The 57,671-nt window shown below is 45.0% G+C and carries 54 protein-coding genes and 2 pseudogenes (2 of these 56 cut by a window edge); 39 read left to right on the top strand and 17 right to left on the bottom strand.

Annotation, left to right across the window (positions count from 1 at the left end):
- Positions 1-1,004, bottom strand: the 5' portion of a protein-coding gene (locus tag WFI24_RS18600; protein WP_336763162.1) for a leucine-rich repeat domain-containing protein. Its footprint begins 514 nt before the window's first position; only the first 1,004 of its 1,518 coding nucleotides appear in the window; it begins with the start codon at positions 1,002-1,004; its stop codon lies beyond the left edge, outside the window.
- A gap of 358 nt (positions 1,005-1,362) precedes the next feature.
- Between WFI24_RS18600 and WFI24_RS18595 the strand changes: the two genes are divergently transcribed.
- The 7 genes from WFI24_RS18595 (at position 1,363) to WFI24_RS18565 (ending at position 7,432) form a co-directional block, all read left to right on the top strand.
- Complete coding sequence (locus tag WFI24_RS18595) at positions 1,363-2,253, top strand: diacylglycerol/lipid kinase family protein (RefSeq protein WP_336763447.1); 891 nt, start codon at positions 1,363-1,365, stop codon at positions 2,251-2,253.
- A gap of 147 nt (positions 2,254-2,400) precedes the next feature.
- Positions 2,401-3,318 carry an aldo/keto reductase gene (locus WFI24_RS18590; protein ID WP_336763160.1) on the top strand — a complete coding sequence of 306 codons (918 nt, stop codon included), beginning with the start codon at positions 2,401-2,403 and terminating at the stop codon, positions 3,316-3,318.
- A gap of 273 nt (positions 3,319-3,591) precedes the next feature.
- The gene (locus WFI24_RS18585; RefSeq protein WP_336763158.1) at positions 3,592-4,974 is read left to right on the top strand and encodes a transcriptional regulator; all 1,383 of its coding nucleotides are present in this window, start codon (positions 3,592-3,594) and stop codon (positions 4,972-4,974) included.
- Between the two features lie 240 nt (positions 4,975-5,214).
- On the top strand, positions 5,215-5,385 hold the full coding sequence (locus tag WFI24_RS18580) for an aspartyl-phosphate phosphatase Spo0E family protein (RefSeq protein WP_336763156.1): 171 nt from the start codon (positions 5,215-5,217) through the stop codon (positions 5,383-5,385).
- Between the two features lie 99 nt (positions 5,386-5,484).
- On the top strand, positions 5,485-5,865 hold the full coding sequence (locus WFI24_RS18575) for a GntR family transcriptional regulator (RefSeq protein ID WP_036611682.1): 381 nt from the start codon (positions 5,485-5,487) through the stop codon (positions 5,863-5,865).
- A complete protein-coding gene (locus WFI24_RS18570; RefSeq protein ID WP_336763151.1) occupies positions 5,862-6,737 on the top strand; it encodes an ABC transporter ATP-binding protein in 876 nt (291 codons plus the stop codon). The genes WFI24_RS18575 and WFI24_RS18570 overlap by 4 nt, the downstream gene beginning before the upstream one ends.
- Positions 6,734-7,432, top strand: a complete 699-nt coding sequence (locus WFI24_RS18565) for a hypothetical protein (protein WP_336763149.1) — start codon at positions 6,734-6,736, stop codon at positions 7,430-7,432. The genes WFI24_RS18570 and WFI24_RS18565 overlap by 4 nt, the downstream gene beginning before the upstream one ends.
- 125 nt (positions 7,433-7,557) lie before the next feature.
- On the opposite strand, the gene WFI24_RS18560 is transcribed toward WFI24_RS18565, so the two are convergent.
- The 3 genes from WFI24_RS18560 to WFI24_RS18550 form a co-directional block, all read right to left on the bottom strand.
- Positions 7,558-8,073 (bottom strand): hypothetical protein, encoded by a 516-nt coding sequence (locus tag WFI24_RS18560; protein WP_336763147.1) that lies wholly within the window; start codon positions 8,071-8,073, stop codon positions 7,558-7,560.
- Between the two features lie 50 nt (positions 8,074-8,123).
- Entirely contained in the window at positions 8,124-8,897 is a 774-nt protein-coding gene (locus WFI24_RS18555) for an isocitrate lyase/PEP mutase family protein (RefSeq protein WP_336763145.1), read from the bottom strand.
- Positions 8,898-8,962: 65 nt separating this feature from the next.
- Complete coding sequence (locus tag WFI24_RS18550) at positions 8,963-10,015, bottom strand: bifunctional transcriptional activator/DNA repair enzyme AdaA (protein ID WP_336763143.1); 1,053 nt, start codon at positions 10,013-10,015, stop codon at positions 8,963-8,965.
- A 309-nt stretch (positions 10,016-10,324) separates the two neighbouring features.
- On the opposite strand from WFI24_RS18550, the gene WFI24_RS18545 reads away from it, so the two are divergent.
- Together WFI24_RS18545 and WFI24_RS18540 are read left to right on the top strand one after the other, a co-directional pair.
- Entirely contained in the window at positions 10,325-10,702 is a 378-nt protein-coding gene (locus tag WFI24_RS18545; protein ID WP_336763141.1) for a LysM peptidoglycan-binding domain-containing protein, read from the top strand.
- A 404-nt stretch (positions 10,703-11,106) separates the two neighbouring features.
- Positions 11,107-11,679: a hypothetical protein gene (locus WFI24_RS18540; RefSeq protein WP_336763139.1), complete on the top strand. Its 573-nt coding sequence runs from the start codon at positions 11,107-11,109 to the stop codon at positions 11,677-11,679.
- A 148-nt stretch (positions 11,680-11,827) separates the two neighbouring features.
- Here WFI24_RS18540 and WFI24_RS18535 read toward each other — a convergent pair whose 3' ends face one another.
- The gene (locus tag WFI24_RS18535) at positions 11,828-12,745 is read right to left on the bottom strand and encodes a phosphatidate cytidylyltransferase (RefSeq protein WP_237178000.1); all 918 of its coding nucleotides are present in this window, start codon (positions 12,743-12,745) and stop codon (positions 11,828-11,830) included.
- A 96-nt stretch (positions 12,746-12,841) separates the two neighbouring features.
- Here WFI24_RS18535 and WFI24_RS18530 point away from each other — a divergent pair, with 96 nt between their 5' ends.
- From WFI24_RS18530 to WFI24_RS18520, 3 genes and pseudogenes are all read left to right on the top strand, one after another.
- Positions 12,842-13,396 (top strand): hypothetical protein, encoded by a 555-nt coding sequence (locus tag WFI24_RS18530; protein WP_145324866.1) that lies wholly within the window; start codon positions 12,842-12,844, stop codon positions 13,394-13,396.
- A gap of 240 nt (positions 13,397-13,636) precedes the next feature.
- Positions 13,637-13,921 (top strand): annotated as a pseudogene (locus WFI24_RS18525) (GntP family permease); the annotation flags it as partial.
- 22 nt (positions 13,922-13,943) lie between these two features.
- Positions 13,944-15,110, top strand: coding sequence for a glycerate kinase (locus tag WFI24_RS18520; RefSeq protein ID WP_336763136.1), 1,167 nt, complete (start codon positions 13,944-13,946; stop codon positions 15,108-15,110).
- 136 nt (positions 15,111-15,246) lie between these two features.
- Here the strand turns inward: WFI24_RS18520 and WFI24_RS18515 are convergent, their stop codons facing one another.
- The gene (locus WFI24_RS18515) at positions 15,247-16,293 is read right to left on the bottom strand and encodes a CdaR family transcriptional regulator (protein WP_336763133.1); all 1,047 of its coding nucleotides are present in this window, start codon (positions 16,291-16,293) and stop codon (positions 15,247-15,249) included.
- Positions 16,294-16,733: 440 nt separating this feature from the next.
- Here WFI24_RS18515 and WFI24_RS18510 point away from each other — a divergent pair, with 440 nt between their 5' ends.
- Positions 16,734-20,324, top strand: coding sequence for a DUF4073 domain-containing protein (locus WFI24_RS18510; protein ID WP_336763131.1), 3,591 nt, complete (start codon positions 16,734-16,736; stop codon positions 20,322-20,324).
- Between the two features lie 292 nt (positions 20,325-20,616).
- Here WFI24_RS18510 and WFI24_RS18505 read toward each other — a convergent pair whose 3' ends face one another.
- Positions 20,617-21,189: a GbsR/MarR family transcriptional regulator gene (locus tag WFI24_RS18505; RefSeq protein ID WP_336763129.1), complete on the bottom strand. Its 573-nt coding sequence runs from the start codon at positions 21,187-21,189 to the stop codon at positions 20,617-20,619.
- A 199-nt stretch (positions 21,190-21,388) separates the two neighbouring features.
- Here WFI24_RS18505 and WFI24_RS18500 point away from each other — a divergent pair, with 199 nt between their 5' ends.
- From WFI24_RS18500 to WFI24_RS18475, 6 genes are all read left to right on the top strand, one after another.
- Entirely contained in the window at positions 21,389-22,264 is an 876-nt protein-coding gene (locus WFI24_RS18500; RefSeq protein WP_145324861.1) for a carbohydrate ABC transporter permease, read from the top strand.
- 59 nt (positions 22,265-22,323) lie between these two features.
- Positions 22,324-23,169, top strand: a complete 846-nt coding sequence (locus tag WFI24_RS18495; protein ID WP_336763126.1) for a carbohydrate ABC transporter permease — start codon at positions 22,324-22,326, stop codon at positions 23,167-23,169.
- Between the two features lie 241 nt (positions 23,170-23,410).
- Positions 23,411-24,784, top strand: a complete 1,374-nt coding sequence (locus tag WFI24_RS18490) for an ABC transporter substrate-binding protein (RefSeq protein WP_336763125.1) — start codon at positions 23,411-23,413, stop codon at positions 24,782-24,784.
- Between the two features lie 95 nt (positions 24,785-24,879).
- Positions 24,880-25,650, top strand: a complete 771-nt coding sequence (locus WFI24_RS18485) for an HAD family hydrolase (RefSeq protein ID WP_336763124.1) — start codon at positions 24,880-24,882, stop codon at positions 25,648-25,650.
- A complete protein-coding gene (locus WFI24_RS18480; protein WP_336763122.1) occupies positions 25,647-25,985 on the top strand; it encodes a DMT family transporter in 339 nt (112 codons plus the stop codon). The genes WFI24_RS18485 and WFI24_RS18480 overlap by 4 nt, the downstream gene beginning before the upstream one ends.
- The gene (locus tag WFI24_RS18475) at positions 25,985-27,070 is read left to right on the top strand and encodes a metallophosphoesterase family protein (protein WP_336763121.1); all 1,086 of its coding nucleotides are present in this window, start codon (positions 25,985-25,987) and stop codon (positions 27,068-27,070) included. The genes WFI24_RS18480 and WFI24_RS18475 overlap by 1 nt, the downstream gene beginning before the upstream one ends.
- A gap of 97 nt (positions 27,071-27,167) precedes the next feature.
- On the opposite strand, the gene WFI24_RS18470 is transcribed toward WFI24_RS18475, so the two are convergent.
- Positions 27,168-28,547: an HlyD family efflux transporter periplasmic adaptor subunit gene (locus tag WFI24_RS18470; RefSeq protein WP_336763119.1), complete on the bottom strand. Its 1,380-nt coding sequence runs from the start codon at positions 28,545-28,547 to the stop codon at positions 27,168-27,170.
- Positions 28,544-30,778 (bottom strand): peptidase domain-containing ABC transporter, encoded by a 2,235-nt coding sequence (locus WFI24_RS18465; RefSeq protein WP_336763117.1) that lies wholly within the window; start codon positions 30,776-30,778, stop codon positions 28,544-28,546. Before WFI24_RS18465 ends, WFI24_RS18470 begins: the two co-directional genes overlap by 4 nt.
- A 401-nt stretch (positions 30,779-31,179) precedes the next feature.
- Between WFI24_RS18465 and WFI24_RS18460 the strand changes: the two genes are divergently transcribed.
- The 3 genes from WFI24_RS18460 to WFI24_RS18450 all read left to right on the top strand — a co-directional run bounded on the left by WFI24_RS18460 (position 31,180) and on the right by WFI24_RS18450 (position 32,343).
- Complete coding sequence (locus tag WFI24_RS18460) at positions 31,180-31,302, top strand: hypothetical protein (RefSeq protein WP_336763115.1); 123 nt, start codon at positions 31,180-31,182, stop codon at positions 31,300-31,302.
- A 114-nt stretch (positions 31,303-31,416) separates the two neighbouring features.
- On the top strand, positions 31,417-31,614 hold the full coding sequence (locus WFI24_RS18455; protein ID WP_310338951.1) for a hypothetical protein: 198 nt from the start codon (positions 31,417-31,419) through the stop codon (positions 31,612-31,614).
- Between the two features lie 72 nt (positions 31,615-31,686).
- Positions 31,687-32,343: a CPBP family intramembrane glutamic endopeptidase gene (locus WFI24_RS18450; protein ID WP_336763112.1), complete on the top strand. Its 657-nt coding sequence runs from the start codon at positions 31,687-31,689 to the stop codon at positions 32,341-32,343.
- Positions 32,344-32,793: 450 nt separating this feature from the next.
- Here WFI24_RS18450 and WFI24_RS18445 read toward each other — a convergent pair whose 3' ends face one another.
- Positions 32,794-33,606, bottom strand: coding sequence for a helix-turn-helix transcriptional regulator (locus WFI24_RS18445; RefSeq protein ID WP_336763110.1), 813 nt, complete (start codon positions 33,604-33,606; stop codon positions 32,794-32,796).
- A gap of 285 nt (positions 33,607-33,891) precedes the next feature.
- Here WFI24_RS18445 and WFI24_RS18440 point away from each other — a divergent pair, with 285 nt between their 5' ends.
- The gene (locus WFI24_RS18440; RefSeq protein ID WP_336763108.1) at positions 33,892-35,349 is read left to right on the top strand and encodes a carboxylesterase/lipase family protein; all 1,458 of its coding nucleotides are present in this window, start codon (positions 33,892-33,894) and stop codon (positions 35,347-35,349) included.
- Between the two features lie 92 nt (positions 35,350-35,441).
- Here the strand turns inward: WFI24_RS18440 and WFI24_RS18435 are convergent, their stop codons facing one another.
- Entirely contained in the window at positions 35,442-36,593 is a 1,152-nt protein-coding gene (locus tag WFI24_RS18435; protein ID WP_336763106.1) for a VanZ family protein, read from the bottom strand.
- 231 nt (positions 36,594-36,824) lie between these two features.
- Between WFI24_RS18435 and WFI24_RS18430 the strand changes: the two genes are divergently transcribed.
- The 4 genes from WFI24_RS18430 (at position 36,825) to WFI24_RS18415 (ending at position 39,752) form a co-directional block, all read left to right on the top strand.
- On the top strand, positions 36,825-37,166 hold the full coding sequence (locus tag WFI24_RS18430; RefSeq protein WP_145324854.1) for a zinc ribbon domain-containing protein YjdM: 342 nt from the start codon (positions 36,825-36,827) through the stop codon (positions 37,164-37,166).
- Between the two features lie 151 nt (positions 37,167-37,317).
- Positions 37,318-38,130: a class I SAM-dependent methyltransferase gene (locus WFI24_RS18425; RefSeq protein ID WP_336763102.1), complete on the top strand. Its 813-nt coding sequence runs from the start codon at positions 37,318-37,320 to the stop codon at positions 38,128-38,130.
- Between the two features lie 110 nt (positions 38,131-38,240).
- Positions 38,241-38,498, top strand: coding sequence for a hypothetical protein (locus tag WFI24_RS18420; protein WP_076213784.1), 258 nt, complete (start codon positions 38,241-38,243; stop codon positions 38,496-38,498).
- Positions 38,499-38,690: 192 nt separating this feature from the next.
- Positions 38,691-39,752 (top strand): LLM class flavin-dependent oxidoreductase, encoded by a 1,062-nt coding sequence (locus WFI24_RS18415; RefSeq protein WP_091035571.1) that lies wholly within the window; start codon positions 38,691-38,693, stop codon positions 39,750-39,752.
- 132 nt (positions 39,753-39,884) lie between these two features.
- Here WFI24_RS18415 and WFI24_RS18410 read toward each other — a convergent pair whose 3' ends face one another.
- Entirely contained in the window at positions 39,885-40,544 is a 660-nt protein-coding gene (locus WFI24_RS18410) for a TetR/AcrR family transcriptional regulator (protein ID WP_336763096.1), read from the bottom strand.
- Positions 40,545-40,787: 243 nt separating this feature from the next.
- Between WFI24_RS18410 and WFI24_RS18405 the strand changes: the two genes are divergently transcribed.
- Complete coding sequence (locus tag WFI24_RS18405; RefSeq protein WP_336763094.1) at positions 40,788-41,603, top strand: SDR family NAD(P)-dependent oxidoreductase; 816 nt, start codon at positions 40,788-40,790, stop codon at positions 41,601-41,603.
- 23 nt (positions 41,604-41,626) lie between these two features.
- Here WFI24_RS18405 and WFI24_RS18400 read toward each other — a convergent pair whose 3' ends face one another.
- Together WFI24_RS18400 and WFI24_RS18395 are read right to left on the bottom strand one after the other, a co-directional pair.
- A complete protein-coding gene (locus tag WFI24_RS18400) occupies positions 41,627-42,934 on the bottom strand; it encodes a VWA domain-containing protein (protein ID WP_336763092.1) in 1,308 nt (435 codons plus the stop codon).
- Between the two features lie 102 nt (positions 42,935-43,036).
- Positions 43,037-43,501, bottom strand: coding sequence for a DUF4385 domain-containing protein (locus tag WFI24_RS18395; RefSeq protein WP_336763090.1), 465 nt, complete (start codon positions 43,499-43,501; stop codon positions 43,037-43,039).
- A 184-nt stretch (positions 43,502-43,685) separates the two neighbouring features.
- Between WFI24_RS18395 and WFI24_RS18390 the strand changes: the two genes are divergently transcribed.
- The 5 genes from WFI24_RS18390 to WFI24_RS18370 all read left to right on the top strand — a co-directional run bounded on the left by WFI24_RS18390 (position 43,686) and on the right by WFI24_RS18370 (position 48,687).
- Positions 43,686-44,180, top strand: coding sequence for a helix-turn-helix domain-containing protein (locus WFI24_RS18390; protein ID WP_336763089.1), 495 nt, complete (start codon positions 43,686-43,688; stop codon positions 44,178-44,180).
- On the top strand, positions 44,177-45,691 hold the full coding sequence (locus WFI24_RS18385) for a DUF1877 family protein (protein WP_336763087.1): 1,515 nt from the start codon (positions 44,177-44,179) through the stop codon (positions 45,689-45,691). The genes WFI24_RS18390 and WFI24_RS18385 overlap by 4 nt, the downstream gene beginning before the upstream one ends.
- 136 nt (positions 45,692-45,827) lie before the next feature.
- Positions 45,828-45,956 carry a hypothetical protein gene (locus WFI24_RS18380; protein ID WP_274599293.1) on the top strand — a complete coding sequence of 43 codons (129 nt, stop codon included), beginning with the start codon at positions 45,828-45,830 and terminating at the stop codon, positions 45,954-45,956.
- A 207-nt stretch (positions 45,957-46,163) separates the two neighbouring features.
- Positions 46,164-47,672: a copper amine oxidase N-terminal domain-containing protein gene (locus WFI24_RS18375; RefSeq protein WP_336763084.1), complete on the top strand. Its 1,509-nt coding sequence runs from the start codon at positions 46,164-46,166 to the stop codon at positions 47,670-47,672.
- 229 nt (positions 47,673-47,901) lie between these two features.
- A complete protein-coding gene (locus WFI24_RS18370; protein ID WP_336763083.1) occupies positions 47,902-48,687 on the top strand; it encodes a glucose 1-dehydrogenase in 786 nt (261 codons plus the stop codon).
- Between the two features lie 123 nt (positions 48,688-48,810).
- Here the strand turns inward: WFI24_RS18370 and WFI24_RS18365 are convergent, their stop codons facing one another.
- From WFI24_RS18365 to pdxR, 3 genes and pseudogenes are all read right to left on the bottom strand, one after another.
- Positions 48,811-49,269: a GNAT family N-acetyltransferase gene (locus tag WFI24_RS18365; RefSeq protein WP_336763081.1), complete on the bottom strand. Its 459-nt coding sequence runs from the start codon at positions 49,267-49,269 to the stop codon at positions 48,811-48,813.
- Positions 49,266-50,188: pseudogene (locus WFI24_RS18360) on the bottom strand (D-alanine--D-alanine ligase). Before WFI24_RS18360 ends, WFI24_RS18365 begins: the two are co-directional and overlap by 4 nt.
- 12 nt (positions 50,189-50,200) lie before the next feature.
- The gene (gene pdxR, locus WFI24_RS18355; RefSeq protein ID WP_336763079.1) at positions 50,201-51,652 is read right to left on the bottom strand and encodes a MocR-like pyridoxine biosynthesis transcription factor PdxR; all 1,452 of its coding nucleotides are present in this window, start codon (positions 51,650-51,652) and stop codon (positions 50,201-50,203) included.
- A 674-nt stretch (positions 51,653-52,326) separates the two neighbouring features.
- Between pdxR and WFI24_RS18350 the strand changes: the two genes are divergently transcribed.
- From WFI24_RS18350 to WFI24_RS18325, 6 genes are all read left to right on the top strand, one after another.
- Positions 52,327-52,683 carry a nucleotide excision repair endonuclease gene (locus tag WFI24_RS18350; protein ID WP_036612270.1) on the top strand — a complete coding sequence of 119 codons (357 nt, stop codon included), beginning with the start codon at positions 52,327-52,329 and terminating at the stop codon, positions 52,681-52,683.
- Between the two features lie 213 nt (positions 52,684-52,896).
- The gene (locus tag WFI24_RS18345) at positions 52,897-53,643 is read left to right on the top strand and encodes a Bax inhibitor-1/YccA family protein (protein WP_336763445.1); all 747 of its coding nucleotides are present in this window, start codon (positions 52,897-52,899) and stop codon (positions 53,641-53,643) included.
- Positions 53,644-53,944: 301 nt separating this feature from the next.
- Positions 53,945-55,159 (top strand): AraC family transcriptional regulator, encoded by a 1,215-nt coding sequence (locus WFI24_RS18340; RefSeq protein WP_336763075.1) that lies wholly within the window; start codon positions 53,945-53,947, stop codon positions 55,157-55,159.
- 49 nt (positions 55,160-55,208) lie between these two features.
- Positions 55,209-56,258 (top strand): ABC transporter substrate-binding protein, encoded by a 1,050-nt coding sequence (locus WFI24_RS18335; protein WP_336763074.1) that lies wholly within the window; start codon positions 55,209-55,211, stop codon positions 56,256-56,258.
- Between the two features lie 273 nt (positions 56,259-56,531).
- Positions 56,532-57,392, top strand: coding sequence for an alpha/beta hydrolase (locus WFI24_RS18330; protein ID WP_336763072.1), 861 nt, complete (start codon positions 56,532-56,534; stop codon positions 57,390-57,392).
- A 111-nt stretch (positions 57,393-57,503) separates the two neighbouring features.
- Positions 57,504-57,671, top strand: the 5' portion of a protein-coding gene (locus tag WFI24_RS18325; protein ID WP_336763070.1) for a 2,3-dihydro-2,3-dihydroxybenzoate dehydrogenase. The gene runs 618 nt beyond the window's last position; only the first 168 of its 786 coding nucleotides appear in the window; its start codon is at positions 57,504-57,506; the stop codon falls past the right edge of the window.

Below are 57,671 nucleotides of genomic sequence, written 5' to 3'. Positions count from 1 at the left end.
ACCTCTGAGGTAGACGTCTGAATACCGGAGGATAATGAGGTGGACGCCGAGATATCCTGAATGGCATTTGTCGCGGACTGATCACGGGTAAATGTAAAACCTGCAATCGGTGTCAGATCCCACACCCGATTGTTGGACAATTTTAATACATCCAGGTTGGAAAGCTGCTGTAGAGGTTTCAGATCATAGATCTGGTTAGATTCTGCATTCAGCTCTGTAAGCCCAGTCAGTCCCTCAAGCCCCTTGAGGTGCTGTACCTGGTTACCGGAGATATCGAGTGTCCGTAGCCGTGTCATGTGTTCCAATGGTGTCAGATCCGCGATGAGATTGCCTGCCACATTCAGATCCCGCAGTGTATTTGGCAGTTCAGCTATTACGTCCAGCGTCTGAATCTGGTTGTTCGCCACATTGAGTTGTTGGAGCTGGGTTTTATCGACGAGTGGCGTTAGATCACTGATGGTATTGTTCGAGATCTCAAGCCAATTCAGTTCATCCGCATCCGAAAGTGCTTCAAGACTGTCAATCTGGTTCCCACTGGCGTGGAATGTATGTAATCGGGTGAATCCGCGTACAACCTCTATGGAAGAAATGGAGTTATTGCTGATATACAGCCGTCCCAAGTCTTTCAATTCAGCTAGTGCGTGTATGGATGTAATGTAATTGTTGCGAACATCGATCTCCCGAAGCTTGGTCAGATGCTCAAGCGGTGTCAGATCCTCAATCTCATTCCCGTATAATCGGAGGTGAGTCAGATTGGTGGCATACTCCAGACCGGACAGGCTGTGAATACCTGCATTGCTCAGATCCACCACCTCAAGCTGCTCCAGATCAGTTGAAGTCAGTGGAACATCCAGAGGTTTGTTCAGGATTAGCTTCAGTCCGTCCTCCAGTACGGGATCTTCAATGATTCCCTCGCCCAAGTCTGTAGTTGTGTAAGCCATAGCTTGCCCCGATGCACCGAGACTCAGGATGAATACTAGAAATAATAGCGTCATTCTTTTCATTGCATGCATTCCCTCCGATTCCGATTCTTAAAATATAAAATTATAAAATACTCCGAACAGTAGTAATCGTAGGGTTGTTCTGCCCTCGGGGTGCTATGTGTAACTGGATCAGTTTAACTTTTGCAGCTTCGGCTAAAAGCACATCTATAGTTATTAACCCGTCAACGGGAAAAAGGAACAAAAAATTAGTAATGGGTATTCCTATACTTCTATTCTATATGAAACAAACCCTGCTCTGCACTCTTCAGAGACATGTTTATCAAAAAAAATGGAACATCTCCCGCAGACCCTATTCAACGCACCCATGAAACGGGTATAGATGAAGTAAAGATGCCAATGTGGAGGGGAAGATGTGAGTATGCGCCAAGCCATGATCATTAGTAATCCATCGTCAGGTAAGGAAGAGGCCGAGCAGTATGTGTCCCGAGTCAGAGAGATTCTGGAGTCACAGCAGTATGAGGTGGTGGTTAACGAGACAGCCGGGGAAGGTGATGCCACGAACTACTGCCTGAGTGCCTGCAAAGACGGCTGTGATCTGGTCATCTCTATTGGTGGGGATGGTACGCTGCATGAGACGATTAACGGCATGATGGATCAGGATCATCGTCCCCGCCTGGGCGTCGTACCGCTGGGAACGGTGAATGATTTTGCACGTGCGCTGAATATCTCGCTTGACCCCGAAGAAGCCATTAGGCAGTTACGTTCGGATCAGACCCATATCGTGGATCTGGGAAAAATCAATGATCGCCTGTTTGCCAACGTTGTGGCTGCAGGTTCATTGGCAGAAGCTCTGTTATCCGTATCCTCGGATGAGAAGTCGAAGCTGGGTTCATTCGCATATCTGAAAGAAGGCTTGAAAGACCTGGTGAATACACCAGCGAATCATCTAACCATTCAATATGATGGACAGATCTGGGAGGGGGAATCGCCACTTTTCCTGGCCGCACTGACCAATTCAGTCGGAGGATTCGAGAAGTTGTCCCCGGATGCAGAAGTGGACGATGGCCTGATACATTGCTTTGTTGTTCGTAATATCAGCGTGTTCAACAGCCTGACCCTGGGTACTTCCCTGTTATTTGGTAGTCTGAAAGACCATAAGGATGTGGACTATTTTACAGCCAGAGATGTCCATGTCCGCTCAGTGGAAGCCATTCGCACGAATGTAGATGGGGAGGAAGGTCCTGCCCTGCCGATTCATATCCGTGTTCTGCCAAGACATATTGAGGTCATTGTACCGGAAGAAGTATAACTCAATCCTGTGTAATTATAGGCGGAGACTCAGAACCTATCATTTCTCCATATGAATGTAGGATAAATCTATTGAAACCGATTGCAGATTTGTGTCACAATCAAAAGTAAGATACACGATAATATTCGAATATGGAGGGAAAACATCTTGAGAACCATGAAATTGGGCAACAGCACACTTGAAGTACCCGTAGTCGCCGTAGGCTGCATGCGGATTAATTCATTAGATGGCAAGGAAGCCGAACATTTTGTTCGTTCTGCGATGGAGGTTGGCGCGAATTTCTTTGACCATGCTGACATTTACGGTACAGGAACATGTGAGGAGATCTTTGCCGAAGCGGTACAGATGAATCCCCAAGTTCGTGAAAATATGATTCTTCAATCCAAATGTGGTATCCGCAAGGGCATGTTTGATTTCTCCAAAGAGCACATCCTGAATTCGGTGGATGGTATCCTGCAACGTCTGAAGACAGACTATCTTGACGTTCTGCTGCTGCACCGTCCGGATGCATTGGTTGAGCCGGAGGAAGTGGCTGAAGCCTTTGATCAACTGGAGCGCGAAGGCAAAGTGCGTCACTTCGGGGTATCCAACCAGAATCCGAACCAGATCGAATTGTTGAAAAAATACGTAAAACAGTCACTGGTAGCCAACCAGTTGCAGATGAGTATTACCAATACTACGATGATTGACAGTGGAATCAACGTGAACATGGAGAACGACGCTGCGGTTAACCGTGACGGCAGTATCCTTGATTATTGTCGTCTGCATGATATCACCATTCAACCTTGGTCTCCGTTCCAGTACGGATTCTTCGAAGGTGTCTTCCTGGGAAGCGATAAGTTCCCGGAATTGAATGCGAAGATCGACGAGATCGCTGCGAAGTATGACGTGAGCAATACGACAATTGCGATTGCATGGTTGCTTCGTCACCCTGCGCATATGCAGCCTGTGACAGGCACGATGAATATTGAACGTCTGCAAGATTGTGTAAAAGCAGGAGATGTTCATCTCACGCGTCCAGAGTGGTATGAAATTTACCGTGCAGCAGGCAATATACTGCCTTAAATTCAAGTTATGGTGAGCATACTGACTGCTGAGTCAGTTGAGAACACGAGCCCGTCGCTGGCTCGTGTTTTTTGTCTGTTTTCAGGTTTGATGCCGGACGCATTTCCGATATAAAATAAGGGTAGAGACCTTTGTTTTAATTAAAGGATTAAAATGGTTTTATTACAAATTAGTTGAATTTATTATATTGACCGCTACTTTCTAATTACATATAATTACTTTTGCATACCGATAATCCTGTTTATGGTTTTTATTTTGGAGGGTGGTGTTCGTTTGGAGCCGACAACCACGATACGCGATCACTTGGAAAGTTATTTGAAGAGTGAACAGATGTCCATTAGTCATTTTTCGGAAACGTCAGGGATTAATTCGGGTACGCTGAGCAATATTTTGAACAAAAATCGGCCTATTGCCATGCAGCAGTTGGATCGCATCACTTCCGCCATGAGGCTGGAAGAAGGTTACTTCTATGAATTATACATAGATGAGTGTTTCGTACACGCAACCCCTGACTGGCGAAGACTGGGACCCTTCCTTCATCGCTGTGCCGAGTTGGACAAGTTAGACTGCATTGAAGAGGTTATTCGTCTGATGATGGATAATCTGTCCTATATTCCTTTGTTATTTGATGTGGCTGAAGAATTCTACCATGCAGGTAAATTCAAACCAGCCATTCTACTATATGAGAACATCGCTGAAAGCGAGAAAATGCAACACTCCGAGCGACTTGCACTCTGTCAGTATCGACTGTTCAGGTTGGGACTGACTAATGATCAGCAACGGAATCTGATTATCGCAGCCCGGTTCGAATACTATGTGGATCGGCTGGACGAGCGCTATCAATTGGATGCGCTTAACGAACTGATTAATGCCTTTGGTGCGTTGCATAGATGGAACAAGGTTCAGGAGTTATCTGAGAAATTGAAAATAAAAGCAGCCATCCATTATGAGATGAATGGTCGAAGGAAACAAGAGGAGACGAAAAGACCCATTGTTTTCTATATTCTTTACTCCTACCTCGCTTATGGTAGTGCATGTTATCACTTAAAGGACTATACCGGTGCGCTGAAATATGTTTCTTTGTATACGGATAACAGTTGGGTAAAGAGTCCGGATCAAGATGAGTTGGTAGTCATGAATCAATTCCAGGAATGGGCTGAAGCTAACCGTTATATATATCAATTAATGGGTGGTCAGTTTGAGGTGTTGCCTGATTACCTCGCTTATATCTCATCAAAGGAGAATGAGATTTTCCCGGCACTTTGCGACATCGTCACGGCGGCTAATCGATATGGTGAGAATATTGATAGTGTACTCAGTGAGTATGAGTCTTACTTCACATATCAGGAACAGAGTAACCGAATTGGCAAAGTGAGCAGACAGGTTACGGATGATCGATATTTACGACTTTTAGCCGATCTGGGTGCATACTATCTAAAAAAAGACGAGTACTATTTAGGAATAAATTATGTCCTGGATAGCTTAAGATTTGCTATTGAAATTAGCAGTGGACGAGGTATGCTTAGAGGTGTCGGACTGTTTGAGCAATACAGGGAATTTGCATCTGAGACGGCGAAACAGCAGTACAAAATGATCATTAGTGAGGTGCAGAAACTCAATGAAGAGAAAGTTGGCTTTGCTGATAGCTACCTGTAGTATCGTTGTACAAATCGTAGCTCCTGCTACGGAACCTGTCTCAGGCAATGACGTCCCTAACCCCGAAATTATGAGATCTGCTGATCACGGATTTGGAACGTAATAAAAATGAAAAGAACGCTTCTGATTTATTTCAGAGGTGTTTTTTTTGTATATCCAAGTGGAAAAAAAGTATGTCGTATCTCACCTGTTCTTTTGATTGGCATAATACACTAAAATATGACAAAAAGGAGGGGTACTATGGATCGCCTGGATTTGATATCACGGATCGAAGATGCCAGACAGTTGTTATATCGCATGCATATGGAGTACGGCAGTCTGCTTCATCCGGAAGTAATCCGGCAATCCGTAGTCCTGGACGGTCTAATTAATCAATACAACAGAGCCAAGGTAGGAAAGGTGATAAATTAAGTCCGCCTATTTACATTTGCGTTTTTGTATACTATAGTTAGTTACATGAGTAACTAACCGACTAACTGACTAATGAATACGTATGAAAGTTGGAAGCACATGAAATCGACTTTGGATGAATCTCAGCCCATTTTTCATCAGATTGCCACGATGATTATGGATGATATTGTGGAGGGCAGATTGAAGGTGGAAGAACAGGTTCCCTCAACCAATGAACTGTCACGCTTTTACAATATCAATCCGGCTACAGCCCGTAAAGGACTGCAGGAGCTCGTGGACAAGGGGATTATATACAAACAGCGAGGTGTTGGAATGTTTGTTGCGAAGGGAGCAAGAGAAGCGTTGCTCGTTGAACGGAAGCAGGATTTTTATGAAGAATACATCAAGCCTTTACTTGAAGAAGCCAGACGAATTCACATGAATGAAGACATGATCATTGATCTGATTCGAGGCAAGAAGGATAAGGAGAGTGAGTTATGATTCATATGGAGCAGGTCAACTACAGTTATCAAAAGACGCCCGTTCTGAACCAGGTCACGCTACATGAGAGCGAGCCGATCATTAGTGCGATCTGGGGAAGAAATGGTGCGGGTAAAACAACACTGATGAGTTTGCTCGCAGGACATAATCGCCCGGATAGTGGGACTATTCGGATTATGGGCCAGGACCCTTACAATAATCTGGCAGCTCAAGAGCATCTATGCTACATCCAGGAGAATCATCCACTGGGGAAAAACTGGACGATTAATGATATGGTTCAAATGGGTCAATATTTCCATCCGCAGTGGAATCAAACCTTTGCGGAGCAGTTAATCGATATGTTCGAATTACCGGCGAAGAAAAAGATCGTTAAGTTTTCGAAAGGTATGAAAACAGCTGCCCAGATTATATTGGGTCTCGCCAGTAATGCAAATGTAACGATTCTGGATGAGCCAACCAATGGACTTGATGCCGAGAAGCGCAAATTCTTCTACAATGCCCTACTGGAAAGTTATGAAGATAACCCGCGTCTGATTCTGGTATCCAGCCATCATATTGAGGAGATTCAGCCTTTATGCGAGTCCCTTATCGTTTTGCAGGCCGGAGAGGTGTTAATGAATCAGCCGATGGAAGAGATGCGCGAAAAAGGAATTCTTCTAACAGGGTTAATTGAAGATGTTTATCGTGTTACAACAGATGTTAAGGTCATCGACTCTTCCCAGTTGGGATCGACATTGAAAGTGATGATTGATGAGCCCTACTCGAAGAAGTGGAAGGACATCGCTCATACACAAGGGCTTTCCATTGAGAAGGCGACATTACAGGATTACTTGGTTAACATGACCCGTAATCAAGAGGGGGTTAGGCCATGAATTCAATCAAAGGCACCAACCGACTGATCCGTGAGGATATGCGTTTGTATTTGATTATCTTCTCATCCATTGCTCTGATGCTCACTGTCGTATATGTGGCCATTGGACTCGCATTTGACGTCACGTATTCCACACAACTGTTTGGTCCAATGTACGGCGGCATATGTGCGTTTGCGATCGCGGGAATCATTACACAGTTTCCGGTTGCGATCGGTATGGGCAGTACCCGAATTCAATTCATGAAGTCCTTCTATATGAACTCGATATGGATGGTTGCAGGCACCATGGCCATTTTGCATGTGATCTATTTCATCGTACATCTGATTCAGGACAAAGGGATTGTTGACGTTACCTTATATCAACCTGGCATGTTGTATTCAAGCGAATATCATTTCTTCTCCTACCTGTGGATTGATCTGATGTGTGGCTTTCTCGTACTGGGATTCTCCGCCTTCCCAACGGTCTGCTGGAAGCGCTTGGGGATGCGTAACTTCTTCATGATGTTCTTTGGGGTGAGTCTAATTATCACACTGATCGTTGTCTTCGCAGATTTTGGGGAGTGGATGAAGTGGATTATGAGTGTAAACATGATGAGCCTGTTTACTGTTCTTGGGGCCTTTGGTGGTGCGCTACTCCTGTCCACCTATCCCATGATGAAGAACGCTCCGCTTACAACGAAATCCAGTAAAGACTGATATGTTATAAGAAGGAACCTAAGCGAAACTCCCTTGTAATCAAAGAAACACGAGTGCGAATTCGCCTCGTGTTTTTGGTATCATCTTTGGTGAAGTCCTTGGTATCCAAAATGTATCTGTATGCGTTAAGCCTGAGCTTGTGGCTTGAATGCTTCGTCTTTGAGATACTCGCCAGCTTCGCTACGCGTTTCGAAAGCCATATCCAGATTAACACCGGAATACACATACCACATGTCATCTTCATATTTTAAAGTCAGCGTATGTCCATCTTCATCGATCCACGTTCCGCCACCCGTAGAGGTTGTAGCCAATGTAGGAGCAACTTTTACTTGTTCTGGCTCTTTGAATTCAACTGCGTTGGGATTGTGAGACATCGCTTTGATCGTTTCATCTAACAATGTACGCAGATCTGCTTCGGAGTAATCACGAATATTGACGAATCCTTTAGCATCGGTCTCATAGTTGGGCAGTAGACCTGCATAGATATAACCGTTACCGTTAGGGTGAATATGCAGAGCAACAATCTTTTTCTCATACGCACTTTCTTCGAAGTGGAAGTTAACACGCCCGAGAGAAACATCTTTGCGTTGCAGTTGGGGATACGATTGTAGCACTTCAAGCTTTTGTTCAACGTTAAGCATATGTGCCTCCTGTAAATGTTCAATAGAGGTGATTATAACACGCCATCCAGTTAATTTCCCGTTAAAATACTTCGCCCCAGCTCTTTCAGGTGTTCCATGGCTTGCAGATACGGATAAGGTCCATAGCTTACGCGAGCTACACCGAGTGCAGCAAGTCGGGCTGGTGAAGGCTCAGGAGAGGTAACCATAACGTTGATTGGAAGGGGGGAACGCTCACATAATTCCTGAATCAGTTGGTGATCCTGTAAACCTGGTACGAACAGACCGCTGGCTCCTGCCTCTGCATAAGATCTGGAACGGATGAGCACTTCCTCTAGGTAGGATTGGTTATGGTGTTCAGGCGCAAGTTGCAGGAAAATATCTGTACGAGCATTAATGAACAGTGGAATGCCAGCCTGCACCGCAGCTTCTCGGGCGGCGGATAGTCTCAGGCATTGCTCCTCTACAGCGTACAGTCCTACCTCATCTGGAAGTTGATCTTCCATATTAATCCCCACTGCACCATGCTCGATGACTTGCAGGACATTTTCCTTCACTTCTGACGCAGACCTCCCATACCCTCCCTCTATATCGATCGTTACTGGTAACTCCACACTCGCTGTGATCCGTGCCAGATTAGCCAATACCAACTGGAATGGCAGCACTTCACCATCGGATTCACCGTGGGCAGCGGCTACAGACCAGCTACCTGTTGCAATCGCTGTTGCTCCAACCGATTGCATGGCTTGTGCGCTTCCAGCATCCCACACATTGACCAGAACAAGTGGTTTTCCTTTTACATGGTATTGTTGGAACATCGCTGCTTTCTTTTCTAGCGTACTCATATATCTTAACTCTCCTTTGTCATATACATGCATTCCTTTAAACATCTGTTGCGTAATTCATTTATTCAGCTACCCTGTTCCTGTTTCTCGTGATTCAAAAGCCAGTTCTTGCGCGTTAATCCTCCGCCGTATCCGCCCAGTTCCCCACTGGCATTGATTACACGGTGACATGGAATCACAATCGCCAGTTGATTGGCCCCATTCGCCTGTGCCACAGCTCGACAAGCAGTCGGTTTCCCCAGTGCATTCGCGATATCCTGATATGACCTCGTTTCCCCTGCCGGAATAGCTATGAGCTCATCCCATACCTGTCTTTGAAATGGTGTTCCTAAACAGAACAACGGTGTGTCGAATGCTGTCCGAATACCTTGAAAGTACTCGTTTAGTTCACGCTCAATGGACTGGATGGGAGATGTAGTGCCGGGCACAATCGCTGATTTGGTTCGTTTGCGCAGACGCTCAACTTCGCGTTCCAGACCTCTGCGGTCCACAAATTCCAGTAAATATAGCGCCTCTTCATCTGCAATGGCCATCATCGGGCCGAGGCGGGTGTCAATCCAGGACGCTTTCAGGACATGCCCTTCATCGACTTGTGTAGGGGCGGCACCCATGATCCGTGAAAAGGCATCGCGGAAGCCGCTGCTTGATTCATATCCGGTAGATAATTGGCTATCAATAACGGTGCGACCGGAGCGAATATTTTTCAGGGCAAGTCCCATGCGTCGAGCGCGAGCATACTCAACAAAGGTCATGCCAAATCGCTTTTTGAACTGACGTCGAGCTGTGGATTCATCAATAGAGAGTGCCTTGAAGTCCTGTCCTTTCCAGCGCTTCTCCGGCTGTTTCTCTACAGCTTCCACCAACACGCGAACAACATCTGATACTTGGTTAGGGTGAGATAGCGGGCGGCAACGCTGGCAAGGGCGATAGGAAGCCAGAAGAGCCTGCTGAGCCGTCTCATAGAATTCACAGTTTTCGAATTTAGGTTTTCGCGCAGGGCATGTGGGGCGACAGAATACACCTGTGGTTCGGACTCCGACATAGAATAAACCCTCGTATTCCGAATTCTTGGCCACAAGTGCCTCATAATATTGTTCCTTCAGATCAGCAGAAATCATGGAGAAGCACGTCCTTACCTCAGTAGAATCTTAATCATTAACTTATTATAGAAAAATATTGCAGCAAGCATCGCCGAAAATCAGGCATGAATATTGGATAGATTAAATCTGATGCAGCAATGAACTTCGTTTTGTTCAGAATTTGTTTAGAGTGAACTGGTAATATAGACCTATCAGAGTAGAGCGGCTTAGGCATGGATGCCTATTCCCGAAATAAGATGATTATTGAACGTTCATTGTTATAGGAAAAATACATAGGTAAGCATGGAATTGAAGATGATCGGAACGAAAGTTTGGAGGCTGACTGGAATGAGATATTCTACGTACAAAAGTATTTATGAACCCGTTTATGCAAAAACGTCCGAATCTCGCACCATGTATGTTAAAAAGCTAATCATAAAGGGTGTGAAGATGCCAACTTGGCTAATGAAGATGGTCATCATAGCTCTAATTATAGTCATAGGGTGCAGTGCTGTATTCACTGCATTTGCCGACGATGAGCAATGGTTATCGGGTGATCAGGTGGTCGTATCGCAGGGAGATACGCTGTGGGGCATTTCTCTGGCGCATAAACCTCAGCAGATGGACACTCGTGTGTATGTAGAAGCAATCAAGAAAGTGAACAAACTTGAGCATAATGCCATTCGGATTGGCCAAGTGTTAGTTTTGCCAGGGTTTGATCGATAAGATAATCTGCGTAATACGTCATTCACAAGTTCCTTTCAGAATCATCGAGGTATGACAGCATACTGAATTTATTAGTCATTTACATATAATGGAGCTTCATGAGGGACGATATGGTGTAGTGATTAGTAAGTGGTGTGCTATATAAGTTGAACTAAAGAATATTTACACTGACACTACGATGACAGAATAACCTTCCAATCGCTGTTATCCCCAGATTTTTTGATTCCCTTTTCCGAAGGGGGAAATCCGGGGATAGCGTATGCTTCCGATGCAGCTTTCTTTCAGAAAGCTTATAGGCGAACGCTTCGCTTTTTCAGGTCTTTTCTGTCCTCTCCGTTATCGTGTAAATGAATAGTTCAACTGATATAGATCTACGTGCTGAAGATGAATGAAGGGAGAATTAGATGATGAAAATAAATATAAAGAAATCTGCACTGTGCATGTCTGTGCTATGTATTTCGTTATTAGTCAGTGCCTGTGGCACTAGTGGTGAATCGGTTCAGGAACATGCCTACCCGCAATCGAAGCAGCCCGTTGAGGAAGCTGGAAATACCTCTGTTCCTAATTCGGATGCGAAGAATGACAATAACCAAGGCAATGCGAGTGGCGAAGAAGGCAAGCCTACGGCTCAATCCGAATCCACTGAGACGTCTGAGCAGATTGAGATCGTCATCGACCAGTCGGACAAACCGATGAAGGGCAACAGCTTTGATTTTGGAATTAAACAGGTTCCGAAAGGCTATGCACTAACAGAGATGCGATGGACGTCTAACACGGTGACGATTGTGAATTCGCTACAGGAAGCCATTGAACATGGTGAAACTGGTGAAGAAGGCTTTTATTTTAGCGGGAACGGGCAATTCTCCGGATTTATCTATTCGGATGAGATGAAGGGCGAACGCGGTAAAGCCACGTTTGTCTTCACCAATGATGAGGGAAACATGCTCATGTCCGAGAAAGAAATTAAGTTGAAGTAGCAGGTTATCATTCAGGCTCAGTGAAGAAGTCTGTTGAACAGAAAAAGCAGCCACTTGGGCTGCTTTTTTTGACATCCATATTATCAAGTTGTTCTGTCATCGTAGTGGCAAGTGTAAATATTATTTTTTAGTTCAATTTATATAGTTGCTACATAAAGTCAAAGAAATAACGGACCACGTGGAACATTACCGGAGAGGTATAGGTCAGGCTGTCGACCCGGCTCAGGTAGCTTTTTTTGAGCGAATCGAACTTGTTGTCATCCCCGATTAACAGGTCGCGCTTCAGTACAGACACCGTTAGACTGCCGAAGAATCCGGCCAAACTGATCAGCACCCCGATGAACAGCGAGAATTTCCAATCAAATGGCGTCAGGTAGGGATGGATGAAATACGACGTTGCTGTCGTTACAATGAATGCACAGGAGAACCCTTCCCAGGTGACAAAAGGATTGGCGGTAGGCACCACTTTTCGTTTGCCCAGATAGAGAGAGACCAGATAGTGAACCACATCATTAAGTTGTGTTAACACGACGAGAAACAGTACCAGCTTGGAGCCGTACTCCGGTGTGGCGAACGGGAAATAGGCAAGGTGACTCAGCCCGAACACCATTAGCATCAGTCCCCATTGTGTGGAGCTGACACTGCGCAGGAAACCGACCGTGCCTTTGTTAATCAGGCGTGGCAAGGGCAGCACAAGGAACACATATAGTGGAATAAACACGATAAACATGCCGTACCATCCAATGTAGATCCAGTAAAACTGAACCGGAATCGCCAGATACGCCCATAGGAACAGCCTGCGGTCGGCTTTACGTGTACTGCGAATCATGGAGAAGTATTCTTTGAGTGAGAAGAATGCGAGCACCATGAGGGAAATCAGCGATACAATGGGGTTGAAGAGGGTTGCGAGGCAGAAGATTACGAACATGCCCCACCAGGTTTTGATTTTTTGGCCGATGCCTGAATAGTCTTTGCTTGGCTGAAGCTTTGCAATAATTTTGTACACGATATGTATCACCAGTAAAGCTGTGAAGATTAGCGTTAGTGTAAATAATGAACTGCTCACGTACCGATCACCTGCTTATTCAAAGTAAGACTCCATTATAGGGTACCTATGTTATTATGAAGGAATAGTGCCAACTTGATAAGGGGAAATTTTGTTATGACAGATGAACGCTCGATCTATATCTTGCTTACGAATACAGGAACACTGTTTACCAAGGTCATTCAGAGTTACACCAGAGCGCCATATAATCACGCATCGATCTCATTTGACAAAGAATTATCCGAACTGTACAGCTTCGGTCGCAAGCATCCGAGCAATCCGCTGAACGGCGGGTTTGTGAAGGAAGATATTCAGACAGGTACATACAGCAAGTATCCCAACACAACATGTGTGATCTATGAGCTTCAGGTGACGGATCGTGAAGTGGAAAAGATGAAACGCGTGCTGCATATCTTCATCCGCAGCCGCCAGAAATATATGTACAATCTGCTGGGTGTGATCGGCATTACGCTCAAGGAGCCAGTGGAGTTCAGCAACTCCTACTTCTGCTCTCAATTCGTGGCTGAGATTCTACAGCGTTCGGGAATCAAGCTGTGGAACAAGCTGCCTGCTCTGGTGACACCGGATGATTTTCGTCAGAGTGAACGATTGCAGTTGGTCTATGAAGGAAAGCTAAGCGAGTATACACTTGGAAACGGAGAGAAGGAGTAGGGTAGGTGTGTGTGCTGAAACTGCCAAGGAACTCCAATCATAAAAAGCCTGCTGCCATGGATGACGAGGCAACAGGCTGTTTGTGTGCTTCATATAAACGATGATGATGATGATGATGTTCGGCCGAAATCAACCTACGCCGTTCTTATTGTGCATATGCATAATGAATTTCGTCCTTTCATCAATATTTATTCTAGCCTCCAGCATCTATAATGAAAGCGTGTTTAACAAGTGTATGGTCTGATGGCGGCAGCAACGGCTTCGACGTCGACGGGAGTTATTCTGGCAATAGGCTCATTCGGTGATGCCATCCTGAACATGGGCATAGCGCCGCTGGCAGCTGCCGTGATGGTGCACACTGGAGCGACCGTTATCGATTCTTTACCACAGGGCAATTACTTCCACGTCTCGGCAGATAGCATGAAGATGACGATTCGTCAGCGGATGGGCGTTATTCCATATGAAGCGATTGTAGGTGGCACGATGGCTATCGTAGCGACATTACTATACGGGTTTATCCTTTAATCTAATGGATGGAGTGAGAGCGGTGAGAGAAGCTGGAAAGAATAAAGAGCATACTTTTGTGTTGGCGCCGGATTCATTCAAGGAAAGCATGACAGCCAAAGAAGTATGTATCGCGATGGAAAAAGGATTGCGGAAAATATACCCGACGGCGGGATATATTCATGTACCTATGGCGGATGGGGGTGAAGGGACTGTGCAGTCCCTTGTGGATGCTTCCGGTGGTGTCCTTCACCAGCAAAAGGTGAGCGGGCCATTGGGCCAGACAGTCACTGCTCAGTATGGCATTCTGGGTGATGGAACAACGGCAGCCATTGAGATGGCATCGGCCAGTGGCATACATCTGGTAACCAAAGAAACCCGAGACCCGCTACGGACGACAACCTATGGAACAGGAGAGTTGATTCGGGCGTGTTTGGATCTTGGCATACGCAAAATCATCATCGGCATTGGTGGCAGTGCGACCAATGATGGTGGGGCTGGCATGGCTGAAGCGCTTGGCGCCAAGTTTCTGGATGCAGAGGGTCATCCGCTTGCGCGCGGGGGCGGGGCTTTGGATCAACTGGCTCAGATTGATGTATCCGGTCTGGATGAGCGTTTGCAGGAAGCGGAGTTCATTTTGGCCTGTGATGTGACTAATCCACTCTCAGGGGAGCATGGCGCATCGAGGGTGTTTGGGCCACAGAAAGGGGCCACCCCAGAGATGGTTGAGCAGCTGGATGCGAACCTGTCCCATTATGCAGATGTGGTGAAACAGCAGCTTCACAAAGATATCCGTGATGTGCCGGGTGCCGGTGCAGCTGGCGGTTTGGGCGCGGGACTTTTGATTTTCACACAGGCGGTATTACGTAAAGGAATTGAAATTGTCATTGAATATACCGGGTTGCGTGAAAAGTTGATTGCTGCGGATGTGGTATTTACGGGGGAAGGCGGTATCGACTTCCAAACGAAATTTGGCAAGACCCCCTATGGCGTTGCTCGGGCAGCGAAGGAAGCAGGTAAACCTGTGATTGCCATTGCAGGCTGTGTGGGGGAAGGAATCGACACCTTGTACGCGGAAGGCATTGATGCCATATTTGGTATTGTGCCTGGGGCAGCAGATCTGGAGGGACTATTGCGAGAAGGCCCGGAGAATGTAGAGCGAACAACGGAGAATATTGCAAGAATACTGAAAATGGGTCTGATATCTTAAGTCAGTGAGAATCGGAGCGTACGAGGTCGTACGGGATCGTATCGGAATGCGATGTGAAAAAAGACGGGATATGGATATGCCTGAAATCAGGTGATCTGTTTCTCGTCTTTTGCCATTTTCGGAAGCTGCTCTGACATTACTGATAGAACGCGAGTAGTCCATGGGTAAGCTCGATGAGCTCCAGCCAGTTGCGAGGGTCTTTGCCGGTAAGGGTCTGTATGCGTTTGAGCCGATATTGAAGCGTATTGCGGTGAATATTGAGATGATCTGCTGTCGTGCTCATACTGCCGTTATGATGGATGAAGCTGCGCAGCGTATCTAGTAGATCAGCTGTTTCTTCAAGTTTGCTGACGATGTTGGCATACGGTGTTAGATCAGCCGAGCTGAATCGTACCAGGAAAGGCACATCATCATACCGAATGATCGGTGAAGCTGGCTGAAGTGCCAACAGGATGTTCATCACAGACCGGGCCTGTCCATAACCGGTGGCGATATAAGCTTCTTTTCGGCTGATCGCGATGAATGCTTCGGGTGTAATCTGACTCAAACGCTGGATCATTGGATCCACGTCTGCTTCATTCTGGATCAGGATGATCTGTGTATCTCCATCACCTTCAACAGAGAATGAAGGAACCTGGAGCAATATTCGGTTGATCTCAGTGTCAGCCTCCATCGATATCCTGGGAAAACGGATATATAAAAGAACGGTTGGCAATTGCAGATCAATACGGTATTGCAGAGCTTCTTTTTTGACCTTTTGTGAGTAGGAACCGGGCTGGTTCAACAGTCGTTCGATAAAGGCCTTTTTACGTGAAGCTTCATGGGCCATACTTTCCAATTGATTACGCTGTTCGATCAGGAGGGATACGGTGGTGCGCACGATGTTGCAGAATGGCCGAACTTCATCCGGATGACCGGATATGCCAATGACTCCGACATGCTGCTGATTGATTAGAATCGGCTCGTTAGTGCCCATTTTCTCAAGTGTGCCATCCTGCCAGACTTCAATTCTGCTTCCTGTCGTCAACGCGCGGACAGCGCCCTGATGAATGGTGCCCACACGTTCCTTCTGCCCGCTTCCAATAATAATGCCGTGCTCATTCATAATGTTGATGTTGTATGGAATGTCCTGCATCATTTTATCGACAATATCCTGTGCCTGTTTTTCCGAAAGCTGTAACAACGGAGCTCCTCCCCTTCCACCTCATCATGCAGAATGTACATCTTTTCTGATGATCATTCTACCCGATATCCATATTGTGCATCTGAACGAAATTATAGAGCAATGGTAAGGCTTACACAAGTGTGTTTCATAGATAGGATGTAGCGTATGTGATTTGTTTTATCTTAATTATTCATATACGAAACCCCTCAAGAGATTCTCCTCATAAATGAAATGTTGGTCTCTGTTTAGATATCCAGTCGATAGGCTGATAGTAGGTCTTAGATGACATGTTTAACGAAAAAAATGTTGAAATATGACGAAAAAAATGAAATTACCTCTATTTTAACTCTATATAATGGAAATAAGGCCTTTTATTTGCTCTAATGTTCAGAATTCGTTCAGAGTTGTGTACTACAATAGGCCTATCTTTTGAAAGCGAGATTAGGGGGATCAGAAATATGCAGTACAGAAAAATAGTGAGCATGTTGCTTATTTTGCTATTGGTAGCACCATGGTTGGCACCAGTAGGAAAGGTTAGCGCAGAAGTATCGTATCCGGTACCGGGGAAAGATGGTCTAATTACAGTAAAGAACATTGGTGATGACTCGGTTGAACTAAGTTGGGAGTATGCCGAGTCAGTTACAACGTCTTCACCTGATCTGAATTATCAAGTATTCGTCTCCCAGGCACCTAATATCAAAGATATGGAGGAAATCAGCGGATTTCCACAATACGCTTATGGTAATTGGATTGGTGGTAGAGATTCCACAACAGGCATATTCACCAAAGTAATTACGGATTTAGTCGAAGGAGAAACGTACTATTTTAATGTAATCGTTCAGGATAGAAATAATATGGAAATTGCATACCAGATGCAATCCATAACATTTACATCTAATACGTTGCTAAGCGAATTCAATAATGTTATTGGGGCAAACTTTGATGCCTCAAGAATAAGTGAGCTACTTCAAAATACGAGCTTCATCACCATGGTTCCAGCATTTGAATCCCTCCCTCCTGATGAACAGAATGCAATCATATCGTTAGTGGGACATTCCCATCTACCAGAGGGTAAATATCTGAACACGGATCAAATTCAATTTACGGTTGATCTGGCATTCCAAGGTCTATTAGTTATGCGTGAACATCAATTGCCTGTTATGCAAGCTAAGCTAACCTCTTATTTTGAGAAACTAGCTAGTGCGAACAATGTTTTCAGCCCAGAATATTTAAGTGCGATTCAGCCACAACTATATCAGTATCTATTGGGGCCCGATCTGGATAAAAACATATTATCATATTCAGTTAATCTAGATAGAATTGGAAATGATTTATCACTAGAACAGTCTGTGATGAATCTCAATATGATGCTTAGTCAAAGTTTCTATTTTACCAAAGCATCAACGACTAACGAAATGAATGAAGCTTTAACAGGGCTATATAAAATTCAACAAAAAGCGGAGCAATATAAGGGAACTCCTAAGGAGAGCCTCATAGGGATATTCCCACTTGATTTCCATAAAATGCAGATTATTTCTTCTAATGCTGCGGAAATGGAACGGTTGTCAAAGTGGATGTTGGATAGAAAGCCAAATGGAGGTTACACCAATTACAGTGAGATACAAATAGCTTTCAATAACTTCTTCTTCCCGATGATTCCACCACTACCGACATTCCCACCATTCCCACCAATTCAGCCAATACCGGTAGCACCAGCAGTAAGCGTAGATGACAATGCAAATGTCATTGTTGATGCCGATGAGACTATGGAATACACTCAGAACAATGGCGAAAATTGGTTTGATTACAGCTCCACGAACCCACCCCAATTTGAAGGGAATACAACGGTATGGGTTCGTGTTAAGGCAAACGGAAGTAATACTGCAAGCCTCTATAAGATCTTGGTCTTTACTTCGGATCCTATAAAGGTAATCAACGAAGCGAGAGCTACGAAGAATACGGATGCTATCCTGGGAGCAATTACTCAACCGGAGTGGTTGGATCTTCCGGCTGGCTTTGACACTCTCCAACCTGAGGAGAAGAAAGCCGTAGCTAATGTGGTAATGACCTTTTTACCGAGTGACTATGCCTATGATCTTAAGAAACAAGTACAGTATGCTGTGGAAATTGGATATAAAGGTATCCAGACGATCAAACAAACAGACAAGATGCTGTTCCAACAGCATTTGAATGAGTTCTATTCCCTTTTTGTTGAATCAACAGAGTACTTTGAATATCCAGGGATGGAAATGTTTAAAGAGTTAGGTCAAAAATATTTAAATGCATCCAATGTGGATAAAGAGTTGCTTGCTTATACCGCAAAACGTCTGTTTCAGGGTTCGGATCTTTCAATTGAACAGGTTTACGGTGCTTCTTTAATGTTAGTCATGAATTATTCCTACATTAATGATGCTAGAGGCGTTAGCGAGATGCAGAATGCCATGCTGATGCTATACAGCTTCCAGCAATCGACTGAGGCGATGGAACCTTACGAACCATTCCTACTTAAGTTGAACGCTATGAAGGATCTAGTAGAAGATGAGAATCGAATGGGAAAACTCGCCCAATGGATGCTGGACCGCAAGCCTGCTAACGAATACAGCAGTATTAGCGAAGTGCAGATAGCGTTTGATCGTTTCTTCGATCAGGTCATTATTATTAATCCAACACCAACACCAACACCATCAACTGGCGGTGGAAGTGGAGGATCTTCACCTGTAACGTCTGCACCTGCACCAACTACGAAGCAAGAACAGATCGTGGTAGATGTCAATGGAACAAACGGCACTAACCTGACCAAAACACCGATCACACGTACAACGGAAACCAATGGCACGATCAAAGACTTGGTGAAAATGACCGAAGCGATTGCCAAGGAATCCGTTGAAAAAGCGAAGCAATTGAACATGAATACCGCACGCATCGTCATCCCAGATACCAAAGATGCCGTGTCCGAGACACGTATTGAATTGCCCAAGGCAGCAGTAAAAGAATTGAATGATGGTTCGTTAAAACTTGAAATCTCCACTGAAAATGTAGTGATTTCCGTTCCAACGAATTCCATCGTTGGTTTCGATCAAGACTTATACTTCCGCGTTGTACCTTTGAAAAAAGAATCGGAGCGCAAAGAAGTTGAAGAACGTGCAAAGAAAGAGCAATTGATTCAACAAGTTGCTCCGAATACGAATGTTCGTGTACTGGCTCGTCCAGTCGAAATTGATACAAACATGCAGAGTCGCGAAGTGACGTTGACATTGCCACTGCGTGGTAGTCTGCCAGCCGATCCGGCTGCTCGTCAGCAGGCTTTGGACAACCTGGCGATCTACATCGAACACAGTGACGGTACGAAAGAATTGATTCAAGGCAAACTGGTGCAACTCGCCGATAATAGCGAAGGAATCGAGTTTACTGTAACGAAATTCAGTACGTTCACCCTCGTTGTTGTGGATGGGCTGAAAGCTTCACAAGGTACACACCAGCCGTACATCCAAGGTTTCGGTGCTGACTTCCGTCCAGAAGCATTCGTAACGCGTGCACAAATGGCGGCAATGCTGTCTCGCAATCTTTCAACTGAAGCGGCAGCAGGTTCTACCAATAGCGTGAACTACAAGGATGTATCTGCAACACATTGGGCAACGGTTGAGATTCAAAAAGCTCAATCCGCTGGTATCATGAACGGCATGAGTGCTACCCAATTTGCACCAGAAGGTTCGATTACTCGTGCACAAATGGCGACGATTGCGTATCGCTGGATGCAGCAACAAGCGAGTGCAACAACCGTGAATGGAACAGAAGTTTCCTTCACAGATGTATCTGCAGACTTGTGGGCAGCTGATGCGATTGCTTACGTGCAATCTGCGGGCCTGATGGTCGGATACAACGATGGTACGTTCAAACCGAATAGCAAGTTGACGCGTGCTGAAGCGGTGAAAGTACTGAACGTATTATTTAACCGCACACCACTAACTGGCGCAGGTACGTCAACGTTCAGTGATGTACCAGCAACACATTGGGCATATGCAGATATAGAAGCTGCAGCGCAAAAGTAATATTTTTAAAAGAAAAAAGGGGTCATTACCGCAGTAGCATATGGAAAAGAGAACCCCTAATGATGGATAGGATATGACAATACAATAGATAGAATAAAAAAAAGAGCAGTCCCAAAAGCCAAACATCGGCTAAGGACAGCTCTTTTTTTTGCGGTTTAGTGTGACTTAACAAAGGTACATCAGATCGTCCAGGTTCGTTAGAATGGGTATGTTTTCTTTATCCAGGATATAAGACCTGTAAGATTCGTTAGCGCTTGGTCACCACATTAGTTGCTCTATTTACGCCGTTGTACTACTCTTTGTCTGGCGTGTGTGCAGCATTCTCGTAAAATTTACCGTCGCGCAACTGATCCACGAATCCTTGGAGCCACACATAATACTGCTCCGCATGTTGAAGTTTGTGCAGATCACGCAGCGCATCATTTCGATCTTCGGAAGAGGTATGTTCCGAAAGGATCATTGCGGACAGGTCCGGAATGACCTCACGAATGCCTTCTAACATCACATCCACTTCCCGTTGCAGCTTGGAACCAAAGAAGTTCTGAAATGTACGATAGAAATCGGTCTCAGCCAGATACTGATCCTGACGCTCCTTCTTTTCCTCCAGTTTATAGATCATCTGTGATTCTGTAAGCGAACGAACCGCGTAGCTCATGTTGCTCTTACTCATATTCATTGAATTCTTCATTTCTTCAAGTGTCATCGGCCGATCTTCAAAATACATGATGCCGTACAATTTGCCAAACGTATGATTAACCCCATATAGATCCATCGTATTGGCGATGGCCTCAATGACTCTCTCCCTCAGCGCATGCCGATCAGGTAACGAAGAATGATTCGGGTTCCCGGCAGTTTCTTTTCCCACAATGTCACCTCTGGTTTATGATAGCGTTCCCACTAGCTGCCTCATATTTTACATGACTTGCTCCAATTTTAACATAAGCCGGAACTAGAATTTTCAATACGAGTGTACAATCAATTTTGTACAGAATAAATAAAAGAGCTGATTATACTCAAAAATTCCCAATCATTAAAGAAAATTTGGACAGTAAGGAGTGGGGGAATTGCGTTTAAAACTATGGAGGGAGTCTGAGGCGGTCCTATTCACGCTGCCAGCTCTAATCCCATTGCTGATCTTCTGGCTGGGACCTCTGGGATATATCGTTTATCTCAGTTTCACCGATTGGGATTTCATGAGCCCGGACAAGCTGTTCGTTGGATTGGACAATTACACTTATCTGCTGACGAATTCCGAATTCTATCGATCACTGAAAGTCACCTTGTTATTCGGACTGGGGAGCGTGATCCCAACCATTGTGGGCGGATTGGCACTTGCGATGCTCATGAATAGCAAAATCAAATCATCGGGCATCTTCCGGACATTACTCTTCTCACCTTGGGTCACACCGACAGTTGCGGTGTCCATTGCGTGGTCCTGGATCTTCGAGCCAGAAGTCGGACTCGCTAATCTGATGCTCGGCTGGGTAGGTGTATCTCCCATTGGCTGGTTGCGTGACGCGGACTGGGCACTGGTTGCCGTTCTGATCGTTACTCTCTGGAAATCAATTGGATGGGCAATGGTATTTTATCTCGTTGCGCTACGAAATCTACCTTCCGATCTGCTCGAAGCAGCTTCAATCGATGGAGCCAACGGTTGGGACAAGTTCAGAAGTATCACACTGCCGCTGATCTCACCAACGACGTTTTTTCTCTCGATTATTCTTACCATCCAGTCCTTACAAGCCTATGACCAGATCAATGTCATGACGCAGGGGGGACCGGCGGGATCAACGAGAACGTTGCTGTATATGTATTACCAGTCTGCCTTCGAATCCTTTAACGTAGGTGAAGCTTCGTCCATCGCCGTTGTGATTATTCTGATCTGCGTGTTGCTGTCGGGAGTATCCTTCCTGCTGGGCAGACGTCTGGTGCACTACTAATGACAATGACATTGCCTACCAAAAAGTCTAAACGGATGAAGCGCAAGGAGTTGCAGAATGTGTCACAACCGAATTTTAAAATAAGTAAATTAATCCGCTACCTTCTGTTAGCCGTTATCGCGCTGGGTACAGCCTTTCCCTTCTATTGGATGGTTATTAGCGGGTTTAAAACCAATGATGAGATCTGGCAGTTTCCGCCGACCTTCTGGCCAGAGACGTTCCTGTGGAGCAACTACTTGGATGCCTGGAATGCGGCACCATTTGCCCGTTACATCCTGAACAGTACAGGGGTGGCCTTAGCCATCTGTCTATTTCAGATCGTCAACTCGAGTATGATGGCGTACGCCCTGACACATATGAAATTCCGTCTCAAAGGTGTACTGACATCCCTGATTCTGGTGGGTTATATGATACCGAGTACGGCCGTGTATCTGCCTAGTTACCTGGTGCTTAGTGAACTTAACTTGCTGGATTCCTACACAGGCTTAATTGTATCCAACTGTGTCAGCGTGTTCTCGATCTTCCTGATCCGTCAGGCGTTCATGCAGGTATCTCATGAATTGGTGGAAGCCGGTCAGCTGGACGGCGCATCTCATTTCCGGATTCTCTGGACGATTATCACACCGCTTGTTCGCTCAAGCTTCGCCGTGATGGTTCTGATTACGTTCATTGAACAATACAACAACTATTTCTGGCCTATGCTCATCACCAAAGACCCTGACCTGCAGCTGGTATCGGCTGGTCTGCGCAGCTTCTTTGTAGAAGGTGGTGCATATGGTCTGGCTTGGCCACAGATTATGGCTGCGAGTGCCTTCACCATCGCACCACTACTTATTCTCTTCCTGTTCACCCAGAAGACGATCATGCAGAGCGTGAATATTACGGCTGGTGTGAACAAGAACTGAGATTAACTACCTTACTATATAAATTGAAATAAACATTTACACAAAACGGAGAGGACAGAAATAATCTGAAGAAGCGAAGCGCTCGCCTTTATCCCCGGATTTTACCTTTATAAAAAGGAATCAAAAAAATCTGGGGATAACAGCGATCGGAAGGTTGTTCTGTCATTGGAGTGGCTAGTGTAAATATTGTTTAGTTCAATTTATGCAAACTACCATTTCACCTAAAACGGGAGGAACGACAATGAATTGGAGTCAGGCAAGCATGACATGGAAAAAGAGATTGAGGTTGAACTGGAAGGGTGGCATGTCGCTGGTACTCGCGACAAGCTTTGCACTGCTGACCGCTTGTGGAACACAAGCACCCGCAGAATCAGGCACGACGGCTGCTGCCAGTGGAACCGAAGCTCAGGCAAAAGATCCGGTGGAGATTGAATTCTGGTATGGTCTGGGTGGTAATCTGGGCGATAACATGAAAAAGACGATTGATGCGTTCAACGCCTCCCAGAACGAAGTCGTTGTAAAGGGAATTGTACAAGCAGATTACACGGAAACGGAACAGAAGCTGCAAGCAGCAATTGCTTCCAAGAAGGTTCCGGCCGCTGTACTCAGCTCCAATATAGACTGGGCACGCAAAGGATATTATGCACCCATGGATGAGATGATTGCCGCTGATCCGAAGTTTAAGAAAGACGATTTCATTCAGACATTCCTGAACCAGGGACAGGTGGATGGAAAGCAATACTTTTTACCAATGTACGGTACGACTCAGATCATGTATTACCGCATGGATACGTTCAAGGAGAACGGAATCGACCCAGCGAGTCTGACGACATGGGAGAAGCTGGCTGAGGCAGCTGCGAAGATGAGCAAGCAAGAGAATGGCAAGACCACCTTCTACGGTTGGGAACCGATGTGGGGTAGAGACAATATGATTGATGCCGTGCTGGGTAAGGGCGGACAGATTCTTAGCGACGATGGCAAAACCGTCATGATCGATTCCCCGGAATGGATCGAGACATGGGACTTGTTCCGTAAATGGATTAACGAAGACAAGATTATGGGCATTCACTATGGAGGTCAGGGCTGGGAGTACTGGTACAAAACGATTGATGATGTGATGAAGAATAAAGCAGCGGGTTACACGGGATCTAGTGGTGACCAAGGTGACTTGGACTTTAGCGTAGTCGCTGCGATGCAACAACCAGGCTGGGAAGGCGTTGGTGAAGGAAAACCGGTAGCCAGTGCCATTTCGGCAGGTATTCCGTCAGCTGCAAGTCCTGAACAACAACAGGCAGCGTACAAGTGGCTTACGTATTTCTCTGAGACTTCGAACACAGCTTCATGGTCTATGAACACCGGATATATTGCAGTTCGTCAATCGGCTCAACAAGATCCAGAGTTCATGAAATTCAGTGAGGAAAATCCACAGATCACCGTACCACTGCAACAAGCAGCTCACGCTTCGGCTCCATTCCAGGATCCAACGGGTGGCAAAATCAATGATGCATTGAAGGATGCAGCTGATCAGGTGCAGATCAATAATATGCCAGCTGAACAAGCGCTGAAGGAAGCTAAAGAGAAAGCGCAGAAAGAACTGGATCGTGTAATGAAATAAGAAACGTATACAGGCAATTGACTCACGCGAAAAGGGCGGTACATGCTGTACCGTCCTTTCCGTTCATACAAGATCGCAGACAAGGAGTTTAACCAATGCAAGATGAGACGTATGTGGACGGATTACCGAATCCGATTGAAGCCGTTTTGTTCGACAAGGACGGGACATTGCTTGATTTTACAGGTATGTGGGGATTCTGGAGCGATTGTGTGTTGAACGACTTCAGAGATCAGTTGGCAATCCGAGGACTGCGTATCAACACAGATGAACTTCCGCAGATCTGGGGTACATTCCACGATGAACAAGGCCGAATGAATGGGTATGACGTGCGAGGGCCGCTTGCGATGGGAACCATGGATGAAGTGTATGCCGTGCTGACGTGGCATGGATATCGTGCGGGTCTCAGCTGGGCGGAAGCCAAGATTATGGTTCGGGGATGCTTGGCGCGAGCGGAGGAAGAGATGGAGAAGCATCGTCCGGCACATCCGTTACCGGGCGTTCGTGAATTCCTTGAACAGTGCCGTAGCGAAGGTATCGTTATGGGCGTAGTAACGGCAGATGATACACCAAGTGCGGTTAAACATTTGCAGTGGATGGGACTGGATGCCTTTTTTGACGTGGTGATTGGTACGGATCTGGTGGAGCGGGGCAAACCTTTTCCCGATATGCTACTGCTTGCCTGTGAACGGTTGGGTGTATCTGTGCAGCATACTGTGGTCATTGGAGATACGGACGGAGACATGGAGATGGCACGAACCGCTGGTGCGGGGTACAGGATTGGCATTGGAGAACCGGGAAAAATCCGCTTGGCGGATAGGACGATTCAATCGTTCCATGAATTAATGAATGGTGGGTTCGTCCAATGACGAACAGTCATGCTTACTTGGGCTGGGTACTACTGGCAATGGCCATCGTGCTGGAGCTTAGCGCTACCATTTTGCTGAAAGTATCGGATGGATTCTCGCGGTTATGGCCTTCGGTGTTGATGTTTGTCTGTTATGGCGCAAGCTTTACCTTTCTCAACTTTGCAGTGAAGTATATGCCGCTGGCTGTGGCTTATGCGATCTGGTCTGGCGTGGGCATTACGCTTATTGGCGTCGTGGGGCATTACTATTTTGGTGAACGTCTACAGCTCACGTCCATGGTATGGATCGGTTTTATTCTGATTGGCATTATTGGACTGAAATGGAGTGATTCCTGATGAGAAAAGAACATACACCTGAGCAACCTCTTGCTACCTTCCAAGTCATTACAGATACGCATGTACGGGATGAGGCAGACCACATTCATAACCGACATTTGGATCTGGCACTTGCTGATATGGCCACGTTTAGTCAGGGTAGCAGTGGGATTATGCATGTGGGCGATGTGACAGATCGAGGTCTGCCGAGCGAGTACCGTGAGTTGCAACGTATATGGAAGCAACATGCGGAGCACTTGCCCGATATCCGGTACACGGTAGGTAATCATGATATTGGAGCCGTGGTATGGCAAGATCCGCCGATCGTTTTGCTTGAGATGAAAGAGGATGATGTAGCTGAGTTATTGGAACAAGAGGCAGAAATGGAGCTGGTTCAAAAACAAACCGCTGCTGAATCAGCTGCACTGATTGAGCAGTTATCAGGTGGAACTTATACGTTGTCTGCCGCACCTTCGGAGCAGGAGGGTCAGGATATGTCAGAGGAAGCTCAATCCATCACAGTCGCCGGGTTATGGCAACGTCGATTGAGTGATTTTGAAGCGACAACCGGCATGAAGGGTTCCTACCACGATCACTGGATCGACGGGTATCATTATATTTTCCTGGGCACTGAGCAACCTCATCCGAAGGATTGTGATATGTCGGCTGAACAGTTGAAGTGGCTGGATGCGAAATTGTCTGAACGTGCAACGTCAGATCATCCCATCTTCCTGTTCTTGCACCAGCCGCTTATAGATACGGTAGCTGGGTCGTTGAAGGAACAGGGATGGTATGGGGTGAATCAGGATGCTGAACTCAAGACTGTTCTCGCCAAATATCCGCAAACGATTCTCTTCTCAGGTCATACCCATTGGCAGTTAGAGGCGCAGCATACGATGTATGATGGTGCAGGCCAGATGCCAACCATGTTCAATGCGTCGTCTGTAGGTTATCTCTGGACGGATCAGGATGAGCATCTGGAGGGCAGTGAAGGACTTCATGTGGAGATTTATAAGGATCGAGTCGTTGTGAAGGGACGGAACTTTGTTACGGGCGAATGGATTGAGGGTGCTGAATTCACGGTGCATTATCCTGTAGAAGGTTAGTTAAATACAGCTATAGAAATTGAATAAATTAATAAGACTATCGAGATATTCTCGATAGTCCCAATGAGTCGCTCAGAAGGGCGGCTTTTTATTAAAGTTATTTAGTCCAAAAATCCATTTTTTCTAAGAGCCATTGCAGTGCTGATTTTTGCTCCGTTATAATGTGAGCTTCCGTTTGCATACCTGATTTGATCTGCTCCTGTTGACCAAGGGCATCTTTTAGTTGTATTGATTCGAGCGTGGCTTCCACCACGTAATAAGTAGATCCATCTTGAGGATTTACTAAAGCATCGCTACTAATAGACGATATTTTGCCAAGTACAGAACCGTACTCTTCTAGGGGGAAGGCGGCAAAATGAAAACGCACAGGATCTCCTTCATGTACTCTTCCAATATCTTGGTGATTCATAGAAATTTGAATGGAATAGATTGTATTATTTACGGGAACGACATCCATGACTTGCAACCCTTCCTGGATAAGCTGTCCTTCACCTACTTCATTTATGGTATTGATAACGCCTGAGATAGGTGCCGTTGCCGTATAATTATCCAGATTAGAACGAATCGTATTAATTTGGCTATGGAGTTCCTTTGTCTGTGTTCTTAACTCATCAATGCTTCCTTGCAACTGAACGTATAAGTCAGATTCTTGTTTTTTTAGCGTTTGTTTTTGCACCAGTGCATCTTCTAGTTCTGTCTGTATCGTGTATCGCAATTCACTTTGATTAGTTTCCATCTGTAGCTTAATCGTTTTCAGTTTTTCTTTGGCCGCAGTAGCGGTCATTTCGTCACCGTCAAAGATAGCTCGTTTATAATCTTCCTGAATTTGCGTTTCAGTCAATGAATTCTGAGATACCTTTAGGCTATAGTTTTCATATCGTTCATATTCAACGGAACCAGTGGGTAGATAATTTCTCCCATAGTTAAGACTTTTGAGCAGGAGACGTTTACTTGCAATGCTTTTATCTGTCTCAATCTGATCAGCAGTCACCTTGGAAATATCCAATTCTAGCCTGTTCTGTACTGGATTATCATGACTTAATAGAGCACCTGCTGTTTTGTTGGACTTTATATTCTCATTACCTGACGAAAGTGCTGTAGAGAGTTGTTCAAGTCCAACCAATCTCTGTTTTGCTTCTTTGTAATCATTTTGCAAACGAGTTTTGTCGCTTATAAGAGTACCTGTCTGAATAGAAAATAGCTTATCACCGGCCTGAACTCGTTGTCCCTGTTGTACATATATTTTTGAAACACTTCCTGTAGCCTTGTTAACAATTTTGGATATCTTCTCATTAGGTTTGACTACTCCGGGAGCTTTGACAACGACATCAATCTGAGCTTTCCAGCTCCAAATAAAAGAAGTGGCTAATATTAACGTAAGTAATATAAGAAACCAGCTAATAAATGCAGGTGATTTCTTTTCCAGCATTTCTCTGCTGTCCTTCAACTCTTCAGGATTCAGAAGTTTAAGACTCATACCTTCGCCCCCGTGTGTTCCAGCTTAGGCAGAGTAGTACTATCTTCTTGTGTAGTTTCCGTATCTATTCCAGGTAACTGATCTTTCCATAGCTCATAATATCTCCCTCGCTGTTGTAGCAGTTGATCATGCGTTCCAGCTTCTACTACAATTCCTTTGTCCATTACAAAGATACGATCACAACGCATAACAGTACTCAATCGATGAGCGATAATGATCATCGTCATATCATCTAGGCTATGTATCGTATCCGATACGGCTTTTTCCGTGGTGGTATCCAGATTACTAGTTGCTTCATCCAAAATCAGAATGTCAGGCTTGGTAAGTAACGCACGCGCCAAAGCCAATCGCTGACGCTGTCCTCCTGACAGATTGGATGCATTCTCCTCAAGATTTGTCTGATAACGCATAGGCAATTGATTAATAAAATCATGAGCACTTGCTTGCTTAGTTGCCTCAATGATTTCATCCATTTCAATCTCCGATGTAGCTCCCATTGCAAGGTTATCCCTAATCGTACCGCTGAAGAAAAACGTTTGTTGTGGGATATAACTTATTTTCTGTCGAAGCGAATCGATAGATATGTCTTTTATATTATTTTCAGAAATCAATAGTTCTCCCTTTTCCGCCTCGTAGAAACGAAGTAACAGTTTGACCAAGGTTGTTTTGCCAGAACCGCTCTCCCCTACCAGCGCGACCTTTTCTCCTTTATCAACATGTAGAGACACACCATTCAGGATAGATTGTCTTGTTCCATATCGGAAATGCACATCTTGGAAGTCGATGGATCCCTTTAGTGATGTTGGTTTAATATTGCGTTCATCGGACTCCTTTTTTTCAGGTTCGAGATCCATAATTTCAGTTAGCCGATCTGCGGCCACAACAGCCGTTTGTAGAGAAGATTGTAGGTTAATCAGGTTTAAAATAGGATTTATAAAGTATGCAAGCAAAGCATTGAACGTAATCAGTTGCCCCATGGTTAAATGTCCTTTTAATACCTCGTTAGCTCCAATCCAAAGGATAACAATCCCTCCGACGCCTTGAAGTGTTCCTTTTAAAGTAGCCTGAAGATTGTTGGAGTACCCGAACTTGAAAAGAGTACGTAGTAATTTAATAAATTTCTTTTCAGTTTCCAAATTGGCTTCTCTTTCAGCCTGATAAGCTTTAAGGGTCTCAATTCCGTTGACTGATTCCACAATATATGAAGTAAGAACTGCGTTCTGTTCCATCTGCTCACGATTTTGTCTCTCAAATGTGCGATGGAATCCCCAGACAATTAGTGCATATAGTGGTATCTTAATTGCCGTTATACCAAAGAGGAAGGAGTTCTGAGTATATAAGATGATCCCCCCTGCAATAACCATCAGAGAATCAATCATAATAGTTAGAGCGGCACTGGATATTGCGTCTCTAACCTTGGAAGCGTCTAGAAGTCTTGAGATAATTTCACCTGTTTTACGTGTCTCAAAAAAGGAGAGGGGTAACCTCAGTACATGGTAGTAATATCCTAATATTAATGAGATATCGAGTTTTTGGCTTAGATACAGTAATAAGTGACTTCTAAAAGCATTTAATAGTGTCTGCAATAATGTTAGAACAATGACACCAATTGAAATCCAGTGTAAGGTCTGCTCTAGCCTATAAGGGACAATGGAATCGAGTAAGAACTTAAAGTAAAATGCACCCAGTATTCCTAGAGCCGTATATAACAATGACGCAAAAAAGATCCCCAGTAACATGCGCTTCTGTGGGAGCAGTAGGGTGAAGAAACGTGATAAAGCACCTTGTGTTTCATCTTTCTTCTGAAATTGTGGGGTTGGGACCATAAAAATTAAGATGCCAGTCCAAATTTTAAAAAACTCTTCAGGACTATACTTTACAATCCCTTTTGCTGGGTCAGCTATAATAACTTTTTTATTTGTGATCTTATGTATAACTACATAATGGAGAAGCTTCTTATCGATAACTACATGAGCGATACAAGGGAGTGGGAAGTCACTGAAGAAAGCTTCAGGGTTTCCTTTGACTCCTTTTGCGGAGAAGCCCATTTCTTCTGCTGCTTTTATGATACCTAGTGCATTGGTTCCTTGTTTATCAGTACCCGCTACCTCACGTATACGAGTGAGAGGGATTTTCAGACCATGATGGCGAGAAATTGTTGCTAAGCATGCTGCACCACAGTCTTTTTGGTCATATTGTTTTTGAAGAGTGTATCTTTTGAATAACGACATGCTGACCTCCAAAATAGTTAATCATGAATTTAATATTTCTTAGTATATTAGAATTTCTATAGTTCTAAGAAGTTTGCAAAAAGTCTATATTATACATATTTAACGGAATGAACTACATTATCTATTTATATTATTTTGAAAATTAATTTTGTCTTTTATTCAGAATATTAAAGTGAATTTATAGAATATTCTAAATCATGGGGAGAGTATATATCCAATAGTAGATATAGAATATAAATTTACTGATTATATAATTTAAATGTGAATTAATACTAGATTTAGTTCAATGTTTAATGAAATATCGCTTAACAAGGCAAATTACCGATTTTTTTAGAGTTATCATTGAAAAAGTGTAATTTTAGTATTAATTTAACAATCAATAAAATAGGAGGTTTTTACAGATGAATAATAATTTTACTCAAATGTCTTTGTCTGATTTGGAAGATATTAATGGCGGAGGGATTATGGAGGATTTAGGAAAGTCGGTAGGATATGGTATTGGCTCGTTGCTCAAGGTGCCGTAGAAGGAGTTAAAGGTATAGGTTCAGCAGTTAAAGAATTCGTTAATCCGTGGAACTATATCAATTACGCAACTGGCGGTAGAAGATAATCCAAGAATAGATAGGAGTTAAAGATAAATGAATACACAATTTATGGAACTTAGTGCTGAGGAAATGTTACAAACAGATGGTGGCGGTTGGCTTTCGGATTTACTTGATACGGCAGAGAAAGCAAGTAAAAACACCTTATTAAGAGGTGTAGCAGTTATAGAACCAATATGGGATTTCTCAAAAGGTTTAACAAGCGGCATTGCGGATGGATGGAATAAAAGATAATTAGTAATAAAGTAGCCTGATTACATATAATGAATGTAATCAGGCTATTACTATAAAAGGTGGACTAGAGTAATGTATTCAGGCAACGATTATAATTTGAAAGAAGTCGCTATTAAAATAGGATTGATACTAACAGTACCGGACATTATTTCCATTATTACATTAACAATACTGAAAGCTTTGGGTAATACAAATGTAGATGATTCATTTGTATTTATTATTTTTCAAGTGATAGCATATGCAACTTTCCTTTCATTAAGTAAAAGGTTCAGATGTTTTACATCTGGAATGTTGAATTTGAAAGTAGATATAAAACGAACGGTAATCTATGTTTTTACTGGGCTAGTGTTGTTCTCGATATCCTCTCTCTTACTCTTGGGATTTGGCATTGGATCGGATGAGAGTCAAAGAGAAAATTTAAACTTGGATCAGCTAAGTCAAGCTTTAAATTTCCAAAATATAATTATGACTGTGGCAATAATAGTAGTCATCCCTTTCTATGAGGAGTTATTATTTAGAGGTTTACTTTTCACAACCATATATAATAAGTATGGTTCCGCCTGGTCAATAATTATCTCTTCTTTAATTTTTGGTTTCTTGCACAGTGACTTATTTGTGTTGACTACCATCTATGGGTTCGTATTCAATTATATTTTTCTGAAAACTAAATCATTGATTCCAGGTATAATGCTTCATATGATTTGGAATACATTAGTTGTACTATTGTGAGTTCACAAAAACAAAGTATTAAGGAGAAAAAATGAAAAAAAGAAGTTATTATGGAGTTTTTTTATTGTTAATTCCACTTATTAATCTTGTATATGTTTCTTTAAAAGAAAAAAAGTTGGCGGTTTTTTCTTTGATTGCATTTTTGGTTATAATTTCATTTATTATTGTAGAGTTTCTAAAGCTCAGAAAATCTAGAAAATAATCAGTAGATCTTAAGTCAGAATCCTTGTGAACCAAGTTTATTGTTTGGCAAGGAACAAGTACTCCTTATTAAAACAAGAGAATTGTTAAGTGTTCTCCCGTAATAGGGAGTTGCTGTTTCCCCAAAGAAGGGATAAAAAAGAAACCTGCTTAACTGATATCCAGAAGCAGGTTTTTGAATTATGTTATTTTCATTCAATCAAAATATATTCCGAAATTTTCTGTTTAAAAGCCTTTTCCAATAACTACTTAAGCTTGGTAAAACTTTTGTATAAAGCCTCCACGATCATTAACACTACATTTCGTATATATTTTCTTCACAAAATTCCTAACTGTTCCCTCAGTGATCCCCAGTTTCTCACTTATATACAATGCCCCTTTGTTCTGTAACCAAAGAGTAGCAACCTCACATTCTCTAGTGGTAAAACTGTATGTACTAAATAATGCTTGTATTCGATTCTGATCATTCAAATCCTTTTCTAATTCGAATTCAATATAAAAGACAATGGAGTAAACTAGAGCAAATATACTATCGTAAACAAATGGCGTTGAACGAGAGAAGTTCAGAAAGGCTATAGTTTTCCCTTGAACTTTAATTGGGCAGCAGAGGCATAGCCATTCTTTGAAGGGGACCAGTTGATGTTCGTCACCTTTAAGGAATATATTCTCTCCAGTTTCTAAAGCAATAGAAATTGCATTAACCCCTCCTGATTCCATTGCCATTGAACTTCCTAACTTAACCACTAATAGTCTAAGTCCATTATGGAGAGATTCTTCTCCGATAATATCCAGTATAACTCCTTCTGAATCCGCCAGAAAAAAGAGATGTGAATAAAAAAGTTGTCCCTCTAACATACCTACTTTAAATTTAAAAAGGTCTACTATTTTTCTGTTTAGGTATAGTCTCTCTTTCAATTCATTATGAGAGATTTGCATTTTAAGTTCTGTAGCTATATTGGCTTTATAGTCTGCTTGCCAATCTAACCATTGTTTTTGAGAGAAGGAAGATTTTGAGCTCCAATTTTTTGGAATTACCGTTTGGGGATTGTTAATTAAATTCATATTACTCATCCTTAATCATTAGTTAATAAATTATAAATGTATGGTAAATTTTTCTTTAAGTCAAATTACCTACTAATTAGTAATTTTTTAGCTATAAAGATTCGCTGGCTAGTGACAAGTTAAACTCCATAATAATTATATAAAAGTTCCACGTGAAACGTAGTAGTATTACATAAGTCTGGGTAAAGTTGTAAATGGGTGTTCGTACAAACTATACTCAAATAAGTACACATGAACTTAGTAATCGTTAGTCTAACCTATTCATGGAGAGGAAGTAGAAGCGGCATGAGAGAACTTCAAGTTGCAACGAAGTACGGTACCGTTCAAGGCGAGCTTTTGCATGGTGCAAGCGTATGGAAGGGCATTCCCTATGCGAAACCCCCAGTAGGTGAATTACGTTTCCAGGCTCCGGTACAACCCAAGTCATGGGATGGAATCAGACAGGCCACTCAATTTGGACCTGAGAATATACAACCTCGAAAGCATCAGCCAGAAGGCGTGACAGGAACCCCGAATGAGTCAGAAGATAGTCTATATCTGAACATCTGGGCGCCTAAGGAAAAGGGCACGGAACCACTGCCTGTTATGGTGTGGATTCACGGTGGTTCATTCGTATCCGGTTCCGGAAGTCTCCCTGTATATGATGGGACACAGTTGACCCTTCGGGGTGACTTGATCGTAGTTACGATCAACTATCGACTCGGACCACTGGGATTCATGCATATGTCTCCGCTTGGCGATTCATTTGCGACAAATGTCGGTCTGTTGGATCAAGTGGCGGCACTGCAATGGGTGAAGGATAACATCTCTGCTTTTGGCGGTGATTCGAACCAAGTCACGGTATTTGGAGAATCGGCAGGTAGCATGAGTATCGCAGCTCTGACGGCTATGCCTGCCTCCAAAGGACTGTTCAATCGTGTCATTATGCAAAGTGGAGCCTCACAGTTCATGCCGGCAGAACAAGCATCTGCTGTTCGAGATGGGATGCTGAAGATTCTTGGGGTAGATCCAGATAATCTCCAGAAACTAAAAGAAATCCCGGCGGAGCAGATCATGGCAGCTGGAGAGACCATCAAACAGCAAAGCGGTGCAGGAATGGCTCTGTTATTCCAGCCTGTACTGGATGGAGTAACTCTCCCTCAGACACCGCTTCAGGCGGTAAGCGAGGGTTCGGCGCAGGATATTCCTGTGTTGATCGGTACAACTTTGCATGAAGGTTCGCTGTTCATCCAGCCGCATGTTCCCTATTCACCAGAGATCGATATGGTACAAGCCGTAGACTTTATGACGCCGGATCTGGAGAATCGTGCAGCTATTGCAGATCGTTATCCCAAAACGGCAGATGGTCAGGCGCAGGTCATGACCGATCTATATTTCTGGCGATCATCGGTACAGTATGCAGCAGCTCAACAACAACATGCGCCAGTGTGGATGTATCGTTTTGATTGGGTCATGCCGGAACATCCCCTGTTGAAAAGAGCAATTCACAGCATCGAAATGTTCTTTGTGTTCAATACACTGCATGTCCTTAAATTCATGAATGCGGAGCCCGACGAAGCTGCGTTGGTACTTGCTCTAAAGGTACAGGATGCATGGATTTCTTTTGCCAAGAATGGCAAACCTGAGGTTGCAGGTGTGAACTGGCCAGCTTATGAGCAGGATCGCGCGACACTGATCTTCAACCATGAGATTAAAGTTGTGCATGATCCTGAAGCATCCAAGCGTAAGTTACTGGGTCTGTAGTTCAAAAAGAAGGCGACTCCATTATGTATAAGTGGAAGTCGCCTTTTTCTGATACCAGTGCATGGAAGCTTAGTGCTTAACAGACATGTTAGCTATTTACGAGAGGCTCGCGTGCGGGATACCTCATCGAAGTAGAAGGAACGTTTCCCACGGGAGAACAACACAATGAAGACATGAATGAAGAGCACGGCATAGACCAACATATAGACACCGACTGTTCCCAGGGAAAGCAATATTTGATAAGGCCGGAGCATTACATCCTCATTACTTGTGAAGGCATAATCATTGACCCAGCGGATGATTGTAATCACGAACCACGGCGTGTAAAGTGCGAGCAGTCTTTTAAATAATGATTCGATGGTCGGTGAGCCGCTCTGGCGATTCACATATCGGAAGCGCAGAATAGCTGAGCCTGGTGTTGTTCCGCTCCGTACCCATGGAATGAAGAACAGTACGATGACCATCGCGATGGATGTATTCAGTGCTTCTTGAATTACATCGGACGGGGTGAAGATGGACAACACATTGGTAATCAGCACGACTACCGCACCGTCGATAAGTAATGCAAGCAGTTGTGGTACGGGATACACGCGATTTTGCTCCACGATCTGCTCACTTTTCGCCTGGATACTTGCTTGGGATGGAAACAAAGCGAGTAGAATGGGGGCTGTGACAAATCCAAGCAATGTTCCTGAAGTGTTCAATAACAGATCATCTACATCAAACAAGCGATAGGGACAGTTGTAATACCCGTAGAATCCGGTGATTTGAGTGATCTCGAAGAATAAGGAAAGCCCCAAGCCACCCAGTAGAGCATATTTCCAGAACGATCTCTTTTGAAAAAAATAACGGATATACACACCTAGCGGCATGAGAAGCAGGACGTTAAATAGAACTTGCAGAAAGGCTCTGCCCTGAATCATGCTGAGATAGCTGGAAGGCTGAGACCATACAACAGGTGTTTCCTTCATGATGTCTTTGACAAAAGTGAATGGAACCAGATTGTAGTAGATCGTGTCAGCAGCTTGCTGTGCACAGGTATCTCGCGTAGTCGGAAACGGGAGAATGACAAGGCAGTAGGCAGCCAGAATATAAAAGATAAAGGAAAAGCTGACGCCAAACCGCGACCAACTAAAGAAGCCGTCTTTACGATAACCATAGATCAACCACGGCACCAGCAAAAACATGGCCGCGACGACAAATATAGCAAATGCCGCTTGCACCGGAAAAACATATGAAGACATGAGTAGGCACTCCTTTGATATCAAAAAAATATAGTGAATTTCATCAGAATTCATGCATTTGTAGTGCGTATCTAATAGTTACATCATAAGTAGTTACCCTTAAAGTGAGGGAGGCATGAACCTTAAATTTGGTTTAAATCCATTCATGCAGTGAGCAAGCGTATGGAACATACCGCCGAAATCCCGTATACTTGCGGGAAAGCCAATCGTAGAATGGAGAGTTTAATACATATGTCTAATTTGCCTAACTGCCCGAAATGTAATTCGGAGTACACGTACGAGGATGGTAACCTGTTGGTTTGCCCGGAGTGCGCGCATGAATGGTCTCCAGAAGGGGAAAATGAGAATGCAGAGGATGCAAAAGTAATCCGTGATGCCAACGGAAATGTGCTAAGTGATGGCGATACCGTTACGGTCATTAAAGATCTGAAGGTAAAAGGTAGCTCACTCGTGGTCAAACAGGGTACGAAAGTGAAGAATATCCGCCTGATTGATGGGGATCATGATATTGATTGCAAGATTGACAGTTTGGGTGCGATGAAGCTGAAATCCGAGTTTGTGAAAAAGATATAAGATAAGATCGAGAAACGTTCAGTTCCGTATCCAACGGGAATTGAACGTTTTTTGTTTGACAGGAAATATTTAGTAGATATATACTGGTTGGAATTTAATTTTTGAACATGCTTGGGTGGTCTACATATCAGAAAAGGCAGGTGTCAGAGCGATGAAGAGAGATCATATTATTAAATATTATTCCGGGTTTGATGAGTGGGGGAGACTGGAGCGGGAACCGATTGAATTCATCATTAACATGCATTACATCAGAGAGTATCTTCCTGCCAACGGTCATATTCTGGATAATGGCGCTGGGCCGGGGAAGTATGCCATGGAGCTGGCGAAACTGGGGTACCAGGTCACTTTATCTGATCTGACACCGTCCTCCGTAGATATTGCACGGCAAAAGGCTCAAGAGTTCGGTTTGACACAGCAATTCAATGGATTCCATGTTCTAGATGCGACTTCGCTCTCTGGTATTGCTGACGAGACTTATGATGCGTCCCTCATGCTGGGGCCTATGTATCACCTGCAGACAGATGAGGAGCGTGTGGCTGCTGTGCAGGAGTTGTATCGTGTGACCAAGCCGGGGGGCATGGTGTATATAGCGATGCAGAGCCGAATGCGCATGAGTATCAATTCGTTACAATCTCCGCAGCATTGGAAGCCAAATGACCATATGGGAGCAATCCGTTCTTTTGTGGAAAAGGGTATATTCGATCATCAGGATCAAGGACGATTTACGGGAGCATACTATTTCAATATTCAGGACGTTACGCCCTTCATGGAACAGCACAACTTCGAAACTGTCGATTTGATTGGTTCATCGAGCCTTAGAGCGATGCTCACGGACGAGCAGCTACAACACTGGCAAGAACGCGGCGAGTATGATGAACTTATGCAATATATGATTGAAGCGGCCAAAGATCCTTCCATATTGGGAATCTCGTCGCACCTGCTGTACATTGGGAGAAAGAAATAATAGATTTACAGGCAATGCTCTAAAAAATGTATATAATTTAGAATTTCAGCCCATGGAATGCTGTTTGCACATGATATAATATTTCTATCAAATGGTCTGGAGGTGTCAATATGCAATGGAAGGAAGTTCAGGAGCGATTCCCAAATGAATGGGTCGTTTTTGAGGCAACCAAGGCGCATTCAAGAGAAGGCCAGCGTTATATTGAAGAGATGGCTGTTATTGATTCATTTGATGATTCTACAAAGGCACTAAAACGTTATGGTGAATTGCATCAGGAAGATCCCAAACGGGAATACTGCTTTTTTCACACTTCACGTCCAGAAGTTGTGGCAAGAGAACGATATGTTGGCATGAGAGGTCCTCGATGAAAATTTTAGAGGTTTATGGAATTTGACCAAGCCATAATCTATAGAAAATAATTATAAAAGTGCCCTCTGGAAACAGAGGGTACTTGTGTTTTTCATCAAAATAGTTCAATATTAAGATACATAACAAAAGGTGATCTACTTACAATAGGTTAGATGAACAACGGATCGCTTCATACCAGGGAGGAACAGACAATGGAAATCGGAATTAGTACATTTGTGGAGACGAATCCGGATGTAAAAACAGGAGAGCTTATCAGTCATGCGCAGCGCATTCGCGATGTCGTTGAAGAGATTGTTTTGGCAGATCAGGTGGGTCTGGATGTATACGGCGTGGGGGAACATCATCGTGCTGACTATGCGGCTTCATCACCAGCTGTCATTCTGGCGGCCGCAGCTTCACAGACGAAGAATATTCGCCTGACGAGTGCGGTAACGGTGCTATCATCGCATGATCCGGTAAGGGTATATCAGGATTTCGCGACACTGGACGGCATTTCGAATGGGCGTGCAGAGATTATGGCAGGGCGGGGATCATTTATCGAATCGTTCCCACTATTCGGCTATGATCTGAACGATTATGATGAACTATTTGACGAGAAACTGGATTTACTGCTCAAACTGCGTGATTCGGAAAAAGTAACCTGGGAAGGGAAACATCGCCCTTCCTTTAACAATCTGGGCATCTACCCGCGCCCTGTACAGGAGAAACTTCCGGTATGGATTGGCAGTGGCGGTAATCAGGAGTCCGTTGTTCGTGCAGGATTGCTCGGTTTGCCACTGGTGCTTGCCATTATCGGTGGCCGTCCGGTACAATTCGCACCACTGGTGGAACTGTACAAGAAAGCAGCTGCACATGCGGGACATGATGCTTCCAAGTTGACCGTTGCTTCTCACTCTCACGGCTTCATTGCCGATACAACAGACGAAGCTGTGGAGAAATTCTTCCCGCCAGCTCAAGCGGTCATGAACATACTGGGCCGTGAACGTGGCTGGGGACACTACAGCCGTGCGACATTTGATGCGGCGCGCAGCCTTGAAGGTGCATTGTATGTAGGTGATGTGGAGACGGTAGCTCAGAAAATTATTTACCTGCGCAAAGAAGTCGGGATTACCCGCTTCATGTTACACACCCCACTCGGCACCATGCCGCACAATGAGGTGATGAGAGCAATTGAACTGCTTGGTAAAGAAGTCGCTCCAATCGTGCGCAAGGAAATTGCACGTTGGGAAGCCGAGAACCAAGAGGCACGTTAATCAGCTGTAAATCAATATGGTTATTAGATAGTGAACAAAGAAAAGGAGCATGCCCTAGGCGCATTAAGCCAATGGATCTGCTCCTTTTTCGTTTAAATTCTAAAAGCTTCAAATACAGCACAGATTCCATGCTTATCCATTTGCAGATGTATCTATAAGGGAATGTATGACCATCGACACCGTATGATCATAGAGGGTTCTGGCTGCTTCTTGGCTCTCAATATGGCCTCCCAAGTACAGATGAATAACACCGTGTAAAGGAGCCCAGATCATGCGTACCGCAAGCAGGGGATCTTGTACCTGAATCATTCCCTGTTCAATGGCTATCTCCACCAGGGCAGACACTTGCTTCAATGCAGTCGCTGTTCCCTGCAAGGTCTCTCCATCCGGTTTGAATTCGGAAAAAGAACCTCCAAACATCAGCTGATAGAAGCTGGATTGCGAAATGCCGAAGTCCCAGTAGACGTAGGCCAGATCACGGAAATATTGTTCGAACGATGCCTGCCGGGGTATAGCTTCAAAATACTGGGACATAAGAGAACATCCCTCTAAATATAGATGTTTGGCTAACCCTTCTTTTTTGCCGAACAGGTTATATATGATTTTGGTGGAGCACTCCATGCGTTCAGCAACACGGCGTACCGTGACGGCCTCTGGTCCATGCTCTTGCAGTAAAGCTGCAGCAGCATGCACAATATTTTGCCGCAGATTATCCGAGTGCTGGAGTCTGGCTTGCTGAAAGGTCGTTACTGTATGTGCAGATTCCGTGGAACCTGAATTATGATCCTTCATTGATTTCATCCTCGTAACCGTATTGTTGTTCAACAGAAACTACGTTTCCGTTTCTTAAGGTCATTCTACTGTTTTACGTGGGCTAACGTCAATTTAATTAGAAAAGAAGCACCATGTTCTAATTTCAAATTTAACAATTATGATTTGACAGGATCGTGGATTGTGGTTACGATGGTTTTATACAGAAACAACGTTTCTTAGTAAAAACGTGTATTCCAATTATAATTAGAGGATGGATGAAAAATGAAAAAGGATCAACATGAGTGGGTACTTATTACAGGTGCTTCTTCAGGTATCGGGGAGATTTTTGCACTCGAAATGGCTTCCAAGGGTAAAAATATCGTGCTGGTGGCCAGAACGGAGTCCAAACTGAAACAACTGGCAGAACGAATAGAGCGTACATATCAAGTGAGGGCTGAGGTAATCGTATCGGATCTTTCTGAGGTAGAGGCACCACGGAGCGTATATGAGGAATGCCAGAATCGGGGCATACAGATCGATATATTGATCAACAATGCTGGATTCGCTACTCATGGGTTATTTGAACAGGTGGATGGTTCCAGGCAGCAGGATGAGATTATGTTGAACGTGTTGGCCGTGACCAATATGACACATCTTTTCTTGCCAGGCATGTTGCAGAAGAAACATGGTGCTGTCATTAATGTGTCTTCAACGGCTGCCTTTCAACCTGATCCGTATATGGCTGTGTATGGAGCGACGAAGGCATTTGTACTTTCTTTTACAGAGGCCTTATATGAAGAAAACAGGAAGCGTGGTGTTCAGTTCTTAGCGCTATGTCCGGGTTCAACTGAGACTTCGTTCTTTGATGTAGTGGGCGCTGAAGAGGCCTCCGTGGGCAAACGTGATACACCGGAGCATGTCGTGGAAGTGGCCATGAGGGCGCTGGAGTCAGGCAAACCTTATGCTGTGCCTGGGGCCCAAAACTATTGGACAGCGCAGCTCTCCCGCCTCATGCCACGCAAGTCCATGTTGCGAATCGTAGGAAGTATGCTAAGGCCACGTTCCAAGAGTGGTAAAGCAGAGAAAGTGCAAGCCTGAATAACTTATATGAGATGAACGCTTTAGGCCAAAATGCCTTTGGCCTGAGCTTCCTTCATCCAGTCTGGAAATTCGGTAAGGAGACGATCATATAATTCTTCATCACTGATCTTGGAGATGTCGTCCAGTGCAAAAAAGTCAGCATTATCGATGAAACGTCCAGTCATATCATCGAGATTCTCCAGGATACCGTAATTGGCTTGCCCCAGGCCAACGAATTGCCAGAACAGATTTTTAGTCGAGCTTTCGGTAATAAGCCGCATAATTTTCCCTTTTTGACTGACTCCACCATCGCTAAAAAAGATAATATACGTTGGGATCTTCACATTAGGTTCCTCAATCGTGTATTTGCGAATGACATCCTGCATCACAGGAGGTTCGTTGTTGGTACCGCCTTTGCTTCCGAGCGTATATGTGCGTTCAATATAATTCTCGAAATCCCTGGCGGTGACGCTAGGGGCACGCAAAAAGTCTTTGGCAAAGAACCAGACGTCCAACTCTCCGTTATCGTCAAACGCTGATGCAATCGCCAGGATACGCTCGAAGGCTTCTTGCACAACGCCTTTGCGATACAGATGGTACATGGAGCCTGATGCATCGAATACGACGGCAACACGTGCCTGTATAGGTTCAATATTTTTCTTTTGCAGAGACAGGGTTACTTTACGCTTGAGGAGATCGATCTTGGTAAGGTTTAGCGGTGCATGATTCGTACTCGGTACAGCAACAGATGCCGGGGCTTCTGGAGAGGTCGCTGCAACTTCAGCACGTGCCGTGAGAAGGACCTGTTCAGCTTCCGAGGTGTCGTTACTCTCAATCTCAACACCAAATGACTCTGCCAGCGGCTGCAACCCACCAAAGAAACCTCGTCCAATTGCACGAACTTTGAATCCGTCACGATACTTATAGATTTCAATGAAAATAAGTGCTGTTTCCGCTGTGACCTGCGTGATCTCATAGGTAATCTGCTGGGAACCCGCTTGTACAATCGCCTGACATGCCTGAACATCGGCAAATGTGCCTCTCGCATCCAGAGTAGCCGTAAACACACATTTTTCCACAGGAGCCTGCCGTAATTGATTCGTATCCAGTACAAAAGAGGATTGCAGTTCCTCTGCCTGTTGCAGAAGTACACTATGGTGAGGATCAGCCTTCTGATTATAAAATACAAAATAGTCGTCAGATGGAACTTTTCCTTCTTCGTTCACCATAAAGCAGCTAACATCCAAGGGAGAAGGGGTTGATGTACACTGAATGGTTACCTGAATTTGCTCGCATTCGTTGATGCTGATATTTTGTCCTGAGTTTAATTGAATGAACGAATCGGTCATGATCGGATGCCTCTCTTCTCCAATATAATGGGTGAAAATGAACAGTAACAAGATAGATTCTGAGACAAAAGTTTCCATAAGTCAATCGTTTACCCGATGTTCTTACGTCTGCTCTGACTCGTACTTTTCCCGATGCTGCTTCTTCATCTCCACATAGTCTGGATCCGTCTTCGCAATCTCCCATTGCGCTTTGAATATGGCTGCCGCTTCTGCCTTCACCTTATCATTCTGATAGGGCAGGATCGAGCCATCCTCCTTCGAATATTTGCGTCCTCCTTTGTGATTCGTATACCGTCTGGCCCGTGTATAACCCATCTGGAGAAATTTGCGAGCCATATCCATACCCACGAAATCCCCCTTTTTCTTATACTCCAAAAATAGCTCATAGATCTTCTCCGATGACTCTGTCGCAATCTCGGGTGTCTTGAACCGCCAGTGTGGCAGAATCTCGCCTTTGTACGGTTCAACCATGAGAACACCCTGCTCGCCCCGGCCTACGGTGTACAGCTCAGGATGTTTGCGCAGATCTAGCTCTTCATAATTGAGGCTGTAATCAAATTTTTTCATTTGTATGCCCTCCTTGAGATGATATGTGTTCCCGTCAACAATTTGTAATCTGTACTATCGTTTACCCGGTCTTATTAAGGATGAAAATAAGTGAATAAGCGTTGTTGACATATAATATGTCTCCTGTATAATGACATATTATATGTCGATTTAATAAAATACATTTGTGAAGGACGTGTTGTGCATGAATCAAGTTTCATTGCCCTCAATGACGGTACTGCAGTACTTGGCTCATATTCACCAGTTATCTTACACTCAGGTGTGCAAAGAGGTAGGGCTCACTCCACAGCAATTTAATGACTGGGTCAAGAAACGTCGACCAATTCCTAAGGATAGACTGCAACAACTGGCCGATTATTTTCATGTCGAACATGAAGTGCTGATTGATGGACAACATTATTTGCGTGATCTCACACCTGAAAATACAGTGGATGTACAGATCCTTTTTATTCAACAGAAGTTAGAGAAGGAAGGGGAAGAAGAGGAGCAAAAAGCCTACGAGATGAAGCTTCTCCAGTTGCTGCGGGAGAAACACAAGCAGGCTTTAATTGCGAGATTTGCAGCGATCATTGAACAAGGAGGCGAGAAAACGCTCATACATTCTGAAGAATGGCTTAGTAAAGCGGAGTCCATGGCAAGTGTATCTGCACCCTTCTCACATCAGGAGGGGGAGAAATGAGCACAGCATTCGCAGTGAAATCTCAAGAGAACTTTTGGGTCTGCAAAAATCAGGATGTGATCTACGATGGAGTATATCTTTTCACAAATCAACGTGGTCTGCACAAAACTGCCTTGATCATGCCTCCATCACTTCCTGCATCATGGACTTCAGTCTATGGGAGTCTAACCGTTTCTCAAGTAGGGAAGGAGAATCCCAATGGAGGAATAAATGAAGCAGGGCTTGTGATTGAACAGACCACGTTATGGTCGACCCATTATCCAGCTGAAGACGGCCTTCCAGTTGTAAGTGAGCTTCAGTGGATACAGTATCTTTTGGATACATGCAGTACTGTAGATGAAGCATTGGAGGCAGCGGGGAAAATCCGAATAGATCAGAGCACTTCCCAGTTGCATTATTTAATCGCAGATCGCACCGGGAATTATGTAATTGTGGAGTTTCTCCAGAGTCATATGTGTGTGCATTCCGCGCCTTTGGAGGCGCCAGTAATTACAAATACCGCATATAGTGATGCAATAAGTGAACTGGAGTCAGGGCAGAATGTATGGTCACAATGGGACGATTATGAGAAGAATTCAATGGATCGGTTTTCATGTGTTGCCGACATTTATACTAATTCCGGGACATTTCTTGATAATCCAGACGCACTCTTCAAGGTACTGGCTTCTGCCAAACGCGAAGATACGGTATTTTCCTTAATCTATGATCTGCAGCGAATGGAAGTACATTTAACAACGTCAAAGTATGTAAAACCTGTTGTTATTCGTATGATTGACTTCATCTTTGAACAATCTTCGCTTGCACAGGTGGCAAATCTGCAGTGTCGATCAGGGGAGCGAGAAGATCTCCTATTTGAAGATTATTCAGCGGACATAAATATGGAAGCGGTTCGATCCTTTTTTCGTAATCCTCTACTGACTAGTGTGTTCAAGTGGGCTATACCTGATGAGTTGATTCACTATATGGCACAATACCCCGATTCTTTTACATCAAGCACGGTTAATGGGGAACAACAGAACGAATTACACAGGAGGGATAACGGTATGGGAATGTCCGGCAGATATCTTGTGGTAACGAAGGAGCTCATTGAATCTATCAAGTCAGGCGAGGTTAGTGTGCATGATTGTGCAGTTGATCTGGATATCGATAAAACATGGCAGATGCTGCAGTTCACCTTGAGCGGTAACCTGGTACAGGGGGAACCACCTCTCGGTTATGTGGTACCTCTCGCAGGTGAGCAGTACTTGGGAAACTATTCGGACATGGATCTGTTTTTGCTTAGTAACGAGCAGGTGCTGGAAGCCTACATGGCATTGGAGCAGCTCACACCGGAAGAATTAAAGCAGCGGTATAGTCTGGACCAGATGATCACTGAAGGCGTCTATCCTGTTATGGAAGATTGGGATGCGGAAGAGACATTTCAGGAGATCGTTCAGACCGTGGATGATATCCAGGCCTTGTTTCAGGCAACGGCTGCAAGCGGAAATGGGATCGTCTTTTATGTTTTCTAAATGAGCACTGAAATGATGATGGAAAATGGTTGGCCGACGCTGGGACAGGTTTGAATTACGCCTATTCGGGCTATTGATAGACACAAGGCTCAGGCCTTGATGACATGACAATCCGGTAGAAGAGAGGGAATGCGATATGACACAGGATCAGAACGAAGAGAACAAAGCGATTCAAGAGGACGAGCCGGATCAATTCGAGACTCCCACAACTGCGGAAGATGAAGAAACGGATGAGAAGCTCGCAGAAGATCAGGAGCAAGAATAACTCCCAGCATTGCATAATGAAGCAGGAAGTTTTATCGAATCTTACGTATGCTGAAATATAGATAGACCAGAGGTCGGACATGTTCCGGCCTTTTGGTTTATTTTTTTGCGTATCCGTTTACAAGAATTACCTATACCTTCATAATGGAAATGAACCATATTTTTCTAAGGAGGAGTTCATATTAAGAATCGGAAGTTAGTCCAATGGATGGCAGTGCCACTTGTATTATTAATGGTTGTTCTTACAGGATGTCAGGCTGTGGGTGGAGTAGACGTTGGTAAAGCAATGGCCAATGGCGCGAGTATCAAGTCCGGTGAATCCAGACAATCCATGAATATAAACATAGAACCGGCTAAGGAATTTGCTACAGAGAAAGACCTTGAAATGATCGAACTTATTAACTCCATATCCCTGGATATTGATCAAGCCAAAATGAAAGATGCGAAGACAGCATCGATCAAAGGTACACTGAGCATGGAGGGAACGAAGTTACCTTTCCACCTGTCCATGAATGAGTCCCAATTGGTGATTGATCTGGACGGAGCCGAGAAACCGCTGTACATATCTCTGGATACGTTCCAGGATGCACAAGCGCTTCCGATGGTAGATACGAAGGCTCTGGAGAAACAACTCGAGGAACTTTCCCCGAAACTGTTTTCTTTTGTCCTGAAACATCTGTCTAATCCGAAGAACATCTCCGTAACACCGGTACAGGAATCCGTGAATGGCGAAGCACTTAGCCTCTCCAAGCTGCACATGGAGATTAGTGGTGAAGAGATGCTTGCCATGGTCAAACCATTCCTGACGAGTATTTCGAAGGATGAGCAAGGACTGAAAGATCTGATTGGAGATCTGTACGATGTGTTCTACCCTGTACTTGAAGCCGTTAATGAGGTAGAAGGCGGAGGAGACGACACGCTGAATTCAATCGTTCCTGAATCGAAAGATGAAGCTGTTGCATCACTGTATGCCATGATCAAAGTGGGACTGGACAGTATGCTGGTCAATTATGATCAGGAACTGAACAACCTGTTGAATGAGACCCCTGAATTCAAAACGGTATTTGGCACAGAAACCAAACTGAAATTGGACTTCTATCTCGACAGCAAGCTGGATGTTCGCAAGCAAAACTTTGAACTGAAAGTGGCACTGCCAGCTTCCGAAGATCTGCCGCTGAACTCCGTAACCGTAAGTGGAGACAGTGAACAGTGGAATATCGGTGGAACGGTTGCAGTCGATGAAGTAGATGTATCGGGCGGCGTTATGGATCTGATAAAGGATGATATTACGCCTGGTCAGATGCTGCGCAATTTTGATTCCAATTCACTGGCGTATCAATTGCTGAAAGATGAAGCCGGGATCACGAGTAAAAGTGTAGTGCTCTTCCCGGATGATGAATACGCTGGAGCGATCACCGTTAAGAATACAACATTTGTTCCGCTTCGCTACGTGTCCGAGGAATTGGATGCTGAAGTGAAATGGACCAAAGGCTCGAACCAAATCGTTGTCATTGATGACATCACTGGTGATGAGATTGTCCTGACTGTAGGTTCCAAGAAGGCAACGGTAGCTGGTAAAGAAGTGACCTTGGTGGAATCCGCCTATGTAGGCAAGGACGGCAAGACATATGTGCCGCTGCGCTTTGTGGCAGAATCCCTTGGAGCTACTGTAGATAAAGAACAAGAAACAGGCTGGATTTATATTGACCGTCCTTAATTTCCTATGACTTAAAGTAATTAAATGCATTGGGGAGTGCCTCCTATTTGAGGTGCTCCTCTTTGTCGTGTGATTCCGTGCCAGACCAGACGAATGGCAGAACGAGTGAGGAAGCATACTAATCCGGTTGAGATGATGGTTGTAACAGATCCGTGTTTGATTAGAGCAAATGAAGAAACGGGTACTTCGTATGGAGGATGTCAAAAAAGCATAGGGAGGTCTATGAAAGATGACTGAACGATTTGCAGGTAAAGTAGTCCTGATTACAGGCGGGGGCTCCGGCCTCGGCCGGTCGGCAGCTGTGGAAGTTGCACGTGAAGGGGCCAAGCTTGCCTTGGTTGACGTGAACATGAAGGCGCTGGAAGAGACCAAGCGTGTGATCTCGGAAGAGGTAAAGCATGCCGAATTTCTGCTAATTGAAGGTGACGTAGCCAACGAAGAAGCTGTGAAGAAATATGTGAGTGATACGGTCAATGAATTTGGGCGTATCGATGCATTTTTCAACAATGCAGGCATTGAAGGCAAACAAAACCTGATCGAGAATTATGATACGGAAATGTTCGATAAAGTCATCGACATCAACCTGAAGGGTGTATTTTACGGGTTGAAGCACGTCTTGCCTGTGATGAAGAAACAGGGCGAAGGTTACATCGTCAACACGTCCTCTGTAGGTGGCATTCGCGCCGTGCCGAACCAGATTGCCTATGGAGCGAGTAAACATGCCGTAGCCGGCATGACCAAAGATGCAGCGATTGAATACGCCGAGCACGGGATCAGCATTAATGCAATTGCCCCCGGAGCCATTCTGACAGATATGGTTATCGGTTCGTTCAAACAGATCAATCCGAATGATTGGGAGTCAGCATCCAAAGAGTTCGTGAAGGACAACCCGGCCAAGCGCTTGGGTGAACCGAAGGAAGTAGGGCGTCTCGTTGCCTTCCTGCTGTCTGGCGAATCACCATTTATCAATGGAGCCATTATTCCAATTGATGGTGCGCAGTCAGCCAAATATTGATCCCATAATCAAACCGCGTATTTATGCGCCATACACATATACCGAAGAACGCCCGTTTCCGCCAATGTGCGGAGTAGGGCGTTCTTTTTGATGTGATATTTGGGATAGCGTATCTTCCGCAGGTTAAGTGTGTTGTAGCATCTGCGGCTTTTTGCTGAATCCGGTACTCCCGGCTGTGAATCCCATCTGACGATAGAATTGATGTGCAGCTTCACGTTCCGGACGATTGCCACTGTTTAGAGACAGGGAGTCCACATTATGCGTGGCGGCCCATTGCTCGGCTTCCAGAATGAGCTGACGGCCGATGCCTGAGCCCCTGAACTGGTCGTGTACAACCAATGCCATGATACGGCAGTGTCTTCCGTTCTTTTCATACAGATAAGACGTCTGTAATCCGATCAGTCCAACTACACGTCCGCGTGCTTCAGCAACCAGTGTGGTGAAGTTAGCGTCTGCAGCAATGTGGGTATAGCGCTCCTCCATCTCGGCGTAAGTGGTTGGATAGCCGAGTTGATCCATCAGAATGACCATATCTTGCAGATCCGTCGTAGAACTATGTCTAATGGTTACGTCCAGACTCATAATCGTATCTCCTCCTTGGGTCTTTCTTTCAATGAAAGTTCAATAATGGTATCCAGCAACTCTGCAAAAGAAATGCCTGCAGCGGCTGCACTTTTGGGCAGCAGACTGTTACGGGTAAGACCCGGCAGCGTGTTTACTTCAAGCACATAAGGCAAGCCTTCGCGAATCATCATATCCACGCGCGCGTAGACGCTGCATTTCAACACCTGATAGCAGGCGAGTGCCGCGGCTTCCACACGATGATGAAGATCCACAGGCAATTGCACAACCTGCTCATCGGCTCCGTGGTCATCATATTTGGAAGAATAATCGAAAAACTCGGCGTTCGAACGAATGGAGATCACCGGCAGCATTTTTCCATCCAGAATGGCACAGGTGATCTCCTCACCTTCGATATACTGTTCAATCATGACCGTATCATCCCAGGCGAGGGCAGCCTCCACAGCAGCGGGCAGGGCGGCAGCCTCCTTCACTACTTGGGTACCGATGCTGGAACCGCCTGAATTGGGTTTGACCACCACAGGGTACGTTAATTGTTGAACAGCAATTGAGGACAGTTCCTCGATATGACTCACTCGTAGCCACTCTCCAGTAAGCACACCTGCATGCTGCATGAGCTGTTTGGACATGTCTTTATCCATGCATACACTGCTCGCCAGCACGCGCCACAACCTGTGTAGGGAATACCCAGGGATTCCAGTGTGCCTTGAACCGTACCGTCTTCGCCGTATTTGCCATGCAAGGCAAGCAGTGCCACATCGATATCCGCTGACTTGTCGATTAGATCCCGCTTGGTGTTCAGCTCAATGGGCACAACCTCGTATCTATTCTTATCCAGATGGTTGATCATCTCCTGTCCGGTGAGCAGGGAAATATCCCGCTCTGAAGATGTACCGCCCATAATCACGCCAACTTTCATGTGAAATCCTCCTTATCTCATTTGAGCTGCTGTCTCGCCAATGATCCGAATGCCCTTGCGTATATTCTCATCGCTGACTCTGGAGAAACCCAGACGCATCGTGTTTACACCCTGACCGGATTCCAGGTAAAAGGTATCTCCAGGTGTGAACGTTACACCTTTCACCTTACAAGCCGCGAGCAGTTCACGAGTCCTGTATTCGGACGGGAACTGCACGAACAGGTGCAGGCCGCCCTCACCGGAGATCCGGCACATTGGCAGATGCTGCTTCAGGCAGCGCACAACCAGTTCATATTTGCGCTTATACTCCGTACGAGCCCGCTTCAGATATTTCTCGAAATTACCGTTGCTCAGATATTGATACAGTAGCGATTGATCCAGCGTTGATGTGTGGATGCTGCGTGCCCGTTTCATACTCTCCAGATAATCGATCAGCGCCGCATCCGCGATAACCCAACCAACTCGTAGTCCTGGGAACAGCACTTTGGAGAAGCTGCCCAGATACACCAGTCCGTTCCCTCTGCCCATGCTGGCGATCAGGGGAGATACGTGGGAACCGGAATAGCGCAATTCTTCATTGAACCCGTCCTCAATGATCGGTACCTGGTACTGGTTCATCAACCGGATAATCTCCGCCCTTTTCGCAGGGGATGTCACAATCCCGGTCGGATTGTGATAGGAGGGCACAAGATAGGCCAGATCATATGGACTTGCCTTAAGCTCATGTTCCAGTTGCTTCAAGTTCAGGCCATCCGGCTCCATGTTCACACCGGTCAGGTGGAACTGATGCAGCTTTAGATTCTTGATCGCCGTGTGGTGCGTTGGATTCTCACAGAGCGCTTTGCCACTTTTTTTGCGTAACGCACCAAGAACGAGATCGAAGCCTTCCGTGAATCCGTTGGTGATCAGGATGTCCTTGCCACGGAGGTCGACACCTTTGTTCTCCATATATCGTAATAAATAGTTCATCAGTGGTCTGTATCCTTGCGCATATCCGTAATTGAGCAGTACTTCACCTTCAAGTGACATGCGATCCAGAAAAGCCCGTTTCACGTTGTGCAGATCGAACAGCTTCTCGTCCGGTGCTATGCTGGTGAACGAGATCTCGCCGCGCTCTGCTCCGGAGCCATGCTTCATCAGATCGTACTGCTCTGCCTGGATCGCATACTCACTTACCTTCGTCGTCCAGTCCAGTTCCCAGCTTGCTGTAGCCTCAGGTGTTTCGATGGAGGCGCTGACGTAATTGCCCTTGCCTTTGACTGCATAGATCAGTCCCTCATCTTCAAGCTCGGCGTATGCGAGCAGGACCGTGCTGCGACTAACCTTCATGAGTGTACTGAGTTCACGGGTCGAGGGCAGCTTTTGTTTGGCTTGCAGGCCACCTTTGAGCATTAATCGCTTCATATAATCTTTGACTTGTATATATACAGGGCGGTCCTCCGTCAGTTGCAGATCGGAATACATCCCATCACTCCTCTACTGGTATCTTGCCATATTATAAACCCAGCAGAAAGAACCACGATACCTCTGTTTCCCTGCCGGAGTGGTTGGTTGTTCGCGTAAACGCAAAAAAGCCCAGGCAATATGCCGGGGCCGGGTGGTGAAACTTGATCCATTTTCTATAGTACTGCTGCTATAATTTCTACAGTTGCATTGCATGACTAGTCTCTCTAGGATCGATAGCTATCTGACCTTCTACATGTGTCTATTTAACTTCTGTACGGCTATAATTGCAGGCTTTCTAGGTGATACTTAAAATCTACAGTGAAATCATGAATCTAGGTCTTTCTACGTTTGCTTGCTGCAAGGGTCGAATAGAGGGTGAATCCACAATCTATAAGCTAAGGTTCTTGCTAACTGTACTCTTGTCGTGATCACATAACAGAATTCAGCATGAAAAAGATATTCAATCATAGGGTACAATAGACGGAGGTAGATATAAAGACGTATGTCTCAGTGCCCAATTTCTTCCTCATACCCCTATAGTACCACTTTGAATCAGGGAAGTTAACCTTTTTTTTGAAATATTTGTCGTAATAGCGAAAATTGCGTGAATTGTACTTCTAATAGAATGAAATGGTGTCCCTTTATAATATGTGATAAGATCTAAACCTATAGATAATGAGGAAGTGAGCCTATTGATTAATATTACCGTGCCAACACCGGATGTAACCATCACGAAGCAGGCTGATCCACAACTTAGTCACATTTATGGATTTACTGATTTTCACCTGATTACCCGGGAACTAGGCGGGATTTTCATGTTTTACAATGCCGCTGGAGAGTTGTTGTTTGTCGGGAAAGCACGAAAATTAAGACCCCGCATCAAAAAGCATTTTGAAGACACCGTATCACCAATCAAGAATCACCGCGAGGAAGTAACGAAGATTGAAGTATGCCTGGTTGAAGATCCGGTAGATCGTGAAATTTACGAGACCTATATCATTAACACGATGCGTGCGAAATACAATGTAGATAAAGTCTTGTACAAATAAGAAACTTCATCTGGGACATATGTCCTAAGTGTTATGCCAATGGAGAAGGATGTGATCGCAGGATTGCATCCCGTTTCGCTTGGCACCATTTTGGAACACGAACGCCAGGGAGTAGTCTGTAGAAATCAAAATGTAGAAACACCAGAGTATCAGCTTAGGATCACAGAACGTAGAATCACAGATATACCAAATACATATGAAGAGGTGATTGTGTTGATCGGTCGTAGCGGTAACCCTACACTCAAAGACAGCACGTTTGAAAACAAAAGATATGGAGAAGATCGGTATCAGAATTACATGACGATCAATGGTACGGTGAACAAAGCGTTTATTACGCTTGTGATCCTGCTGGGCAGTGCGTTTGCAACATGGATGATGTTCTTTAACGGACAACAAGTGATGCCGCTGGCTTATGGTGGATTAATCGTCGGTTTCATTCTGGCGCTTGTGATTTCATTCAAACCAGTAGCGGCACCTTATCTCGTACCTGTCTATGCAGTGGCAGAAGGCCTGTTCCTGGGAGCACTCTCCGCAACCTATGAGTCCCTGTATAACGGAATTACCTTGCAGGCGGCCTTGTTGACCATGGCTGTATTCATCGCTCTGCTGATGGCGTACAAAACCAGACTGATCAAAGCTACGGAGAACTTCAAGCTGGGTGTCGTGGCTGCAACCGGCGGCATCATGATCATGTATCTGCTGAGCTTTGTACTGGGTTTCTTCGGAATTACGATTCCTTATCTGCATGATAACAGCTTGATCGGCATTGGTATTTCAGTGGTTATCGTCATTGTGGCTGCCCTCAATCTGGTCCTTGATTTTGACTTCATCGAAGGTGGGGCTGAACGTGGTGCTCCCAAGTACATGGAGTGGTACGGCGCATTTGGATTGATGGTGACGCTGGTATGGTTGTACATTGAGATGATCCGTCTGCTTAGCAAATTGCGGAGCCGGAATTAATCCTATCGTTAGAGTTATCATCATAGTTTGAACTTCATGAAAGCTAACGCGTGTCACTCACGTCGTTGGCTTTTTTGGTATATGTGGACGCAGTCTAGAGGCAACTTTTTGAACAGTAGGAGGGGAAAGGACAAGGCACGAGGTGTGTACATTTTACCATATTTGGATTGACGATCTGGAAATGGTTATGGTATTTTATTGATAATGATTATCATTCTCGTTTGAAAGATACTAAGTCGCCAGCTGTTTTCATTCTTAGCTACATATCAAACCGATCAAGCAGATCGAAAGGAGTGGCCACATGTTACTGGAAAATGATTCGCAGATTGCTGTGCACCAGCCTCTTACCGGCCGCAGTCCCAAGACGGATCTTGCGAAGGTTAAAACATACATGGATACCCATTACGATCAACCTCTATCGATTGCAGACCTCGCCTACGAGGCGGGGATCAGTCCGAAATATTTTGTGGATCTGTTCAAGAAAACGTACGGACAGAGTGCAATGGAATATCTTACTGATCTGCGCATTAATCGCGCCAAGCGATACCTGAAGGAATCCAGATACAAGCTTCGCGATATTGCTCTCAGAGTGGGGTACAGTGATGAGTACTATTTTAGCCGTAAATTCAAAAAGGAAGTTGGCGTATCTCCTTCGGACTATGCGAAAAACGCCAGAAAACGAATTGCCACCTGCTCTTCCAGTATGATCGGACAGCTTCTGGCACTCAATGTGATCCCCGTCGCTGCACCCATCGATCCCAAATGGACGGCGTATTATTATAATGCACATCGTACAGAGATCCAGTCCCATCTGCAATTGACGGACCCGTACACGAGCTGGCGGTTTGAGGCCAATGTGGAACGATTGGTTCATATTCGCCCTGATGCCATCGTAGGTACAGATCAGATTAGTGAACAGGATCAGTCCCAATTGGCTGAGATTGCGCCTTGTTGTTTTGTCCCCAAACACCATTCCGATTGGCGAACACAGCTGCGCATGATTGGATCATTCCTGGAGCGGGAGGAACAGGCGGAGCAATGGATACGCATGTACAACCAGCGAGCAGAGAAGGCACGTGAATCGGTACAGCGGGAAGTGGGCCGGGAGAAAGTGATCGTCGTGCGGATCTACGGGCAGAGTCTGTACCTCTATAGCAATCCGGGTATTGAAGAAGTGTTGTATGGAGCTCTGCAACTGGACACATTCTCTGATCTTCGTGCCAATAATCCATTAACGCTGGATCAGCTCGCTGCAATGAACCCTGATCGCATTCTCGTAATGGTATGCCCCGAAGCAGCTTCACGGGCGTATTGGCTTAGCTTGCAGCATTCGGTTACATGGCGTCAGCTCAAGGCCATTCGTCAGTACCAGGTCCATCTAATTACGGGTGACCCTTGGTTTGATTATTCGGCTGTAGGCGTGATGCGCATGCTGGATGAAGCGCTACTGATCTTCACGGGATATTGTCCAAACATCTATCTGGATAACGTCCATGGTGATTCCCAGGCAACGTGACATATAATCCTTGTATCTAAATGAGAATGTTTATCAAGGGGGATATCACATGTTTCACTATATCAAAAACATCGGACAACGTTCCGTTGGTAGCAAATTCCGCAGTACCCGGCTCTCAGCCCTAATCTTACTGCTGTTAATTACAGGGTTGTTGTCCGCCTGTGGCGCAGCATCCGAGAATGCAGGAGCGACTCAGGAGGAGCAACCCGCAACGGAAACTTCAACCCCGGCTTCAGCCGAGACGGTTGTGCAGGAAGAACAAGCAGAAGAGACGACGGGTGAACGCACCGTAAAAGATGACTTGGGACATGATGTAATTGTTCCAGCCAGTACAGAGCGTGTGTTTGCACCGTATCTGGAAGACTCCCTGCTAACCCTCGGTGTTAAGCCAGTCGCCCAATGGGCGAGTGGTACGAAAGGGCATGTTTATCTACAGGACCAACTCAGCGATGTACCTACACTTGATTTCTCCAGTGGATTGCCTTCGCCAGAAGCACTGATGTCGTATAATCCTGATTTTATTATTTTGCACACGGCCCAATACGCCGAGAATGGGGTATACGAGAGTTATTCCAAGATCGCACCGACCTACGTATTCACGAATGCGTCGGGTGATGTAGAGAAATCTTTGCGGGTCATTGGCGATCTTCTGGGCAAAACGGCTGAAGCCGAAAAGGCCATTGAAACCTACCATGCCAAGGTTGAGTCAGCCAAAGCTGAACTGGCGAAAGTAGCCGAAGGCAAAAAAGCAGCGATTATCCGTTTTGCCCCACGTGGTATTAGCATGATGGGTGGTAACTATTTCAGCGGTTACGTCGTATATGAACAACTGGGACTCGGCAAGCCTGCCTTGGTAGAATCGGAGAACAGCGCCATTGTATCCACCGAGGTATTACCCGAGATTGATGCCGACTTTATTTTCACCGTGGAACAGGGGCCGGGCAGCATGAAGGAAATGACGGAAACGAACGTATGGAACAGTATGCCTGCGGTGAAAGCGGGGCATGTGTACGCTGTCGAGCCAGCTCCTTGGTTGGGTGGTGGACTGATCGCATACGGTCATGTTATCGATGATACGTTAAAGGCGTTAACACAATAATCTGAATAGTACAGCTCCCTTTGGAGTGCCCGGAATCGGATGGTTAGCCCAGCGTTCCTGGTACGCCATGAGGGAGTTTTTTTGTAATTGAAACGTGAACATTATATGACATAAATATGGAAATATGGAGATAATCAAAATGATTTCTGGATATCGTCCATGGGACAGCCGGATTCACTCTTTTATAATTGGTAATGAGAATCAATCTCATATATAAAGTGTAGTTCAGTATTCAACTTATATAAGCAGAACAACGAGGAGGACCCATCCGTAATGACGTTTCAGCCTAATCCAACCGCTCTTGGCAACCTCGAGCATATCGCACGCAGTACCGTTCAGATCCCGCATGCCGAACAATGGACCATGAAATCACGTTCAGGCCATCATGACTATCAGATCATGGTATTCAAGCCTGCCGAACCTCCGCCCCCGTCCGGTTACCCGGTGATCTACCTGCTGGATGCCAATTCCGTATTCGGAACGATGGTGGAAGCTGTTCGTGTGCAGGGACGCAGACCGGAGAAGACAGGTGCGCTTCCGGCGATTGTCGTAGGCATCGGATACCCGATTACGGGTCCCTTTTCCCCTCATCGATACTATGACTTTACGCCAAAGGCCACGACGGAATATACCGTAAAATCCGATGGTACACCTCTGCCGGAACAAGGAGGAGCGGATGAGTTCTTGCGGTTTATTGAAGAAGAACTGAAACCGGAGATGGAGCAGCAGTTTCGGATTGATCGGGACAGACAGGCTATATTTGGTCATTCGCTTGGCGGTTTGTTCGTGATCCATGCGTTGTTCACGAGACCGGAAGCTTTTCGATATTACATTGCGGGCAGTCCCTCGCTGCACTGGAATCAGAAGGTCATGCAGGCGGAGGAACAGGAATTCATTGCAAGGCTGGAGCAGCAACCGGTGAACGTCAAGGTGTGGATTGGTATGGGTGAACAGGAGAAGACACATCCAGCACGCAACAATGACAAGGCATCCAGTCTTACGGAACGTTTATCAGCATTGAAGCAACCGGGGCTGGATATCGCCTACACCGAGTTCGAAGAAGAGAACCATGTCTCGGTATTGCCATTTTTGATTAGTCGCACGATGCGTTTTGCCTGTAGTCCGGAGTCGTAGAAGGTCAGAAATAGGAGGCGACAGGAGCCAAGGAATAGGCTTGTTGCAGTTTGGGAAATGTTCCGGTCTAGGGGAGAACACAGTTATAAGGCAGTAAGGGAGGTACACGAGGTGAGCTACACAGGAATCAATGGAAAAGTAGCCTTGGTCACCGGTTCCGCTCAAGGGATCGGTGAAGCGGTAGCGAGATTGCTTGCACAACAAGGCGCTACCGTTGCCCTGGTGGATCGACAGGAAGCTGGGCTGGATCAGTTGGTCACCGATCTGCGCAGTCAGGGT

The organism is Paenibacillus sp. USHLN196 (genome assembly GCF_037144955.1).
GTDB lineage: Bacteria > Bacillota > Bacilli > Paenibacillales > Paenibacillaceae > Paenibacillus > Paenibacillus xylanexedens_C.
Note: the sequence above shows the minus strand (reverse complement) of the source record. Positions and strands in the feature narration are given on the sequence as shown.

What these genes read in the sequence shown, in the direction of transcription:
- WFI24_RS18595 (WP_336763447.1), top strand. Translation starts at nt 1,363, where the DNA reads ATGCGCCAAGCCATGATCATTAGTAATCCATCGTCAGGTAAGGAAGAG.
- WFI24_RS18580 (WP_336763156.1), top strand. Translation starts at nt 5,215, where the DNA reads ATGGATCGCCTGGATTTGATATCACGGATCGAAGATGCCAGACAGTTG.
- WFI24_RS18575 (WP_036611682.1), top strand. Translation starts at nt 5,485, where the DNA reads ATGAAATCGACTTTGGATGAATCTCAGCCCATTTTTCATCAGATTGCC.
- WFI24_RS18570 (WP_336763151.1), top strand. Translation starts at nt 5,862, where the DNA reads ATGATTCATATGGAGCAGGTCAACTACAGTTATCAAAAGACGCCCGTT.
- WFI24_RS18565 (WP_336763149.1), top strand. Translation starts at nt 6,734, where the DNA reads ATGAATTCAATCAAAGGCACCAACCGACTGATCCGTGAGGATATGCGT.
- WFI24_RS18560 (WP_336763147.1), bottom strand. Translation starts at nt 8,073, where the DNA reads ATGCTTAACGTTGAACAAAAGCTTGAAGTGCTACAATCGTATCCCCAA.
- WFI24_RS18555 (WP_336763145.1), bottom strand. Translation starts at nt 8,897, where the DNA reads ATGAGTACGCTAGAAAAGAAAGCAGCGATGTTCCAACAATACCATGTA.
- WFI24_RS18550 (WP_336763143.1), bottom strand. Translation starts at nt 10,015, where the DNA reads ATGATTTCTGCTGATCTGAAGGAACAATATTATGAGGCACTTGTGGCC.
- WFI24_RS18545 (WP_336763141.1), top strand. Translation starts at nt 10,325, where the DNA reads ATGAGATATTCTACGTACAAAAGTATTTATGAACCCGTTTATGCAAAA.
- WFI24_RS18540 (WP_336763139.1), top strand. Translation starts at nt 11,107, where the DNA reads ATGATGAAAATAAATATAAAGAAATCTGCACTGTGCATGTCTGTGCTA.
- WFI24_RS18530 (WP_145324866.1), top strand. Translation starts at nt 12,842, where the DNA reads ATGACAGATGAACGCTCGATCTATATCTTGCTTACGAATACAGGAACA.
- WFI24_RS18510 (WP_336763131.1), top strand. Translation starts at nt 16,734, where the DNA reads ATGCAGTACAGAAAAATAGTGAGCATGTTGCTTATTTTGCTATTGGTA.
- WFI24_RS18490 (WP_336763125.1), top strand. Translation starts at nt 23,411, where the DNA reads ATGAATTGGAGTCAGGCAAGCATGACATGGAAAAAGAGATTGAGGTTG.
- WFI24_RS18485 (WP_336763124.1), top strand. Translation starts at nt 24,880, where the DNA reads ATGCAAGATGAGACGTATGTGGACGGATTACCGAATCCGATTGAAGCC.
- WFI24_RS18480 (WP_336763122.1), top strand. Translation starts at nt 25,647, where the DNA reads ATGACGAACAGTCATGCTTACTTGGGCTGGGTACTACTGGCAATGGCC.
- WFI24_RS18475 (WP_336763121.1), top strand. Translation starts at nt 25,985, where the DNA reads ATGAGAAAAGAACATACACCTGAGCAACCTCTTGCTACCTTCCAAGTC.
- WFI24_RS18470 (WP_336763119.1), bottom strand. Translation starts at nt 28,547, where the DNA reads ATGAGTCTTAAACTTCTGAATCCTGAAGAGTTGAAGGACAGCAGAGAA.
- WFI24_RS18465 (WP_336763117.1), bottom strand. Translation starts at nt 30,778, where the DNA reads ATGTCGTTATTCAAAAGATACACTCTTCAAAAACAATATGACCAAAAA.
- WFI24_RS18460 (WP_336763115.1), top strand. Translation starts at nt 31,180, where the DNA reads ATGAATAATAATTTTACTCAAATGTCTTTGTCTGATTTGGAAGATATT.
- WFI24_RS18455 (WP_310338951.1), top strand. Translation starts at nt 31,417, where the DNA reads ATGAATACACAATTTATGGAACTTAGTGCTGAGGAAATGTTACAAACA.
- WFI24_RS18450 (WP_336763112.1), top strand. Translation starts at nt 31,687, where the DNA reads ATGTATTCAGGCAACGATTATAATTTGAAAGAAGTCGCTATTAAAATA.
- WFI24_RS18445 (WP_336763110.1), bottom strand. Translation starts at nt 33,606, where the DNA reads ATGAATTTAATTAACAATCCCCAAACGGTAATTCCAAAAAATTGGAGC.
- WFI24_RS18440 (WP_336763108.1), top strand. Translation starts at nt 33,892, where the DNA reads ATGAGAGAACTTCAAGTTGCAACGAAGTACGGTACCGTTCAAGGCGAG.
- WFI24_RS18435 (WP_336763106.1), bottom strand. Translation starts at nt 36,593, where the DNA reads ATGTCTTCATATGTTTTTCCGGTGCAAGCGGCATTTGCTATATTTGTC.
- WFI24_RS18430 (WP_145324854.1), top strand. Translation starts at nt 36,825, where the DNA reads ATGTCTAATTTGCCTAACTGCCCGAAATGTAATTCGGAGTACACGTAC.
- WFI24_RS18425 (WP_336763102.1), top strand. Translation starts at nt 37,318, where the DNA reads ATGAAGAGAGATCATATTATTAAATATTATTCCGGGTTTGATGAGTGG.
- WFI24_RS18420 (WP_076213784.1), top strand. Translation starts at nt 38,241, where the DNA reads ATGCAATGGAAGGAAGTTCAGGAGCGATTCCCAAATGAATGGGTCGTT.
- WFI24_RS18415 (WP_091035571.1), top strand. Translation starts at nt 38,691, where the DNA reads ATGGAAATCGGAATTAGTACATTTGTGGAGACGAATCCGGATGTAAAA.
- WFI24_RS18410 (WP_336763096.1), bottom strand. Translation starts at nt 40,544, where the DNA reads ATGAAGGATCATAATTCAGGTTCCACGGAATCTGCACATACAGTAACG.
- WFI24_RS18405 (WP_336763094.1), top strand. Translation starts at nt 40,788, where the DNA reads ATGAAAAAGGATCAACATGAGTGGGTACTTATTACAGGTGCTTCTTCA.
- WFI24_RS18400 (WP_336763092.1), bottom strand. Translation starts at nt 42,934, where the DNA reads ATGACCGATTCGTTCATTCAATTAAACTCAGGACAAAATATCAGCATC.
- WFI24_RS18395 (WP_336763090.1), bottom strand. Translation starts at nt 43,501, where the DNA reads ATGAAAAAATTTGATTACAGCCTCAATTATGAAGAGCTAGATCTGCGC.
- WFI24_RS18390 (WP_336763089.1), top strand. Translation starts at nt 43,686, where the DNA reads ATGAATCAAGTTTCATTGCCCTCAATGACGGTACTGCAGTACTTGGCT.
- WFI24_RS18385 (WP_336763087.1), top strand. Translation starts at nt 44,177, where the DNA reads ATGAGCACAGCATTCGCAGTGAAATCTCAAGAGAACTTTTGGGTCTGC.
- WFI24_RS18380 (WP_274599293.1), top strand. Translation starts at nt 45,828, where the DNA reads ATGACACAGGATCAGAACGAAGAGAACAAAGCGATTCAAGAGGACGAG.
- WFI24_RS18375 (WP_336763084.1), top strand. Translation starts at nt 46,164, where the DNA reads ATGGCAGTGCCACTTGTATTATTAATGGTTGTTCTTACAGGATGTCAG.
- WFI24_RS18370 (WP_336763083.1), top strand. Translation starts at nt 47,902, where the DNA reads ATGACTGAACGATTTGCAGGTAAAGTAGTCCTGATTACAGGCGGGGGC.
- WFI24_RS18365 (WP_336763081.1), bottom strand. Translation starts at nt 49,269, where the DNA reads ATGAGTCTGGACGTAACCATTAGACATAGTTCTACGACGGATCTGCAA.
- pdxR (WP_336763079.1), bottom strand. Translation starts at nt 51,652, where the DNA reads ATGTATTCCGATCTGCAACTGACGGAGGACCGCCCTGTATATATACAA.
- WFI24_RS18340 (WP_336763075.1), top strand. Translation starts at nt 53,945, where the DNA reads ATGTTACTGGAAAATGATTCGCAGATTGCTGTGCACCAGCCTCTTACC.
- WFI24_RS18335 (WP_336763074.1), top strand. Translation starts at nt 55,209, where the DNA reads ATGTTTCACTATATCAAAAACATCGGACAACGTTCCGTTGGTAGCAAA.
- WFI24_RS18330 (WP_336763072.1), top strand. Translation starts at nt 56,532, where the DNA reads ATGACGTTTCAGCCTAATCCAACCGCTCTTGGCAACCTCGAGCATATC.